Here is a 44,982-nt window from a genome sequence, read left to right on the forward strand (position 1 = left end):
ACTTTTTCTCAGAATAGCCTCTAAACATTCATGGTGCAAACCTCTAAAGACGGGTATTACGGTGGTGTTATAAAGCAATATAGGTTTTTATAAGTTTTTATTGGTAATATGATGATACTACAAATTTTTTGTATGAAAATTAAACACGATATATTTCCTCTCTACAAACCACTTATATTTTGTGTTAAAATAAATCAATAAATCGGAATTTGAGAAGGTAAGTGAATGAGATACCACGATACAAGATACCATGGAGGAATGTGATAATGTCGAAAGATGAGTATTTGATAACCGATACGCCCCTTAAAGCGTTGACGGTTTTTGCAATGCCAATGATTCTTGGAAGCTTTTTTCAGCAAATATACAATATGGCTGACTCTATTATTGTCGGCCAGTTTGTTGGTTCTTCCGCACTTGCGGCTGTTGGTGCTTGTGCTGCACTGACCAATGTTTTTATTTGTGTGGCGCTGGGTGCTGGTGTGGGCGCAGGTGTGCTTGTGAGCCGTTATTTCGGAGCCAGGGAGTATGGCAAAATGAAAACAATCGTGTCAACCTCCTTGATTAGCTTTTTACTTCTAAGTATAGTCCTTGGTGTTTTTGGCTTTTTCTTCGCCAACTCGATGATGAGTGGACTGCAAACCCCTGCCGACATACTGGATGATGCAGTACTGTATCTGCGGGTCTATTTTGTGGGCTTTCCGTTTCTGTTTATGTATAACATTCTTTCTACCATGTTCACCTCAATTGGCGAATCCAAAATTCCGCTGGGACTGCTGATTTTTTCGTCCATCCTGAATATTTTAATGGATCTTTGGATGGTAGCCGGACTAGGTCTCGGTGTGTTTGGTGTGGCTATTGCAACCCTGATTGCGCAGGGAATTTCCGCAGTGTTTTCGTTTTTGATTTTCTTTGCACGGATGCAACAATATAAAAGCCCTTTTAACAGGTTTGAACGGCAGGAGCTGTATTCCATGCTTCGCATTGCGGTGCCGTCGGTTTTACAGCAGTCCACAGTGTCCATCGGTATGATGATTGTGCAGGCAGTAGTAAATCCTTTCGGTACACAGGCACTCGCCGGGTATGCAGCAACGATGAGGGTGGAAAATGTTTTTTCATTGAGCTTTGTATCCATCGGCAATGCGGTTTCACCGTATGTTTCCCAGAATCTTGGTGCAAAGAAAATTGATCGTATCAAAAAAGGCTACTATGCTGCACTGGTGCTGGATCTGTGCTTTGCGGCTATTGCGTTTGTGACCATTGAAGCGCTGCATACGCAGATCTCCTCACTGTTCTTAGGAAAAGACGGAACGGCGATTGCTTATCAGGTGTCTGGTGATTATATGAGGTGGCTTGGTTATTTTTTCATCTTCTTGGGTATCAAGATGGCAACCGATGGAGTTCTTCGCGGTCTCGGAATTATGCGTCCGTTCCTCGTTGCAAACATAGTGAATCTTGCAATTCGTCTATCCGTTGCCCTAATATGTGCACCACGTTTCGGCATTGCCTTTGTCTGGCTTGCGGTACCGGTTGGCTGGCTTGCAAACTTTTTAATCTCCTATGTGGCTCTTAGGAGATCATGGCCGACTGATAAAATGGCATCCAATAGTTAACTTCAAGTTTGTCGAACTGATAAAATCCATTTGAATGCCTAAGAACAAAGAGACTTTATGTTTCTTTGTTTTTTTATGCTTTCACAAACAAACGAATTAAACTTTGGAAGTTCTTAGTTTCATGAAGTGAAAACAAATCTTTTTCGTAAACGTAACGCTTAGTTTCATGAAAACAGTAACAAAAAACACCGTATTGCTACGATGTTTTTCTGTCTAATATTTTTGTATCTACTACTCAAAAAATACCTTTATTATATTTGAATTGACCATAAAGAATCAAACCTAATCCGATAATAATCGCTGTCAGAATGATATATCCCATAATTTCTTCGCTCCAAAACGAAACAATAAAACCTAATACAAGAGATATTCCTATAATCAGTGTTCCTGTTCCAACAACTTTTCCATACTTTGGTATATCTTCTTCTTTTACTCTTCGCCTATTGTAAGAATGAATTGTGCTGATATTGCCTTTGATATTTATAATTCCCACAACAGATATGAACACTCCCAAAATCAACATTATAATATTTTCCATAATGACCTCCTAAAAATAGAATAGTTCCTCAAATTTTTTGTCCAATGCAATACAAAGAATTAGAGCCAATTTTGCAGTTGGATTAAACTGTCCTGTTTCAATAGAACTAATGGTATTTCTTGATACTCCTACCATTTCTGCAAGTTGAGCTTGAGAAAGATTTGCTTCTGTGCGAACTTCCTTTAAGTGATTTTTCAGTTGTAATTGTTCTTTCATATTCTCACCTCTAAAAGGTGGCTAACAAATCCAACAAAGCTTAGTATAACAGTGTGTTATGTGATTTTTCAACTACAACTTCAGCTTCCTGCTTAGTATGGAATAACTTGGATACTCTGACTCTGGTTCCTGCTGGAGTTTCATTGTCATTGAATTTTATCGTGCAGAAACCTGAGCCTGTCCTAATTACCGTGGCTTCTCGAATGTGATATCCGTTGGCTATGAAATAGACAATATCACCAAGATTATATTTATTCATAAACATCCTCCTGATCTACATCAACTTCTACTGTTTCATCATATTGACTTTCTTCATACTTTTTGCAAGACTTGTTCATCTTATATAGAATATATTCTTTACGTTCGTTCAAATCCAGATTGCATCCTAACTCATACGCAATATCATCAATTGATTTGTCTTTATCACGCTTACTGATGCGATTCTTATCTTTCATGATTTCATCAATAACATCAGCATTCTTGATTCTAGCCTTTAAAACAACCTTTTCATCCAGTGAATACCAGTAATCACGCTGTAAATAATAGTAATCATGGAAAACAGGGGATGTTCTAAGAAGATTATCAAGTTGAATCTGCTCATCATGTGTCAACTGAGTTCTTGGGGTTCTGAAAAGATGCTCTTCGGTTTCTATAGATGATTCATCTTCCGAATTTCTTTGCTCTCTGTACGCATTGAAACAGCCTGTAGTAATCATTGACTGCAAGGAACGGAAATCATACTGCACATTATCTTGACCAAATACGCGAGCTAATACATCCACGTATTTAAAATCCGCAGGTACAGTTACCTTACGAATTGCAGGGTTGTTCCGTTTCAGAACAAGAACGTAATTTAAAGCCAGTTTAGGTGAATTGAAGTAGTTAAGAAGGTCTGAATCATATATCGTATCAATGACCAGATAAAAATTCTTGTTATTGTGTCTAGACTTGGCAATTACTAAGGAGCGTTCGCCCATGTGCATATCCGTATTTCTGTCACGATAAGCCTGACGAATATAATATAGCCTTCTAGTTTTGATTCCCGTCATTTCACTGGTTACATCAACGCCATATTTGAAAACCAGATATTCAATCCAGTCAAGGAATCTATTTGTTGTTCTATGGTTTCCAGACCAGCTTTCTTCATTCTCGTCTGGAACAAAGTCTCTTGTAAGACATGCAGGCTTGCTATTTACAACATTATTACACTTAGGGCAGAAGGCACGTCTTGTTGTTAAGTGGATGAATACTCGATAGCCATCAATGTTCAAATCCTCATAAACAGTTTCAACAAAGCCATGAGCTATATATTTGCCTGTACATCCATCAGTATCACAGTCTTTTCCAGTAGAGTCCAGAAGATTTTTAGCCTGTACGTGAATAATATTATGTTTTTTGTCTACTTTGGCACTAAGAAACTCAATATCGGCCAAAGCTTTAATCTTGATCTGCATATTTGTTCCTTCATCTTCCTATTTACAACTATATGATAACAGTTTTCAGAAGCCTTGTGCATACAAAAACACTGATTTTTGCAATACGGTTAATTTCTTATTCTTGATTTATTATGAAGATGTGATCAGGGATGAGAAAGTCTCTGAGAAGTAACAAAGGAGGAATAAGATATGTTACCTGTAGAATTTTTACCCGATGTTGATGAACTTCCTGTTAGCTGGATGAATCGACTAGCTCTTGCAAATGGCTTTATAGACGTCAATGATATGCTTAGAAGTTACCGTATTATTGATGGAAAGAAAGTCGTTCGTCATCTTGATTATTTCCCGAAAGTGCTTGGATTGATTTCAGACAATACTTGGTCAAAAAGTATACTTTCAATCTACAAGCAGGATGTTAAAGACCAGTACGACATCATTCCGTACCACAATGATGAACATCTATGCGTATGTCCAGAATGTATGAAAGAAGATATGACTCGATTTGGACACATTGTCTATCACTTTCAACACCAGTATCCAGGTTCTTTTACATGCTGGAAGCACAAATGTATTTTGGAATATGTACAGCCTGACCAGCGTTTTATTCAGGATATGAACCGAATGGAATTCATCCCAATCAAAGGCTCGTATGACAGAGATACTGAATTCAAGATGTTTTCAACTTGCTATTCAAAGGGCTCTATCTTCTACAAAATCGTAAGATACCAGCTTGAAGTACTAATGCGTGACAAGCATCTGACAGACAACGAAGTAGTTGAAGCCTTTAGATGTAAAGGAGATGAAGAAGAACTGCCAATGAAGGTGGTACAGATGATTCACACCAAAAGTGTAGACTACTTTACCTTTAGAGAACAGCGTGTACTTCTTCAGCTTTTATTCGATGATTATCCACGTTATGTTTCGTTCTTTTCCAAGATTGATCCAGTACATATGATTGGTTATCGACGTAGAAAAGTTTCAAATGGAATGTTTTTGATGACTGTTCGCAATGAACAACGTCGTAGAGCAAGACGTTATAGAAAGAACACTAGAAAGAGAATCCGCCGTGCTGTCAATAAAAAACGACACAAAAATAAACGAGGGTAGGGGTAAAGGCTCTGGAGCCTCTTATCTTCCGTGGATCCAGACAAGAGAAATCAGCAGTGTTGGGACTTGCTCTAACCCAAAGGACTGGAAAACAGGACGCACTGTTGAACTTCTATCACAGGGAGAAGCCTATTACTGGCATATCCTGAGATGGAATGATGAAATCGAGGATATTCGTGAACAGTATCCTTTAGACTTTGAAACGACATTGGAAATCTGTGACGACTATAACGTGAAACATCCACGAAACCGTCATACGTATATGACATCTGATTTCTACGTCACATACAAGGATGGCAAAGAGAAAGTGTTCAGTGTGAAACCATCAAGAAATGTGTTGAAAAAAAAGCGTGCCAAGGAAAAGCTCGCTGTCGAAAAGGTCTACTGGGAAAAATTCAGACATGTACCGTTTGAAATCGTCTACAAGGATGAAATGAATATTGTTTTAGCAGAGAATATACGTATGGTATGTATGTTCTACGATTTATCCAGTGTATTTGATGAAATGTCCATGCTGAAACATTATATTGCAACAAAAAAAATCCAAGTTGATATGGAATCAGAACCGCTTGATTTCCAGTATTTACACGAGATTTACAGGAATGTATTACCCGAAGTGAAAGGAGGCAGCTTAGTATGCTCACAACATTAAACCTGAAAGTAGGTTCCATTCTTCATGATATGGAACTAAACATTGATCATAGAGTAATCTACATGAATAAAGATTACTTTGTTACGATTCTCATCAATGATTCCAAAGGAAAAATCGAACTTAACGAATGGCATCTTGAGACAGTCCAATATTTCATTGCTAAGAAAGAAATTGCAATTCGTGAATCTAAACATGACAAGGTGTTTGACTTTGATGCTTTATCGGAAAAATCAAAGGAAACCTATCTACGTAACAAAGATATTGTTGAAACAGTCGGAGATATCTACGGACCGTGCTACTTTTACTTAGAAACCAAGAAGCCTAAACCATGTCTTAAAGAGTTAAGCAATAAATACGGTATTTCACCAAAAAGCGTGTTTCTTATTGTTAAAAGATACTTGATGAGTGGTTTAGACCCATTCTCCTTATTATCTCAAACAGGAAAGAAGAGCAAAAGTGGTCTACATTATTCCACAAAAACAGGTCGTCCACCTATGTTCGAACAAGGTATCCCTCTAACTGATGGACTGCGTGAAATCTTTGATGACTGCTGTAAACACTATTTATCCGGCAGAGAAAAGTCTTATACAACGACTTATGACTGGATGCTTACAAAGTATTTCACAGCTCGTGTAGAAACACAGACAAGTGATGGTGTCGTAGTTCAGAATAAGCTGCTGCCAATCGACCAGCGACCTACGAAAAGCCAAATGGAAAACTATATTGTTACTCATACATCAACTAAAGCACGCCGTGTATGCAAAACATCCAAACGTGAATACAGAAACGATGAGCGTATGCTTGTTTCAGACAATCTTCTTAATGTGCATGGTCCTGGAGATTTGTTCGAAATGGATGAAGTTGAAATGGATGTATCCATTGTCAGTGAAGTTGATCCAACAAAGGTAATCGGGCGTCCAATCGTTCATGCAATGGTTGATGTTTATTCACGAATGATTACGGCAGTATCTGTTTCTTTGGAGAATAACTCAGTACTCGGCTTCACGAACTGTCTTTTGAACCTTGGTGAAGACAATAAACAGCTTTGCAGGCGTTACGGCTTGGAGCTAAAAGATGGCTTATGGGACATCAATGTTTTGCCAAACCGACTTCGCAGTGACCGTGGTTCTGAATATCGTTCCAAAGAGGTTAAACGTATCTGCAACGAGTTGAACATCACTCTGGAGCTAGTGCCACCGGCTATGGGGTCGCTGAAAGGACAGGTAGAACAGCTCTTCCACCAGTATCATTCGGTACAGAATGATTTGCTTGAAGGCAGAGGTTTGATTACCCAACGGCATGATTCGAACCACCATAGACATGCGGTCCTTACATTGGATGATATCTGGGTATTCGTAATCAACCAGACAATTGCTCACAACATGATGACAATGAGCCAGTATCCAATGACAAAGGATATGTTAGAAAAGTCAGTGCATCCCATTCCATTAGACTACGGTTGCACTAAATATGGTGTTCCAAGACCAATTGTCAACCTTGACCAGTTTGAGTATTCAATTCGTAAAGAAGTACGTGCTCGTATAACCCGTAAAGGTATTGAATGGAATGGTTTGTATTACATTGCAAATGATCCTTGGCTTGCAGAACAAATCACCAAGACGAGAAGAAGCTCAGTACCTTTAAAATGCCGTCTTGATGAAAGGAATGTGGGTTCTTTATGGTACATTGCAGACAATCGCCTTGTAAAAGCAACCTTGAATGAGAATCGAGCAGGAAACCATGAATTCAACGGTATGTCACTTCGCAACTACGAAGAATACAAGACCAAGAAAAAAGAGCTTGTAATGGAGAAAACTCAGGAAGACCAAGAGATTCGCTGTGCAAGACGTATGGGAATGCAGGCAACCTTGGATGATGCCGTTAGAGTTGCAAATCAGGTAGCACCAAATGATGATAAAACCAAAAATATCCGTCATAACCGTAAAGAAGAAAGCATCCTTGTATTAGAAGCAAACTCTATTGGAGCACGTTTGAACACAGATGATGCACCATCTCTGATTCCTTTGAAAAATGCAGAACCTGAAGCCTTGTCAGAGCCTGAATCAAATGAAGAAACTGGAAGTATGACCTTTGAAGAAGCCCTTCAAAAGATTAAACAGAAAATGTAGGAGGTACAGTTATGAGAGAACTGAACTGGGTCTACTACTACTCAAATGTAGAGAAAGACCAAAATCAATACACCCATGAAGAATGTACTCGTGTAGGTCCTGTTGATGCTAAATATGTAAAATCATCCAATAGGGACTTTAACAACAACCCGTTCATTGAAGCACTTCCAAGACCAAGAGATGGAAACGTCCTTTTGAACGCATATACAGTACCTATTCCAAGTTTGGATGCTGATGATTTGAGCAAGATGTCTGTGAACGAGCAAAAGGCAACTGTAGTTAGCTTGAAAAATCTAAGACTGCCTTTATCGTTCCAAAAACAGTTGGAATTCATCAACTATGATGTAATCGTTAGCTCCTATATGCTTCGCAAATCCTATGTCTGGGACACAAATGCTATTGGTGAGTCAACTGACAAGAAACTCATCAAAATGAAGGGTAAAATCGAAGATAGTGCTCCATCTGGGTTTGCTTTACTAGGCTATTCAGGTTGTGGCAAATCATCTTCGCTGAAGCAGTTGTTTGATAATATCCCACAGGTAATCATGCACCATCCAGATCCAGGAACTTCGATTCCACAGATTACATATCTGGTGGTAAGTTGTATGCCAAACAGCAACTTTTCAACCTTGTATAGACAGATTGGAGAAGCCATTGATAATGCTTTAGGAAATCCCGAACCTATCTATGAAGTCATGATTAACAAGAAGTGCAAAAGCCTAGCAGACAAGCAATTGAAAGTCTGCCAGCTTATCGAAATGTTCTCGATTGGAACAATCGTTATGGACGAAATCCAACTTATCGACTTCAATACCAATAGAGAAAACAGCTATGAAGGTCTGTTAGGCATCGTCAACAAGACAAAGGTAGCCTTGAGTGTAGTTGGAACAGATGAAGCCTATAAGAAGCTGTTTACAATGCTTAGAAATGCACGTAGAGCAGGTGACTTCATTGACGCTTCTGCATATACGACTGACAAGGATTATTTCAACATGCTGGTGAATATGCTTTTGACTTGGCAATGGCTGGATACACCGATTCAATGGTCTAAGGAACTTTCAGACACTTTGTATGAGTGTTCAGGAGGTATCATTAACATGCTGATTTGGTTGTACAAATGGATCATGCTGGAATACATTGACAGTAAGTCCAAAGGGAAGATTGAGACCATCGACAAGAAGTTCATTGTGCGTGTTAACAACAAGCATTTCAAACAGTTGAAAGGTGCTATCGACATTGTTAATCAAGCAAGAACTGAAGAACTTGAAGATGAACGTATTCTTACGATTGCTGAGGAAGAGAAGAACAAATATCAAATGCCTGAATCTAACATCAGCAACATGGTTTATGAGAGCAAGATGATGACAAAGGTCATCGACTTGGTACGTGAAATCTATGTAGAGTTTGACTCTGACTCAATCGGCAGAGCAACTCGAATGGTTTTAGAAGAAGATGTCAATCATCGCCTGAAGCCACATGAAGTAGCTAAACAGGTGATTGCCATTCTAAATGAGGAGCCTGTAAAGCCAAAGAGAAAGGCTACAAGAAGAACTCCTGCATCGAAGAACATCTGTGATTACATTACAGATGATAACTAACAAAGAGACTTTGTGTTTCTTTGCTTTTTTATGCTCACCAAGACATAAGAACCTTTTACTTTCGCATAGGGAATACGCAACACTTTTCTATAAGAACCTTTTAGTTTGATTGCATAGAACTGTATTACTTTTCTATAAGAACTACTACTATATAAACTTATATAATGCAAGCTATGTCAAGTTGAATAAATTAACCTAGGTCTACTTATATAAGATATACTTATTAAGAAGATTAATATACTTTAAAAGACTATACATATACAAGATATACTACTTTATAAGAACTTTATACTTTTCTTAAAATATACAAGTAATATACGTATAAGAACTTATTAGTTTGATTAAGATAAAGCTCGAAAGTTTTTTATAAGAACTTATTAGTTTCTATAAGAACTTATTAGTTTCTATAAGAACTTATTAGTTTGTCTGTTTCATAAACACTGACGGGACGATATAACACAATATATCCTACTTCGCATAATATCTCTTATGTTATATTTATAAAATTGAAAATAGAGCAGATTTTTAAATGAGTCTGCTTATTTTTATATTTTAAGATATTTAGAAATTCAAAAATATGTTGATATTGAAATGGAAACCATCATTACAAGTTTTATATCATTATTACTTGAACTAATACATATAGTTGTACATCTTTTTGATGTTTCACGACAAATCATAGAGTCTTTTTAATTTCCATAATACCGCATATCCTCTGATTTGAATCGAGACGTACAATTGTCCATCTTTTTGATTTTCACGGCAAATCACAGAGTCCACTAATCACGTGTTCTAACATAATATAAAGATCCTAATGCGACTTCTATAATAATATATGGGACAGCCATTAAATAAGCGGAATACGGATGTAGATCATCAGCAGCATACTGCATATCATTGATTTTTAGTTTGCCAGATTTGATTTCTTCAATCTTCGTTTTATACATATGAACACGATACGGACAAACTACAGCTAATACAATCATGATTAATAATAGAATGCGTCCTGGTTTTTTAAAGAAATTCATATGTATCACTCCTAAAATATTTTTATTAGTAAATCACAAGCTATTTTGTGAAACACTTCACAAATATTTCTTTAATTCTTCTAAACTATTCAACGCATCACGTCTACCTATATCATATATTTCTTGTAGATGATTTGGATCCTTTTCAATCATCGCACACGCAATTGGTTTAGAGGGTCGAATTACAAATATCTGTCCTTCCCTTTCAAGTTTATCGATTTTATCTAATGTTTCATTATATACAATATGTCTATTTTCTAAATCGTGTTGTAGATTTGGATATTCCTTAAACGCCTTCTTTATAAGATTTATATATTTCATTGGCTTTTTTTGATAAGTATGATCTCTTGTCAAAACTACAACTGTCTTCTTTGTTCTTTCCAACATCCAATCCACTGGAATCGAATCTGAGACACCACCATCTAATAATTCATATCCATCTAATTTAACAGGCTTTGAAACAATAGGAATCGATGAAGATGCACGAATCCACTCAATATCTAGAGCATCTCCATTTTTGATTTCATGATATACAGGTTTTCCCGTATGAATATCTGTACATACAACGGTAAAGCGCAATGGATTCTCTTTAAATACCTTTGTATCAAAAGGATCCAATATGGTAGGCACGACCCCATACGCAAACTCTTTATTATAAAGATCTCCCGTTTTAATAAAACTCCTTAATCCTGAATATCTTGGATCTCTACAAAAACGCTTGTTGTAGCGCAAAGCTCTTCCAATCTGTTTAGATTTGATGTTGCAGCCAAAGGCAGCACCTGCAGAAACTCCAACAACCTGGTTAAAATCAATGTGATTTTCCATAAATACATCGATTACACCACAAGTATACATACCTCGAAAGCCTCCGCCTTCAAGAACTAATCCTTTTTCTTCTAACATATACATCACCACAAAGATTATAAACAATGTGAACCAAAAAGAAAAGGACTTATTCAAGTCCAATCTTAAATGTGTTTGATTTTCCAAATGCTTTCGAATTCATATGAACCACAAAAGGCTTGGTACTCTTATCCGTAAAATCAGGAGCTGCCTTTTCAAAATGGAATTCAATTTCTGTATTTACAGTTTGTTTTTTATCCAAGAAATACAATACATACCCAGTTACATCCGCTTTAAAACTTTGTGTTTTAGGCGCCATACCATTCGTTGTAAAATCATGACTTTTGATTTCATCCATATTTGCGAAATCATACTTGTTACTAAGATCGACACCTTCTAAAGTAGCACTCGGCGTTAAATATGGAACAATGATACGAGAATCCGTTTTATTCTTATAAGTAATCTTAATATTTTTTAATACTGTTTCCCCATTTTCATATACATAACTTGCCTTAGATGCATCTACACCAATCTGAAGTGTATCATCCTCAAAGAAAGTATATTTTGTATCCTTTGAATCCTTTACATTTTTATCACTAGCCTTACGAATATCAAAGGCTTTAAAAGGCAAGAACTGTTTCTTGTTGTTAAAAGAAAGACCCAAGTTTTTTTGATCATTGTTTGGAAAACCAATATATCCATAAATATACGTGTTTTGTCCCTTATTGATGATATAAGAAGGCGTAGACTGATATTTATCAATGACACTAATATCTTTTTCATTGTCATCTGTTACTGTATAAATTAAATTCTTTGTGTCATACGGCTTTTTACCCTTATTTTCAACACTTGCCAAATAATAGTAGTACGTCGAATTATCTGTATCATTTGTGATGCTTAAAACATCCAACAATTGACAAGAAACATTCTTCTTTAATTCCACATTATTTTCTGGTTTAGAACAACCAAATAAAGATAAAGATAAAACACATACACACAGCATAGATACTATTTTTTTCATGTTATTCTCCTATGGATTGCAGTTTTTACAAGGCGAATACCCCTGAGCGATTAGTACATCTCTAGACTCACTTGACTCCAACTTATTTATATCATTCATCAAACGAATGCTTGCACAAGTTGGCTTATGAAACTTATGTGTTTTTACATTTAAAACATAAGTAGAAGTATCCTCTGTAACTTTATATTCCTTTATAATATTGTCATTTGAGCGACTTGAATCGCCCGTTTTATAATCAATTGTGATACCAGGCTGCACGTTATAACAAAATACATTAAACGATACACCTTGGCCTTTATCTTCTACAGAATACGCCTCAATCTGTACACCATCCGCAATCAAGTTATCACCATCATAAATAGGTGTAACCCGATATAAAACATGATGATTTGTCTTTTTTATGTAGTCAGATACTTCATTTTCAAACGGAAGCATACCCTCTACATTTAAATAGCGCGTACCTGTCATTAAGTTTTTACGATTCGCATTCTCACCCGTTAATTGATATCCAATCAAATGACAACGATTATATAAATACTTCCCATCAATTCCCTTATAACGTACTGTATGCCACCCTGCTGGCTTTACAGAACCAATACTTTCTCGCTTTTTTGTTGGCATTAGATCCTTCGACACATTCGCATACGCAACCTGTGGCCGATCTAAAGAATCTAGATTCGAGTACGATTCAAAACTCTTTGTATTCATATCCTTCGAACTGAATACAGGCTCATTATCATGTATCTCTACATACGGATTGCCACTATATTCAGGTATCTCATCAATCTCATAAGCCGATATAGGCGTGATCAATGTCGATAGAACAATGAACATTAATATAATAAATTTTCTCATACGATTCCTCATATATTTGACATATATAATGTCAATATAACTTATATACTAAAACCATGAAAGGAGTGAGTGATAAAAAACATAGTACTTCATTATCGTTCGAGTCAAAAAATATAATAAACCCCTTATGTACTATGTTTTTAGATGTCTTATGACATCTTTTTTTATATCTCTAATTTCTTAAATACAGCCTCACGAGCCATCTTTTCAAACTTATCTTCCAATGGCTTTAAATCACTATATTTAAAATCCGGATTTCTTTTTTGTAGTGCTTTTGAAATCACAAAATCAGCCACCTCAGGATTTTTTGGAAGTAAAGGACCATGCAAATAGGTGCCTAGAATCTTTCCGTCATAGAATCCTTCATAACCGGCATTAAAGCTGTTTCCACAACCCTTCACAACTTTTCCTAAAGGATGCGTTACATTTAATGTTTGACCCCCATGATTTTCAAAACCAACGATACGCGTTTTTAAACCATCTAAATCCGCATCAATCACAACATTTCCAATACAACGACTACCAGCTTTTCCCGTATCCGTATAATAATCATAGAACTGTAAACCAGAAATCTTCTCATTGTTGGCCGCAATATAATATTGACCAAACAATTGATAACCACCACAAATCAATAGCACAAAGCTCTTTTCATCCATGGCCTTCTTTATATTTTCTTTACGCGATAATAAATCTGGAATTAAACTAATTTGTTCCTTATCTGCACCACCACCTAAGAAAATCAAATCATATTCACTTAAATCTTTTTCTTCACCAATACCACAAGTATCCAGTTCAAAAGGAATACCTCGATCTAAACAACGCTTCTTTAGAACCATCATATTTCCCTTATCCCCATAAAGATCCATGATATCATGATACATCCAAACTACTTTCATAGACCCATCTCCTTCTTGATCGCATTACGCGTAGGAAGTAATGCTGTATATGTCGCAATCGCATATGTCGTACGCTTTGTAGCTAATGCGGCTTTTACGGCAATGTCCAAAGTATCGACAACACTTAAAGGGCCTTTATATCCACCATAATAGATTCTTAAAGCCATATCATTTGCACGAAGACCCGTACAAATAATTTCCTTTGTGCTATCCTTCATAATCTTTTCAAAGAAAGTATCATAGATCCAACTCACGTCCGTACCATCCTGCTCACGATCATTCAATACGATCACAATTGTCTTATCCGAATCATCTTTTTCAATGACCTTCATAACTTCGTTGGCACCCGTAGGATTTTTAACCAAGTTTAAAATACAAGTCTGTTCCTTTGATGTGAATGTTTCATTTCTTCCCGCAGGCTGAGGCGCATGACTGAATACAGACTTAACACAATCTTGTGAAATACCATAATTTTTTGCGACATTCAATACAACGGCACAATTGTACATAGAATACATTCCTTCATATGGAGATTTATAATGTATTCCATCACTCGAAAATGTTTCTTTATCCAAATCAATATCTTTTAAACAAATGTCCATTTCCGGCGTTTGAAAATCACACTTTGAACAATGAAATTTACCAATATGTGAATATTGATAATAACTGTATTCAAGTCTTGCCCCACACTTAGGACAAAATTTTCCTTCACTTGCCTCTTTTGTCGTTTTAACCGAATACTTGTTCTCATCCATTCCAAAATAAGAGAATGAAGCGTTTTTCGCTACTAAATTGAGTCGTACGACATTGGGATCATTCGCATTTAAAATCAATCGACCCCTATATGCAGGCAATACCTTTTCAATTGAATCAATCAACTGTTCCATTTCACGAGCACGATCTAATTGATCACGAAAGAAATTATTGACTACAAAATCTGTAACCGGAATAAATGGAAGAATATGTCTCACATTTAATTCATCACATTCTAGCACGACCGCATTGGCTTTGATTTCACCATTTAGTTTTGCGTGAGTCAACAACGTAGTGACAATACCTGCCTTTAAGTTATCTCCCTTACGATTGGAAATCACGTTATATCCAGCCTTTTCAAACAAGTCTGTAATCATATTGGCCGTACTCGTTTTTCCATTTGTACCCGTAACCAAAATGACAGGACCATTAAATTTTAATTTCGATAATATATTCGCATCGACTTTACAGCCAATCGACCCAGGCATCGATCCACCCCTACCAATTAGGTGTAGCCCCCAGGCACTAAGCTTTGTAGATAATATAGATAAAGTTTTCATAACTACTCCTTTTCCATACTCCCTTATTATACAACAATTGAAGTTGAATTTAAAAATTGAAACACATATAATATTGATGTTAGGAAAAAACTAACTAGAATAGGTGGAACAAATGAACGAATATTACCAATCTCCTCTTTCACAGAGATATGCATCTAAGGAAATGCAGGCATTATTTTCAAACGACAAAAAATTTACGACATGGAGAAGACTTTGGATTGCTCTTGCGGAGTCAGAAAAAGAACTTGGATTAGACATTACTGAAGAACAAATCGAAGAATTAAAAGCACACGCTTTAGATATCAACTACGATGTCGCAAAAGCCAGAGAAAAAGAAGTGCGTCATGATGTTATGTCACACGTATATGCGTATGGAGTACAATGTCCAAAAGCTAAGGGAATCATTCACTTAGGAGCTACTAGCTGCTACGTTGGTGACAATACAGATTTAATTATCATGCACGAAGCTTTAGAGCTTGTACAAAAGAAAATCGTCAATGTATTAGAAAAATTAGAAGAATTCGCATTAAAATACAAAGACATGCCATGTCTTGCGTTTACTCACTTCCAACCAGCCCAACCAACCACTGTAGGTAAAAGAGCTAGCTTGTGGGCACAAGATTTATATATGGACTACATTGAAATCCAGCATTTATTAGACAATAAAAAATTATTAGGATGCAAAGGTACAACAGGTACACAGGCAAGCTTTATGGAATTGTTTGAAGGAGATACAGACAAAGTTAAAGCTTTAGATAAAAAGATTTGTGAAAAATTAGGTTACGACCAATATTTTGCAGTCAGCGGACAAACATATACTCGTAAATATGATACACAAGTATTACAAGTTTTAGTTCAAATTGCACAAAGTGCACACAAATTCAGTAATGATATTCGTTTATTACAACATATGAAAGAAATCGAAGAACCATTTGAAAAATCACAAATCGGTTCAAGCGCAATGGCCTACAAACGTAACCCTATGCGTTCTGAAAGAATGGCAGCACTAGCTAACTACATTATTGCCGATTCCATCAACCCTGCAATTACGGCAAGTACACAATGGTTTGAAAGAACATTGGATGATTCCGCAAACAAACGTATTTCCATTGCCGAAGCCTTCTTAGCTACGGATGGATTATTAGATCTTTACTTAAATGTAAGCGATGGCTTAGTTGTATATCCAAAAGTTGTAGAAGCTAACTTATTAAAAGAACTACCATTCATGGCTACAGAAAATATTATGATGGACGCTGTTAAAGCCGGTGGAGACCGCCAAGAGTTACACGAATTGATTCGTCAACACTCAATGGCAGCTGGTCGTGTTGTTAAAGAAGAAGGTAAACCAAACGATTTAATTGACCGTATTGCACAAGATCCAAAATTTGGCATGACAAAAGAACAAATTCTTTCCATCATGAAACCAGAAAACTTCGTTGGACGTTCTGTTCAACAAACAGAAGAATTCTTCAAAGACTTCATTGATCCAATTCTAGCTAAAGAAAAAGATGCATTAGGAATGCATGCCGCAATTAACGTATAAAAAATGAGAGCTCAACTTGAGCTCTTTTTTAATACAAATTTGGGATTGGATTCTTTTTATTTTTCTTCATGATCTCTTTATAGTTTGGCATCCAAGTACACAGTAAATCATAGAATTCTTTTGAATGGTTCAAATGATACAAATGCGCTAATTCATGAAGAATGATCGCATCCACAAATTCTAAAGGCATAAATATAAGATTCACATTGAAACAAATCTTATGTTTACTTGGTGTACAGCTGCCCCACTTACTTTTATAAAAGCCATATTGTAAAGAAATATCCTGTATGTGTAATTGTTCGCAAAAGAATTCAAAACGAAGATCAATATACTTTTTGGCATTCTGCTTCAAAAATAGTTGAATCAACTTTGTATCTGGATACAAATATAAATCATAATCTTCAACATAACACTTTCGTTGATCAATATAATGTAATCTATATTCGTTACCCAATAAAGGAATCTTATCATTTTCTTTTGAAACAGTATACTTGCTTAATTGATTCTTGATCCAAGTTTCTTGTTCTTTGACAAAATCATCAATTTCCCTTTTAGAAACATAGAAAGGAGCGCTCACCTGAACGACTCCTTTGACTACACGTATTTTTATTTTTTTACAATTGGACTTACGATGAAGTACATACTCCATTAGGCAATATCTTCTAAGACTTCAGTCGCAATATCACTTACATACGCATCCACTTTTTCTTGTTGTTCCTTAGAATATGCATCATATTCATTGATATCACGAATTAAATCCAACATAGGAAGTGTTCCATATAGTTTTGTACAAGTTGAATTACACAATGTTTCCACATCTTCCTTCTTGTAGAATTCAATTCTTTCATGACAATTTGGACATTCCAAATATGCCATATTTTCAATGATACCAAGAACTTTGACTTCCATCTTCTCACACATGTGACAAGCTTTTTCTACAATCATACTTACCATTGGCTGAGGCGTAGATACCATCACAACACCCTGCACTGGAATGGACTGCATAATTGTTAGGGCAACATCTCCAGTTCCAGGAGGCATATCAATCAATAAGACATCCAAATCACCCCAAACAACATCTGTATAGAATTGTTTAACAACCCCACCAATGACTGGACCACGCCAGATCACTGGATCCGATTCAGATTGTACCAAGAAGTTTAAAGACATCACTTTAATACCTTCTTTGGATTCAATTGGAATCAATTGCTGCTTTTCATTTCCATACGCATGCTGGTTTGTCAAAGCTAAAAGTCTAGGAATACTAGGACCTGTAATATCCGCATCCATAATACCTACTTTTAAACCTTTTTTAGCCATTGCCTTAGCCAACATGACTGTAACTGTGGATTTGCCAACACCACCTTTACCAGACATTACAGTGATAATATTTTTGATGTGGTTATCTGGATTCGATTGAATTCCACATGTTTCACTGTTCTTACCACATTTTCCTTGAGAAGGACAACCTTCACATGACATATACTACTCCTCCTTTGGTTTTTCTATTTTTTGAAAACAACGATCATATACACTTGTTAAACGCTGATCTTGAATATGTGTATAGATCTGCGTCGTTTGAATGTTTGAATGCCCCAACAACTCCTGCACGATTCTAAGATCCGCATCCCCATCTAAAAGATGTGTCGCAAACGAATGTCTGAAACTATGTGCTGAGATATTAGAGTTCAAATTTAATTCATTCACTTTATTTTTGATCATTAAATGCACATATTGCCGAGTGCAACGACGGCCTAAACGATTCACAAAAAAATACGAAACATTCTTTACATCCCAAACACTACGAATGGAATCTAAATAATATTTCATCTGTGAAATACAATACGAAGATATCGGAATCACACGTTCCTTGTCCCCTTTACCTTTGACCTTTAAGATACCTTCCGCCAAATGTACATCATTCAATTTTAACTCACAAAGCTCACTTACACGCAAACCACAAGAATATAATACAACTAATATCGTTTTATTATATTGGTCGATCGGATTGTCTTGAAAAGATGAAAAAACTTTTTTTACCTCATCCACCGACAAATAGACAGGCAGATGTTTAGATGATTTCATCCCATGAATTAATAAAGACACATCTTTGATTTCAGGATGCGCAATCGATATCTGCAAATGAAAAGAATGAATACTCGCAATCATACGATTGACACTCGAGGCAATGTGATCTTCGGCATAGACATCCAAAAAGTCTTCGATATCCAAAACTGAAATTTTTTCGCACAACAAAATATTTCTTTTACCTAAGAAATTTAAATACACCTCAATATCATGAAGATACGATTGTTGCGTTTTCTTTGATTTTCTTTGTAGAACATTCAAATATAAGCGATAATCCTCAAATGCATCTTTTAATTCCATAAAAATATTATAACACAAATCAAATGTAAATTGGTTCTAATACCTTCATGTCACAACTTGATTCTTTAATTGCTTCAATCAACACCGATTTTACTTGGTTGTCACGATGATCATATGCGAACTGCAAATTACGAATACTAAAGTGATTCGCATACAAAACTTTATTGATCTCATTTAAACGATTCGGACGATGCACCATATAAAAGCGCCCATAACTCTTCAATAATCGATTCGCATGAAAGACCAATTGTTCCAAAGTCAAATTCTCTTCCATTCTTCCTAAATGACGAAAATTCAATTGTTCCGGAAGCTGATTGGCATCCATTTTAAAGTATGGCGGATTGGAAACAATCACATCAAACAAATCATCTTCATATTTTTGTATTGGCTGATTGACAATTTTTACAGGATGCTTGATAAACATATCTGCATTCTTTTGAGCAACCTTACTAGTCTGTTCTAATATTTCAACACCCACCAGTTCTTTGACATTAAACTGATCAAAATAAACGAGTAAAGCCGCATTATTAGTACCAATATCTAAAATGCGCTCCTGCTTTTTTAAATGCACAAATTTAGCTAAAAGTTTTGTATCCGTATTAAAACGAAAATGCTCTTTATCTTGATATAACTTCAAGTTTTCATCCATAAAATAATCTAAAGTTAAACTCAACTCGCATCCTCCTTCTTCAATAAATCACTCGCCTTTATAAAACATTTACTATCCATTTTTTCATTCAGACGATTCAATATAAAATCCGTATTTTCTTGTGGAGCTTCAAATAAATCAATCTGTTCTACAATCTGTTGGGCATCTTTTAAAGACCCAATATGCACACCTATGTAGCGATAGCCAATGGGTTCAAAATATTCCTCTAACAATTGTCGACAAGCCCCAAAAATCATAGGATACGTATTCGCATACTGACTTAGATTCATACTGTGACACACATTATGAAACGCTGTATCTCTTAAAGTTAACGTAACAAGTTTTCCTTTTTGGTTTTCTTGCTGCATCTTATGCGTTAATTCTCGAACGATATTCTCAAGACAACTATTCACTTCATCAATTGAATATAGATCATTGGAATATGTTCTAGAAATCGAAATGCTCTTTTGTGTAGTTGAATAACATAGAGTCGCACTCGAATTCCCTCTTGCCTTTTGAATCAAAGAATAAGACGATTTCCCCAATCTATGTATGATCTTTTGTTCATTCTTTTCATCCGCAAAATCACCAATCGTATAAATACCCATTTCATTTAAAATAGGCACGCTCTTTTTACCAATGCCATTCATTTCATGGATCTTTAAAGGCCATAGTTTTGTTGAAAGCTCCGACTTTCTTAAAACCGTGATTCCTTTGGGTTTACGCATGTCACTCGCCATTTTCGCAAGAAAGCGATTGGGTGCAACACCAATCGAACAATTCAAATGACACTTTTCATAAACACCATTTTGAATTTCAAACACAAGATCCAAAGGCCTTTTATAACGCTTAATAATATCCGTTACATCCATGTAACACTCATCTATACTCGCCGGTTCAATTTGATGGGTAAATGTTTTTAAATACGCAAAAAACTGAGCTGACATGGAACGATAATAGCCATAATCACCTTGGATCAATACTAAATCTGGACAAAGACGTAAAGCCTCATAAACAGGCATCGCACTATGCACACCATATTTTCTGGCTTCATAGTTTGCGGTTGAAATCACGCCTCGCTTTGAAGTGGAGCCTACCGCAACCGGAAACTCTTTTAAATCCGGATTCTTTATTTCTTCACAACTCGCAAAAAAGGCATTTAAATCAATATGTAATATGACTCTAGCCATGAATCTTCACCCATAGATCTTGCATCGATTCTTTCGCTTTTTGACTCGCTTCCCCACTTGTCATTACAGCTAATTCTTGAATCGTTTTGTCTTGATCAAGTTCTTGTACATTTGTGATGGTTTCACTTGCGGATACCTTTTTATTGACTAAATAATGCGTATTGGCATAGACGGCAACACTGGCCAAGTGAGTAATACATAAAACTTGGTAATTTTTGGATAAAGCCTTCATCTTAGCACCCATAGCTAAGGCAACTTTACCACTCACACCCGTATCAATTTCATCAAAGATGATGGTTTCAATACCATTCGAAGCTTGGAACACCACTTTTAATGCCAACATCAATCTTGAAAGTTCTCCTCCAGATGCAGAAGCACTCAAACTTGAAAAATCCTGTCCTGGATTCATAGAAACTAGAAATTCAATGTCATCAATTCCATTGCTTGAAGGTTTCTTTTCCATACAAGAAATCATAAAGCGAGCATTTTCTAACATCAAGTCTTTACAATGTTCCATCACTTTTGATTCGAGTTGAGAAAAGACTTCTTTTCTTTTTAATGACAATGCATTTGCCAACTTCATATACGCCGTAAACGATTCTTCTTTTTCTTTTTCCAATTTGTCAAACACATCCTGCCGATGAATGATTCGATCGATCTTATCAGTGATACTCTTTTTAGACTCCATTAAGCTCGTATATGAACCACCATATTTACGATATAATTTCTTGATCAAATATTGACGACTTTGTAGACTATCCAAATCTAAAGAATCATTAGAATGTGTATCACGCATATGCTTTAATTCTTCATCCACACCTTGTAAAGAATAATATAAATTTTTGAATGATTCTTCATAGTCATTTAAGATGGGTGATTTTGAAGCTTGTTTATATAAAGTATATAAAGAATCTAACGCTCCATTTTCTTTATCAATTTCATATAGACAAGACGAAAGATCCTCTGAATTTTTATACCAGCTGGTTGCCTCGTGAATCTGATCATTTAATGCATCCAATTCATCTTCTTGAATGTTCGCATTCTCAATTTCATCCAGCTGCGTAGTCAAAAATTCCAATTCGGCATCCGAAAATTCTTCGTTTTTTAATGTTTCTAATTCATGTAAGACATTTGAATACTTCACATACGCTTCCTTTACAGAAGCTTTTAAATCCATAGTCTTCGCATAACTATCCAACAATTCCATTTGAACAGATGTGTCCATTAAACGATACGTATCCATTTGCGAATGAATATCGACCAATAGATTGACAATCTTACGCACAAAAGATAGTGTCGTGATCTGTTGATTGATGCGTACGGTACTCTTATTATTATTTAAAATAGTACGCGAAATAATCACTTGATCATCAACCTCAAAGCCATTCTCTTCTAAGATCGCATTCACTCTATCATTCGCTGTTAAAACCATTGAAAGCACAGCTTTATCTTTTCCATTACGAATCACATTCGATTTAATACGATTCCCACTCAAATAGCCAATCGCATCAATTAATAATGATTTACCAGCACCTGTTTCTCCGGTAATCACACTCATTCCATCTGCAAAGTCTATGATACAAGATTTGAATAATACATAATCTTTTACTGACAATTGTTCAATCACAAAACCACCTCAAGTCTACTTACTATTTTAACGTAAATCTAAAGGAAAATAAACGGTTATAATCCATGTGAGAGAGAAAACAAAAAAATAAGAATATCTTCACATTAAGATATTCTTAAATCTTTGGCATACACCATATACTCCTGATTGCCACTTCTTCCTTCTAGAATACTTGGCATCGCTTCAACACTTCCATAATATTGAAATAGAAAAGATTTTACATCTTCAACAATCTGTAAGGCAAGCTTAGAATTCTTTAGAACGCCATGCTTATTCAAAGCAGTAGGACCACACTCAAATTGTGGTTTTACAAGTATCGCCATATGACGAATGGATAAAACACGTAATACATGTTCCAATATGGTCTTACAAGATATAAAACTAACATCCATGCACATAAAATCAATCGATTCATCAAACCATTCTGGTACAATTTCACGAGCGTTGTGCCCTTCCATTTTGATTACACGACAATCTTGATCTAATTCTTTGGCAAGTTGAAGATGACCTACATCTAAGGCATATACTTTTTTAGCTCCATATCGAAGACATACATCCGTAAATCCACCTGTACTTGCACCAATATCTAATACAACCTGATTTTGAATATTCACATTGTACTTATCTAAACAACCCTTTAGTTTAAAGGCACCACGAGAAACAAATTCATCCTCAGTATGTGTTACAACAATATCATCTTCATCGCCAACTAAAAAACTAGCCTTTGTGATGACTTTTCCATTGACACTGATTTTACCTTCTTTAATCATATCCTGTGCTTTTGCACGAGACGATATCTGATTGAGTAAAGCTTTATCTAAACGAATCTTATCCATGTTTTTCTAGTTCCTCAAATAAACATTCTGTGCTAATACCTTCTTGAATACGTAAAGATCGAATCGAACCATGACATACATAGTGATCGCCAATACCTAATACATGAATTTTTTCATCCAATGTATTCATATATTCTAAAATAGCACTCGATAAGCCGCCCTTCTTAATATCCGTTTCATAAACCGTAATAGGAAGATTTAATTTTAATAAATCTTTCATCATAACTTCATCGATCGGTTTAAAGAAACGTGCATTGACAACAAGTAAGCCAATCTGATTTTCTCTTGCCTTATTGATCACATGATCCACATCCGGTCCATATGTGATCACAATTTGCGTTGGTGTTCCAACCACAAATTTTTCCCAAGTACCAATTGGAATCAATGAATACGACTTGTTTTTTGCGTATCTCACATTTCCTCTAGGATAACGTACACAAAATGGTTTCTTAGAGGCAAAGGCCGTATAGATCATATTCTGTGCTTCTTTGGCATCTTTTGGCTGAGATAAGACAAGATTTGGAATACTTCTAAGCATCGCAATATCAAACACGCCTTGATGCGTTTCACCATCATCTCCAACTAAGCCACAACGATCAATTCCAAGCACAATAGGCACATTCATTCTTGCCATGTCGTGGTTGACTTGATCATAAGCTCTTTGAAGGAAAGACGAATAAATACTCACAAATGGTTTTAGTCCACCTAAAGCCATAGCACAAGCCATTGTCACGGCATGCTGTTCTGCTATTCCACAATCAAAAAAACGATCTGGATAACGTTTTTGAAATTCTAATAATTTACTACCCTGCGCCATAGCGGGTGTGATTGCGACAATACTCTTATCTTTTTCCGCCAAATCCATAACCGTATTTGAGATCACTTGTGACCAGGAAATTTCATTAGGTGGAAGTAAACACAAAGATTTTCCCGTTACGACATCAAACGGACTGACTCCATGCCACTTACCTACTTTATCTTGTTCCGCAAATTTATAGCCTTTTCCTTTTTGCGTTAGGACATGGACAACAATGGGGCCATCATGTTCTTTTGCAGCCTGAAAAACTTTGATCAAGCTAGCAATATCATGGCCATCGACAGGTCCCATATAATCTAAGTTAAACTCTTTAAATAATGGAGCATCGATCACTTCATCTTTGATCTTATCACGGAAATGTGACAATGTATTCAATACGTTAGTTCCTAATTTATTGGATTTTAAGTTGTTTTTTACATCATGTTTTAAATCGATATATAAGTGAGAAGCACGAATATCTGTAATTCGTTTTTCAACACCACTATAATTTTTAGAAATCGACATATTATTATCATTAAAGATGATGACCATCTTCTTTTGTTTAGAACCAATATCATTTAAAGCCTCTAGTGCCATACCACCCGTTAATGAGCCATCTCCAATTACGGCAACAACTTGATAATCATCATGCATTAAATCACGTGCAATCGCATAGCCCAATGCGGCAGATAAAGAAGTCGAAGAGTGTCCTGCTTCCCAACAGTCATACTTACTTTCACTTCGCTTTTGATATCCTGAAAGCCCACCCTTTTTACGTAATGTCGCAAATTGAGTGGATCTTCCTGTTAATATTTTATGTGTGTAACATTGGTGACCTACATCAAAAATCATTTTATCTTTTGGTGAATCAAAGACATAGTGCATCGCAACTGTGACTTCGACAATCCCAAGATTACTCGATAAATGTCCGCCTGTTTTCGAAATCGACTCGATTAAAAAAGTTCGAATATCGCTGCACAATTGTGTAAGCTCATCGATTGACATATCTTTGATTTGACTAGGTGACTCAATGTCATACACTTGACTAATCTTTCTCATTTTATAACCCTCGTTAAAAAAACTAGTCCGCTAAAGACTAGTTTTAGCTATTATTAATATACCCCTTTTTTCAAAGAAATTCCATATATTAATATGTACGCTTTAATAAAGTATCCAATACTTTTGTCAGTGAAGTAACATCACAACTCACAAAACCTAGTTCTTTACGAATTGTTTCATCATAGCTAGCAACCATATCTTTAGCACCTTGAAGCCCTAATAAAGATACAGCTGTAACTTTATGATTATCTTCATCACTCAATGACTTTCCAACAACTTCTTCACTACCCGTAACATCCAAAATATCATCTTGCATCTGGAATTCAAGACCTAACACAAGACCAATCTTACGAAAGTGTTCCACATCATCGAATTTATTCGCTAAGATACATCCACAAACCAATGGTAATGTTAATAATTTGCTAGTCTTGTAGTGATCAATTTCCTGTAAAAGTGCAAGTGTTGGATTTGGATCATTTTCAGACTGTAAATCTAAAGTTTGTCCATAAATCATGCCATCAATCCCGGCATACCAAGAAAGAGCCTTTACTAAAGCTACTTTTTGTTCAGCACTACATTCACTATCCAATGCAACTTCAAATGCCTTCGTCAATAGTCCATCGCCCGCAAGAATGGCAGTTGCCTCATCATAAGCTTTATGACAACTTGGTTTACCACGACGTAAATCATCATTATCCATAGCTGGAAGATCATCATGAACCAATGAATATGTATGAATCATTTCAATGGCACAAGCACATGGATATCCAATTCTTGCATCCATTCCATAGCCTTCTAGTACAGAAAACAACAAAGTAGGACGCACACGCTTACCGCCATTCATCAATGAATAGGCCATCGCATCTTTTGTACGACTATCATCATTTTCATGTACTCGCATCAATAAATAATCTTCGAATTCTTTATTCACCATCATCTTGATTCACCTCCATCAACTGATCCATTTTTGTTTCAAATTTTTTTAATTGTTTTTCGCATTGCGCACTCAATTTCAAGCCTTCCTCAAATAATGACATGGCCTCTTCAAGCTCCAATTCATTATTATTTAATAAAGCCACGATTTCATCCAATCGCTTCATCGCCTCTTGAAATTTCATTTGTTTAGCGGCCATTTTATTCCTCCTTAGTGGATATAACACATGAAGTGATCACACCATCATTTACTCTTGTCACCATTATATCATCCCTTGTGACATCTTTAACATGCTTAATAACTTGATCTTCAATCTTTGAGATACTATAACCACGAGAAAGTACCTTTAAAGGTGAATAAGCATCCAATAAAGCACAATTTTTTTGTAAAGAATGTCTAGAATTTTGTAGTAAAACTTGCATATTCGATCTTAGTTTTTCGGGCACCATAGAAAGTTTATTTTCTTGTACCTTTACTATATTCATCATACGCAAATGCATCTGTTGTGTATAATTCTTGATGACATTTTTCTTTTGCAGCTCTAGCTCTAGTGCATGTTCAATTTGTGTATTGTAGCCATCTAGTTTTAATTGTTTTTCTATAATAAAAGATTTTGGATCCTTTAAATACGGATGATTCTTATACGAATCCAGTTTTAACTTGTTGTGATTTAAAATCATAGACATGTTTTGCCTCAACAATTCTCTATCCTTCAAAATTTGAGTCATCACTTCATATTGATCCAAAGTCACCCATTGTGCAGCTGCTGTAGGGGTAACACTTCTATGATCACAGACAAGATCACATAATGTTGTATCCACTTCATGACCTACACCACTGACAATATATGTATTTAAACTGTAAATCGTCTTTACAAGCTGGACATCATTAAAACAGAACAAATCTTCAAAGCTTCCTCCACCACGAACAATCAATAAGGCATCATGATTATGTGTATCAGCTTCTTTCAAGGATTGAATCAAGCTTTTAGGTGCAAAACTACCTTGCACTAAACTAGGATACAAAGTAACCTTCAGCATAGGCCAACGCCTTTGAATGGTTGATAATACATCTTGTAAGGCAGCAGCCTGTGCTCCAGTTACAACACCAATATTTTCAATATAGTCAGGTTTAGCCTTTTTATGACTTTCATCAAAATAGCCAGTCCTTAAAAGATCTTGTTTTCTTTTTTCAAATTCAAGATATAAATCACCTAAACCATCTTGTTTCATTTGACGAATCACAAGCTGAAGACTGCCCCTTTGTTCATACACATTAATGCTTCCTGAAACTAAAACGCGCATGCCTTCTTCTACATTGAAGTTTAAACGTGATACATAACTTGAAAACATAACACAACTCATTTCTCCACTTTTATCTTTCAAAGAAAAATAATAATGTCCCGATCTGTGTTTTGTCAGGTTGCTGATTTCACCCTGAATCCAGATGCCATCCAGATCCATAGTTTGTGTTAAAACATTTTTAATGCGAGCAATAACACTAGAAATACTTACAACCATTTCGTTTCTCATAGCTGGTCAAGAACTCCATTTAATAATTTATAAGAATTATCATCGCAATACTTTTTAGCCAAAGTAATCGCTTCGTTGATTACAACAGCTTTCGGTGTATCGTTTGCCAAGATTTCCTGGAAAGAAATTAAAAGAATGGCTTGTTCTAACATACTTAAACGATCAAAATCCCAGTCATCACGTAACAATTCATTGATTTTTTGTTCGAAAGCTTCTTTGTTTTCAACAGTTCCCATTGTTAAACTATATAAATATCCATCAATGTCATTTGAACCTTTCATTACATCAAATACACATTTACGAATATCCTTTCCTAATAATAAGTGTTGATACACACTTTGCATCGCAACTACACGTTGTTCATGTCTATTCATCTACATTTCTCCTTCTTTATATGGTACGCGCGCACTTGGTACTACATCACTTGCAGGCCCTGCATGCACGTCTTGATCATCAAAAAATATATTGGCACCAAAACAAGCTAATACATCCGCTTTTTTAGCTCCTTGCATAAAGAATACTTCATCTACGACAATATTCCATGCTCTTAAAGTTTTTATTACACGAACACCCGTATCTTTGTTTCGTGCTGTCACAATCGCTGTTCTTAATACATTTAAATCTTTAGTTTCATTTTGAAGCCAAGATAAACTCTTTAATAAAGAAGCCATTGGACCTTTTTGTAAGGCAACATCCTGATTTAGAATCTCATTTTCATTGAATGCTTCTAAACCATGTTCCTGATAGATCTTTTCCGATTCAGCCGAAAATAATACGGCATCCGCATCAAAGGCGATACGAATCTGATTGTCAGGAAAACTATATTTAGTATCTCTGGCATAAATCATACCGGCCGCAAAGCCTGCATGAATCGCATTCGATACGTCATTTTCATTACACGATAAGAATAAATCGACACCAAACGCCGATAGATAACGACTGATATCTTCTCCACCACTCAAAACCATTCGACCAATGTCCATATCATAATGCTCTAAAGAGTGAATGATACGCAAAGACGTATCCGCACTATTTCTTGACATCACAATAACTTCAACAAGTTTTCGATTCGCGAGTTTATTGATGTTTAATAAGTTTTTAACTAACGCAAAACCACTACCCGGACTTAACACATCATTTTCGTGAACAATTTGATAGTCACGATATGCGTCTAATCCTTCTTTTTCAAAAACCTCATTTTCTTTTTCTAAGTTAAATAAAGCTCTTGAACTAATACCTACCACAAGATAATTATCAAAAGATACACTCATAAAATTGAAAAAAAGGAAACCTTTGAAAGATTTCCTTAAAAAATAAATCCAGTCACCTGAATTTCAATCGCTTCAGGTTTAAAGTCTGTCATATAAGAAATACTTTCAAAGATCTTGTTTTGTAGATTTAAACAAACATCACTTACATTTGATTTGTGGTTCACTTTTACAGGAATCGATAATGTCAATTTATTGTCCTCAACACGAGTGACAATTCCTGTCTTAAATGGTTTTGTTCCTTCTGCAATCTGAACATTTTCATCTTCTTCGATTACGTTCTTTGCGATTGTAGAAAAAACTGTTTTATTTAAAGAAATAACACCATATTCATTGCCTGGTTCTAGCTCGATATATTCTTTCGCCATAATTTCACCTTCACTTCTCTTTAAGTATACCAAAAAAGTTATTTAAACTCAAAAACTTTCGCACCCCAAAGTGATGCGGTTTTTGTAACATACTGCTTTTCATGTAAAATCACATTTTTACAAGTAACAATATCACTCTGCAACTGTTTCTTTAAGGCTTCAAAACCATCAAAACGAATCTCATTACGCGTCTTTTTCAAGAAGAAAAAGCGTACTTGTCGTTCATAAATATCTTGATCAAAATCAAAGATATGCGCTTCAATAGAAACTTTTGTATTTTTAAAAGTAGGATTGTTTCCCACATTGATCATAGCCCCATAAAATGTATCATCCACATATACAAAACCTGCATAAACACCACTGGATGGCACTAAATAATCGGGATTTGCCCCAAGATTTGCGGTTGGAAACTTCAATAGTGTACTGCCTCGTTTAAATCCATGCTCAATCACACCTTCAATCGAATACATATACCCCAATAATTCATTGGCTAAATCCATCTTGCCACTTTGAATCAGTGGCTCAATGCGACTGGATGAGATTTTTTCGTTTTTCGAATTTACACTGGCAATCACTGAAACATCAAAGTAGTTTTGTGAAGAAATTGTATCCACATTTCCTGTATTCTTTGAAGCATATTTAAAATCAAATCCACAAGTAATATGTGCTACATTCATCTTTTTTAACAACATATGAAAGGCATCTACATCTAGGGCTGCAAAATTCTTAGAGAAAGTAATGACATACATCACTTCAATGCCCATCACGCTTGCCAAATGAATACGATCTTCTAACGTTGTGATATGACGACATACACGATCTGGAAAAAAGATTCTCCAAGGATCTGGATCAAATGTGATCAAACCACTTTGAATGTTTAACTCTTTGGCTTTGGCAATACAATTCTCAAGCAATGCCTGATGCCCTGTATGTAGGCCATCAAAGAAGCCAATACAACAAGAACTCTTTGGCAAATTTTCTTGTACATGTAAATAATCAATACGAATGACTTCCATTACCATAATCCTCTTTTACTTTTAAATAATCCTTCACGCTCTTTTTCATAAATTGCGATAGGCTCACCTGCATCTAAAATACATACTTCTTGATTTTGATTATCTAAACGAATGCGTTTTCCTTGGTACACATCTTGAATCGGTTGATATTCAATCTTATCTAAATGATCCAATACATAGATTGAAGGATATAAGACAGGTTCTTGTGTTTCAAGATCTTCTAGTGTTTGAGCCTGATCAATTGTAAAGCGACCAACTTTAGTTCGTCTTAAACTTTTCATACAACCTAGATTATTTGTATTTAAAGCCAAATCACGACAAATACTACGAACATACGTTCCACTCGAACATGCCACTTTAAAACTGTAGTCACCAAGATCTTCCATCGAATAAATTTCAATATCACTATAGACTTTAGGAACTTCAAGTCCCTCTCTTTGATAGTCCATTAATTTTTTCCCATTCACTTTTTTATTGGAAGTCTTTGGCACCAATTGATGGTTCTTACCAACAAATTTTTGAAGTTCCTCTGAAAAACAAAAATCAAAATTCATTTCTTTTTCAGCTTCCACTTCACCCCAAATATCATCGGTTGATGTACTTTTGCCAAATTCGATCTGTCCAATATATTCTTTATCTGTATCACTTAAAAATTGCAATAATTTACACGACTTTCCACAAAGAACAACTAAAACTCCGGTCGCGTTGGGATCAAGCGTACCTGTGTGTCCAAATTTTTTTTGTTTATATTTTTTTCGAAGCCAATTTACAACATCATGGCTTGTCATACCATACGGTTTATCAATAATTAAAATTCCATCCATAATTTCACCTTTTATATTTTACTTGTTTTTAAGGGTACTTGCAACTATGCACATTTGATACTAAAAAGTCAAGACTTGTATTCTAATATGAAGTTCGTTATTATAGAAATGCCTAAGGACATTAATTTTTCCTACACTCGAGATAAGGGAAATCGGATGTTGAATTGTTGTGTTGAAGACCCGCTACGCGTGGGGATCCTAATGCTGTTCACAGATTGCCCACCTGTACTTAACAGGGAAAGATCTCATGTTCTTGGGCTTTTTAAATAGGTAAAAAGTATGAACGCAAAAGAAGAATTTATTCAAATCTATAAAGAAAATATCCATCGTGAAGGTGCCGATACCTTTCTAGAATTCTTAGAAGGAGTTCACTCTGATTTTTTTACGGCTCCTGCAAGCACACGTTTTCATGGCAACATGGAAGGTGGTCTTTGTGAACACAGTGTACATGTGTATCATTGTTTAAAGGACTATCTATCAAGACAAAGAGTTCAAGATACGTACAATATGCACTACAGCGATGAAACCATTGCTCTTGTTGCCCTACTTCATGATGTATGTAAGATCAATGTCTATAAAAAAGGTACAAGAAACAAGAAAATCGATGGTGAGTGGCATCAAGTGGATGTTTTTGAATTTGAAGACAATATTCCATTTGGTCATGGTGAAAAAAGTGTCTATATGATTCAGCCATTCATGCGTATAACTCGTGAAGAAGCGTTTGCGATTCGTTATCATATGGGATTTTCTGGAAGCGACCCAGTCAATAATGTGGGTAAAGCTTTTGAATTGTTCCCGCTTGCCTTTGCGCTAAGTACTGCCGATATGGAGGCTACATATTTTTTAGATAAGCAAGTCTAGATGACTTGTTTTTTTACACGCAAAAAAATATACAGTACCTTGGTACTGCATATAAATTTATCTTTCAACCCATTTCATCTTAACATCTTTTCCATGATGAGCTAATCCTATATAAATCACTTTTCCTTTTAAATCAAACGAATAATTTTTAGATTGAATCTGTTCAATTGCATCATTTGATAGATTATCAAGATCCGATTCTAAATTTTTAGAAGTACCTTTTAAATATTTAAATTCCAACACAAAAGAAGTATATTTACTATATTTTGCCTTTAATACAAGGTCGAAACGTCCTTTTCCAGTTTCCCTATTGCTTATAATTTCATAATCTCTAGATAAACATAAACACATCCCAAGCATCATCATATGATAGCTATTTTCATTCTTTAAATCATGATAACTAGGTAACATTAAGATGTTCTTATATTCTTTGATAAATTCATTAGGTTGTTTTTGAATCAAGAAACGTAATAGTCGATTTAATTGTCCTTCATTTAAGGAAAGATAATATTCAGTTAAATTTCTAAACTCTCTATTCACTTCCTCATTTGGAATTCGAATGCGATAGAAGCTATCCGTAATATCAATGGCTTTATCTATTGTTAAATATCCCGCATTCACAAACAACCCCCATAAATTTGGAGTGCTTTTCACTTCATAGAAGCTTGTTTGCGTATTGACTTGTGTATCTAAATATCCATTTTTGATTAAATCTTCATATTGATCTTTATAATCTAAATCTGCATTCTTGATATTCTCTTTAATCATTGTATTTGCACTTGTATTGATCCAATATGGAATTAATTCTTTCTTTTGAGCGTAATTTAATATAGACCAAGGATTATATATATCAATACTTCCGATTTTGTATCCGTCATACATAGATTTAACATCATCATTTAAAGTTAAACCATACGTATTTAACAATTGATTAACTTCATCTGTATTAAACCCAAAATACTCACTATAAGCAGTATCGAGTACTGAATTCACATCTAAATTATTCAGATCACTAAAAATATTTTCTTTCGCAACTCTTTGAATTCCAGTAAGTAGTGCATATTTTAAACAATCCGATGTTTTTAAAGAATTATGAAGTAAACCTGATAATCCACCTCGTAATTCTTCATAACAGTCATTCACGTGAGCTTCAACAAATGGTGTATCATACTCATCTATAAAAACCATGACTTGTTTATTGTAGTAAGCATAGAGCCTTTCCATCAAGAATGATAATGCATCATTGATTCCATTTAAATTATTACTGTGAAAATCCATTAAATTAGATTCAATATAATCATGTTCTTTTTGATCATATTTATTTAATTTTTTAAACACATAATCATATTTTGCCCACTCGCTTAGAATTTGTTTTTTTATAGTTGTGATAATAGATTCTCTATCTCTTTTCGCATTCGCAAACGAAATAAAAATAGTAGGATATCGATTCATTTCGTTTATATAGTCAGAATTCATGATCTCAGTATTTTCAAATATATATTTAGAATCTTTTGTCACATCAAAAAAAGAAGCCATCATAGACATGTTTAGAGTCTTTCCAAAACGCCTAGGACGCGTAATCAATGTGACTTTGCTTTTTCTTTCTAAAAATTCCTGAATCATATTGGTCTTATCAACAAAATAATAGTTATTATTTCTGAGTTCTTCAAAATTTGAAATGCCAATTGGAATTGCCTTCATCTATATCACCGCCTATATAATTATATCAGAAATACGAAAAGACAGGAAAAAATTCCTGTCTTACTTTGTTTCAATACCCAATTCTTTTAATTGTGCTGGATCCACTGGACTTGGTGCCTGTGCCATTAAATCCGATGCACTTGCTGTTTTAGGGAATGCGACTACATCACGAATGTTGTCTGTACCCGCTAGAATCATAGTTAAACGTTCTAGACCAATACCTACACCTCCATGAGGTGGAGTTCCATATTGGAATGCATCCATAAACCAGCTGAATTTTTCATGCGCTTCTTCTAAAGTCATACCGATAGCTTCAAATACTTTTTCTTGAAGCTTTTGATCATGAATACGAATGGATCCTGATAATAATTCATAGCCGTTTAATACTAAGTCATAAGCTCTAGAATAACAATGTGCTGGATCACTCAACAATTTATCGACATCTTCTAAGTTAGGTGATGTGAATGGGTGGTGAGCCGCTACATAACGGTTTTCATTTTCATCATATTCAAACATTGGGAAATCAGTAACCCATAAGAATTCATAGGCATCTTTGTTGATCAAATCTAAATCATGGCCTAATTTCACACGCAATGCACCAAGTGAGGATTGAGCCACTTTCTTCTTATCCGCTACGAAGAATACAATATCATTTTCTTCGATATTCAACATTGTACGCAATGCTTCTTTTTCGGCATCGGTTAAAACTTTTGTGACACTTCCCGCAAAGCCTTCGGCTGTTAATTTTAAGTTGGCAAGCGCTTTTGCACCATATACTTTTACATAATCTTGTAGTTTATCCAATTGCTTTCTTGAGAACTTGTCCGCCCCATTTTTAACATTCATAGCATGGATGATGCCACCTTCATTTAAGCAATTTTCAAACACTTTAAATTCAGTGTTTGAGAATACTTCACTGACATTATACAAAGGCATGTCAAAACGTAAATCTGGTTTATCTGAACCATATTTTTCCATACAAGTATCATATGGAATACGTTTAAATTCTGGTAGTTCAATTCCCTTGATATCTTTGAAGATTTCTTTCATCAAACCTTCTGTCATTGACCAAATGTCTTCTTCGTCCACAAAACTCATTTCAATATCGATCTGTGAGAATTCAGGTTGACGGTCTGCTCTTAAATCTTCATCTCTAAAACAACGAGCAATTTGAAAGTAGCGATCCATTCCACCGACCATCAATAACTGTTTGTATAGCTGTGGCGATTGTGGAAGTGCATAGAATTGGCCTTTACTAATACGACTAGGCACTAAATAGTCACGTGCACCTTCTGGAGTCGAACGACACAAAATAGGTGTTTCCACTTCAGTAAAACCATATTTAGCTAAGTAGTTACGAACTAATAAAGTAATACGGTTTCTTAAGATTAGGTTCTTTTGAAGAACTGGTCTTCTTAAATCTAAATAACGATATTTTAAACGAGTATCCTCTAAAGCATCTGTTTCATCCGCAATGATCATTGGTGTAGTGATCGCTGTATTCACAATTTTTACTTCACGAACTACAACTTCAATTTCACCCGTTTCAAGCTTAGGGTTTTTGTCTTTTCTTTCAACAACCCTTCCTTTTACTTGTAGTACATATTCATTACGTACATCACTGATTTGTGTTGCTATATCTTCATTGAATACAAGTTGTGTAATACCATAACGATCTCTTAAATCGATGAAGACCAAAGCTCCAAAGTTACGACGTTTCGCAACCCAGCCACATAAAGTGACTTCTGAATTTACATCTTGAAGACGCAATTCTCCATTGTTATGAGTTCTATACATTTCTATTCTCCTTCATGTTCGTGATGATGATGACTTTCTTCTTCTAATAAAGAATCAACATATGGAATCAATTCATCAACACGAATAGTTTCTTGTTCTTTATGTGCAATATTTTTAACTGTGACTTTCTTTTCTTCCAATTCCGATTTACCTATCAAAATCGCAAGTTTAGCCTTTGCACGATCCACAGCCTTAAATTGTGCCTTAAAGCTTCTTTCCATCATATCCATATCGCAACGATATCCATATGCTCTAAGCTCAGTCAACACTTCAAATGCATAGGTTCTAGCTTCTTTATCAAGGCACATTACATAAGCATCTAATGCCGGTTTTTGTTCCAATTCAATACCTTCAGCTTCTAAGGCAATCAATAGACGTTCCATACCTAGAGCCCATCCAATACCACTCATGCCTTCGGGTCCACCAAAATATGAAATCAATCCATCATAACGTCCACCTGCTAAAACTGTGGATTGTGCACCCATTTCTGAATTCATAGATACAATCTCAAATACTGTATGAGTATAGTAATCCAATCCACGAACCAATTTGTCATCTACTTCATAAGGGATTTCTAATTTATCTAATAATTCACATACTGTATTGAAGTATTCTTGACTGGCTTCATTTAAATAATCTGACATCTTAGGTGCATTCTTCATGCATTCATGATCATGATCTACTTTACAGTCTAAAATACGTAATGGATTTTGTTCATAACGACGTTTACAATCCCCACACAACTCATCTACGTAAGGAGCAAAATATTCTTTTAATGCACTACGATAGTTTGCACGAGACTCATCATCACCTAATGTATTTAGGCATACTTTAATGTCATTTAATCCTAGTGATTTAAGAATTGAGAATGCAAGTACGATTGTTTCTACATCGACATAAGGACTTTTAACACCTAAAGCCTCTACACCAAACTGGTTAAAAATACGCATTCTACCTTTTTGAGGACGTTCATGTCTTGACATAGGTCCCATATAATAGAATTTTGCGGGTAGATCAGGATTTGCGAACATTTTATTTTCAACAAAACTACGAACAACACCTGCAGTTCCTTCTGGGCGAAGTGTTAATGATGTTTTTGAGTTTTCAAGTTTAAAAGTATACATTTCTTTGTTTACCATGTCACTTGAATCGTTTTCTCTTTTGAAGACTTCTGTATGTTCAAAAATAGGTGTACGAATTTCATCATAATTGTACATGTAACAGAAACTTCTTAATGTTTGTTCAAGAGCTTGCCATTTGTAGGATTCATTCCCAAATACATCCTGACAACCTCTAGGAATTTGATATGCCATGCGTTTTCCTCCTTTAAATAAACAAAAAAACGCCCTGATATAAGGACGTTTTAAACGCGGTACCACCTTATTTTATACGTAAAGTATACACCTCAAGTCTTAACGCGACGAACGGTTGGTTTTTGTCCAACTCCTCCAAAGTGTCCCAATAAGTATTCTACGAAAATTTTCACCAGCCATTTTCTCTCTACAGTATATCCTTATTTTCTTCTTTTTCTTAGGATTAATTATTCAGCTTCATCTAGATTTGAAACATTGTGATATACATTTTGTACATCATCAACTTCATCTAGTAAAGTAACTAAACGTTTGAATAAAGTTAAATCTTCACCGTGAAGTTCAACTTCTTCATTTGGAATCATCTTATCTTCTAAGACTTCAAATTTAACATCAGGAATCAATTTTTCAACAACAACTTTTGCATCATCCAATTGTGTTGGATCTACAGTAATTGTCATATATCCTTCTTCGATTTCGATGTCATTTAATTCGATTTCTGCTTCCAATAATGCGTCCATCATAGCTTCTTCATTATCATATTGAATAACGATTACACCTAAGTGTTCATATCCAAATGATACAGATCCACCAACACCTAATTTAGAATGCGATTTATTAAAACAAGCTCTTAAGTTTGCGATTGTACGGTTTGCGTTATCTGTCAAACAATCAATGATGATTGTAGATCCAGCACCCTGTCCAAATCCTTCATAACGAGCACTTGAATAACTTTCATCAGCACTACTTTTTGCTTTTTCGATAGCACGCTTGATTACGTCAGCAGGCACGTTGTTTGCCTTCGCACGATCAATCGCCTTCTTTAAAGTCTGGTTCATATCTGGATTAGGGTCACCGTTTTTTGCAGCAACTAAAATCTCTTTAGAATATCTAGAATAAATTTTTGCCTTCGCATTGGCTGTCTTCTGCATTGCTGCAGCACGAACCTCAAAATGTCTTCCCATAGATTTATCACCTTTCATTTTATTTTTTACAGTTAATTATTATAACAGTCAAAGTCGAATTATTCAACCTTGGCATAACGTTCAATAATTTTTTGAACCAATGGATTTCGAACCACATCACTATTTTCCAAATGAATGATTGAAATACCATCAATATGATCCAAGATTGTACAAGCCTGCATCAAACCTGAATCCTTTTTCTTGATCAAATCGATCTGTGTAACATCTCCCGTTACAATCATCTTACAATTTTTACCCATACGTGTTAAAAACATCTTCATCTGTGCACACGTCGCATTCTGCGCTTCATCCAAAATCACAATAGCATCATTTAAAGTACGTCCACGCATAAACGCTAAAGGTGCAATTTCAATAACTTGTTTCTCCACATACTTTTCAACTGTTTCTAAACCTAGCATCTCATTTAATGCATCATATAAAGGCCTTAGATAAGGATCTACCTTTTCCTTCATATCACCAGGTAAAAAACCAAGGGATTCCCCTGCCTCAACAGCTGGGCGCGTAAGAATGATTTTTTCGACTCGTTCACTCTTTAACATGCTCACCGCATAAGCTACCGCAAGATAGGTTTTACCAGTACCAGCAACACCTGTCGCAAAAACAATTTCATTATGACGCATCGCATCACATAAAATAGCTTGTCCAATTGTTTTTGGATAAATCATTTTACCTGTTTTCGTCTTACATACAGCCTGTAGCTGATGAGCCTTAAAATCTTTTAAACGATTCTTAAAAGCCAAAGAACAAATATAACTTACATCTTGTGAATTTAAACGATGCTGCGTATCAATAATTGAAAAACAAGCCTCAATGACTTCTTCTACTTTATGTGCAGATAAAGTCTCGTTTACTTCCACTTTGATTTTTTGGTCACGAATCATACATACAGATTTAAAGCATTTACTCAACATATCCAAGTTGGAATCTTGAAATCCTGCAAAAATCTGAATCTCTTCAAATGTTCTATCGGAACAATCAAATTCAAAAAAAGACACAAATCTCCTCCTCAAGAAAAAAATCTGCATTAAAAATGCAGATTATTTACCTCTACGTGCTTTACGTGCAGCTTCAGATTTTAACTTTCTGCGTACACCTGGTTTTACGTAAAATTCTCTTTTGCGCGCCTCAGCAAGGGTGCCATTACGAGAAACCTGACGTTTAAATCTTCTTAAAGCGTCATCAAGTCCTTCGTTTTCTTTAAGAACTACTTTTGGCATATTCACAAACCTCCCTTCCCAAGATTAGCAAAAACATTATATCAAAGATTTCATATAATGCAAGCACAATTTGATTTTTTAAGCTAAACTTGCCTGAATACACTCTTTAGCCGCTACATTGTCGCCAACCCAAGGGGCTCTTCCATTTTCACGATAGATAAAGCTTTCATCGCCCTTACCAAGAAGCAATACCGTATCTCCTTCTTGAGCTGAGCTGATTGCCTGATGAATGGCTTCATAGCGATCTTGTACAAACACATGTGGTGTATTTTGAATGCCTGACTTGATTTGTTCGGCAATTTCTTTAGGATCTTCATCACGAGGATCGTCTTCTGTCACTATGATATAGTCACAATACTTATCGGCAAGTTCACCAAAGACTTTACGCTTATGTACATCACGTTTACCAGCTGATCCAAATACCGCAATCAAGCGATGACCTGGCATTGTGACACTACGTCCAAACTGCATCATTTTTTCCATACCATCGGGTGTATGTGCAAAATCAACGATTACGTTGTATGGCTGACCACAATCAATACGTTCCATACGACCTTCAACTTGGGCAATATGTGCACATTTTTCAATGATTCTTTCTAAATCATAACCTGTTTCATTGAGTGCTGCAATAACAGCTAATAAGTTATAAACATTAAAGTTACCCACTAAATTTGTCTTAACCGGATACATATGACCTGAATATACCAAGTCAAATTGCGTACCTTGAGAACTCATCTTAATATTAATAGCACGATAATCTGCTTCACTATTTATCGCATAAGAAATAACACGTGCTTTTGAACAATCCTTTAAAGCTCCATATTTTTCATCATCCTTGTTAATTACGGATACACCATCTTCTTTGACTAAGTTTTTAAACAACAAAGTCTTCGCTTCAAAATAATTTTCCATTGTGCCATGGAAATCCAAATGATCATATGTAAGGTTTGTGAAAATCGCACAATCAAAAGAAATACCATCGACACGATGTTGAGCCAAACCATGACTCGATACTTCTAAAGCGCAAGCCTTCATTCCACAGCGAACCATATCTGCCAATTTAGACTGCAAGAACAATGCATCTGGCGTAGTCAAATTTGGTTGCAACTCAATATCACCATATTTGATCGCAATCGTACCAATATAGCCACATGGTGTTTTGTCGTTGATAATATCACGAATGATATTTGTGATTGTTGATTTTCCATTTGTGCCCGTTACACCATACATCTTCATTTTATCACTTGGACGAGCATAGAAAATACGAGCCACTTTATTCATGGCATCATTGACATCTTCTACACGAATATATACAGCGCCAGGTGCCATATTCAATAATTCTTTTGAATGTACAATACATACAGCTCCATTTTTTATAGCTGAATCAATAAAATCGTGGCCATCATTTGTAAGTCCTGGTAAACAGAAATAAATATTTCCCGGACGAACGGTTCTTGAATCAAAACTTAAACCCGTAATATTGACTGTCGGTGCATTTTTAAATAGTTTGCTTAATCGCATACAACATCCTTCTTTCCATAGTAGGTACCATCTTCAATACGATCCCATTCGATAGTGATTCTACCACTTAATGGTGTATCACTCAATATCTTACAAGAATGATATTGATTTGTATAACCCGTATAATAGCCATCTTGTTTTCTTTCAATCAAGACTTGTACTGGATTAAAACGCTTCATGTCACGTTCTCTGCATGCATTCGAAAGTTCAAGTAAACGAGCCACTCTAGCTTTGGCGACCTTCCCATTGATTTCACCCTTTAAAGTACTTGCCTTTGTTCCATTACGCTTACTATAAGGGAAAACATGGAAGAAGCTTAATTCTAGATCCGCTAGATTTTCATATGTCGTTTCAAATTCTTCATCACTTTCCTGGACAAAGCCTGCAATCACATCCGTTGAAATCGAAATATCTGGAATACAAGAACGAATATAGTTGATTTTTTCTTTAAATTCCTCAATTGTATATGGACGATTCATACGTCTTAATGTTTCATTACATGCCGATTGTACCGGAATATGTAAATGATGACACATACGAGGATTCTCTTTCATTAACGCAATCAATGCATCACTGACTTCTGTAATTTCTATACTTGAAATACGATAATACACAGAGTCTGGCGTATTTTCTAATAAGGCTTTCATTAATTTAGCTAAATCGTATTCTCCATCATCATAACGACCCGTATGAATACCGGTTAACACAATTTCTGTATGTCCTTTATCACATAGATCTTTGGCAATTTGAATCACCTGTTCATGATTTAAACTACGCTCTCTACCACGCGCAAAAGGAATCGCACAATAGGAACAGAATTGATTACATCCATCTTGTACTTTTAAGAAAGCTCTATGCATCGATTCAAAACAATGTACAGGCATAGCTTCAAAATCTTTAAATTGCGTAACCTCATTGACAACGTCAATTTTTTCATGATCCTGTAATGCTTTTTGGATTAAATTCACCAATTCATTTTTTTGTTTGGCACCAATCACAAGATCGGCATCCAAAGCCTTTCTTTCATCTTCACTTGCGAACTGTACAAAACATCCCACAACAACACATAAGGCATTTGGATTCATTCGTTTGGCATAATGAATCTTTTGACGTGATTTGCTGGCGGCTGTGTTTGTGACAGTACACGTATTGATGATACAAATATCACACGCTTGATCCGGTGATACTTGTTCATATCCTAATTCTTCTAATTGACCTGCATAGTATTGTGATTCATACGCATTTACTTTACAGCCTAGTGTAATAATTGAAAATTTCATTTATCCCTTATCCTTCCACATGATTTTGGTATTCAATAGCTGTCAACACATAACAAGCAGCCGTTTCTGCACGTAAGATGTTTTTACCTAGAGAACAATTGTCAAAACCAAATTCATTTAATACTTGAATTTCACTCTCTTCAAATCCACCCTCAGGCCCAATACATACAGTAATGGATTGTGGATTGTCTTTTAAATAATGGGCCATATGTTTTGAAGGATCATTTTCCTTTTCATAGGCCACTAAATTACATTCACTCTTATAATTTGATAGCTTCTTCAACGCAATCACAGGTTCTAATTCCACTAACGTATTGCGATTGCACTGTTTTGTAGCCGCAAGTAAGATTTCATTCCAACGAATGAGTTTCTTTTCAGCTTTTTTTTCATCCAGTTTTACCACTGTATTCTTCGATACAAAAGGAACAATTTTATGAACACCAAGTTCACAAGCTTTTTGAAGCATCCATTCAAACTTATCTTGTTTGATCAAAGCACAACATAAGGTGATCGATTGATTTTCTTCAAAGACATCCACCATGGAATCAATCACTAAATTAGGCTTATTTTCAACATGCCCAAAGAATACCCCTGAATTTTTAGTAACAATACGAATCTTTTCTTTTGATGTCGTACGAAGTACATCAAAGATGTGGTGCGCTTGTTTAGTATCTAAACAAATTACATCCTGTACCGAAACATTTTGATCTAAATAAACTTGTTTCATTATTTTTGTTCGCCTTCCATGCTTAAGCGATTCAATTGTTTGATTTCATATGGTTTTAAACGACGATATTCTCCGGCTCTTAAATCCTTTACGTCTAAGAACGCAAACTTCACTCTGTGCAAACGACGCACTTCATGGCCTAATGCCAGCATCATATTTTTAACCTGATGATTTTTTCCTTCTGAAATCGTTAATTCGAATTGGGTACGATTACGCGTTAAATCTTTTTGAAGCACAAATACTTTTGCCGGTTGATACTTTTCTGTCTTAGTTTTTAATCCTCTTCGTAATTGTTTGATGTCATCATCACTTAAGATACCTTGAAGATTGACAACATATGTCTTTTCTAAGTGATAACGAGGATGAATCATATGGTTACAAAATTCCCCATCATTTGTAAGTAGTAAAACACCACTCGTATCATAATCCAAGCGTCCTACAGAGAAGATTCTTTGGTTTTGTGGCATGTAATCCAATACGGTTTTTCTGCCCTTGTCATCACTACTTGTACATAGACAACCTTTTGGTTTATTCATGATGTAATACACTTTTTCTTCTTTTGAAATCATATTTCCATTGACTTCTATACTATCCTGGTTCGATACTTTTGTACCTAAAACGTCACATACTTTTCCATTGACTTTGACTTTACCATCTAAAATCAATTCTTCGGCTTTTCTTCTTGAACAAATACCTGCTTGGGCAATTACTTTTTGTAGTCTTTCCATTGTCTATTCTCCTTCAAATAATTCTTCACTATTGTTTCTAGTTTGAGGTAGTTCCGGCAATTCTTTTAGATCTTCCAATTGAAAAGCATCCAAGAATTCATCGGTTACACGATATAATAAGGGCTTTCCAATCGCATCTAAACGATCTTTTGCTTCAATTAAGCCACGAGCCACTAATTTCTTTAACATCATTTCACAATTTACACCACGAATCTCTTCAATTTCAACACGCGTAATCGGTTGTTTATAAGCAATAATAGCTAAAGTTTCCATGGCAGCCTGTGAAAGGGTGGGTTGTTTATATTCTTCAAATAATTGTTTGCCATAAGGATATACAAATTCTTTTGTGACAAACTTAAAACGATTCGCATATTCTACAAGTTCAATTCCTTTTGAAGAACTCGAATATTCTTTTTTTAACGCATCCAATAAGACACGTATATCATCCATTTCTAAATTTTGTAGACCATGCATCATCTGGTCCATAGTCAAGCCTTCTTCTCCACTTAAGAATAAAAGGCCTTCTAATATCGCTTTCGCATTATCCATTCTACAAATCCTCTCTTGCGACCCAAATCATTTGCGTCTCATCAATGGAATACGTCATCCATTTTTCATGTATTAAATCTAATATCGATAAAAAAGTCACAATCACCATATGTAAGCTTGTACAATCTGCACATAGATTTTGAAATGAAATAGACCCCTCAAGATGTTTCATTCTCTCTTTGATTTGTACTGCTCTTTCTTCGATTGATAATTCTTTGATTGTGATCTTTGTTTCATACGGTTGTAAAAGCTCCATGCGCACAATACAATGGCGCATTGCCTTCATTAAATCATAAGGTGATTGTGCTTCTAAAGTATCACTTTCAACAGGTACTTTCCATTCTTCCACTAAACTAGAAACGGGACGCGAAAAATGCAGTTGTCTTTGTTCGTAATCTTCCTTTAAGGCTAGACTTACTTCTTTATATCTTTGATACTCTAATAATCTTGCGACCAGTTGATCACGCTGATCTTCTTCATATTCTTCTTCTACTTCAACCGTTTCTCTTGGCAGAAGTTTCTTTGACTTATATGCGATAAGACTTGCCAACTCTGACAAATATTCGCTAGCTACTTCTAGATGCATATTTTGCATGGCATGAATATAATCAATATATTGTGTTGCCAAAACATTCATATCTAAGTCAAACAGATCCAATTTATTTTCTTTGATCAAATGCAGCATCAGATCCAAAGGACCTTCGAACTGATCTAACGTTATTAAAAAATCCATACTATCACCCATATTAGTCATTATAACAAATTTTAAAAAGCTTTTCATCTCTAACGAGTAATGTTAGAATAATTAGACAGGAGGTATGTCATGCGTAGAGCCATTCTCTTTTTAATTTTTGCGTTGTTTTTAGCGATGGTCATTCAGCCAAATTTAAATAAACAAATTAAAGAAAAATCAAAAATCGATGTTCCTGAACAAACGAATTCGACAATTATTACCAATGATACAGTTGACAATTCGCGCGGTAGTTCGACAGTTGTAAAATCGTAAATACTCCAAATGTCGCTTATGTAGCGC

The 44,982-nt window shown here is 35.4% G+C and carries 46 protein-coding genes and 1 other annotated feature; of the genes, 8 read left to right on the forward strand and 38 right to left on the reverse strand.

The window, feature by feature from the left end; translation table 11 throughout:
• The first annotated feature begins 266 nt into the window (after window positions 1–266).
• On the forward strand, window positions 267–1,610 hold the full coding sequence (locus NE544_RS05490; RefSeq protein ID WP_256268631.1) for an MATE family efflux transporter: 1,344 nt from the start codon (window positions 267–269) through the stop codon (window positions 1,608–1,610).
• A 235-nt stretch (window positions 1,611–1,845) separates the two neighbouring features.
• Here the strand turns inward: NE544_RS05490 and NE544_RS05495 are convergent, their stop codons facing one another.
• From NE544_RS05495 to NE544_RS05510, 4 genes are read right to left on the reverse strand one after another with little or no spacing between them, the layout of a single operon-like run.
• Entirely contained in the window at window positions 1,846–2,148 is a 303-nt protein-coding gene (locus tag NE544_RS05495; protein WP_003865062.1) for a hypothetical protein, read from the reverse strand.
• Window positions 2,149–2,157: 9 nt separating this feature from the next.
• Window positions 2,158–2,364 (reverse strand): helix-turn-helix transcriptional regulator, encoded by a 207-nt coding sequence (locus NE544_RS05500; protein WP_003865061.1) that lies wholly within the window; start codon window positions 2,362–2,364, stop codon window positions 2,158–2,160.
• 40 nt (window positions 2,365–2,404) lie between these two features.
• Window positions 2,405–2,623 (reverse strand): hypothetical protein, encoded by a 219-nt coding sequence (locus NE544_RS05505; protein ID WP_256268632.1) that lies wholly within the window; start codon window positions 2,621–2,623, stop codon window positions 2,405–2,407.
• Complete coding sequence (locus tag NE544_RS05510; protein ID WP_256268633.1) at window positions 2,616–3,818, reverse strand: hypothetical protein; 1,203 nt, start codon at window positions 3,816–3,818, stop codon at window positions 2,616–2,618. Before NE544_RS05510 ends, NE544_RS05505 begins: the two co-directional genes overlap by 8 nt.
• A gap of 171 nt (window positions 3,819–3,989) precedes the next feature.
• Here NE544_RS05510 and NE544_RS05515 point away from each other — a divergent pair, with 171 nt between their 5' ends.
• From NE544_RS05515 to NE544_RS05530, 4 genes are read left to right on the forward strand one after another with little or no spacing between them, the layout of a single operon-like run.
• Entirely contained in the window at window positions 3,990–4,907 is a 918-nt protein-coding gene (locus tag NE544_RS05515) for a TniQ family protein (RefSeq protein ID WP_256268634.1), read from the forward strand.
• On the forward strand, window positions 4,867–5,559 hold the full coding sequence (locus NE544_RS05520) for a TnsA endonuclease N-terminal domain-containing protein (protein ID WP_256268635.1): 693 nt from the start codon (window positions 4,867–4,869) through the stop codon (window positions 5,557–5,559). The genes NE544_RS05515 and NE544_RS05520 overlap by 41 nt, the downstream gene beginning before the upstream one ends.
• A complete protein-coding gene (locus tag NE544_RS05525) occupies window positions 5,544–7,688 on the forward strand; it encodes a transposase family protein (protein WP_256268636.1) in 2,145 nt (714 codons plus the stop codon). The genes NE544_RS05520 and NE544_RS05525 overlap by 16 nt, the downstream gene beginning before the upstream one ends.
• 11 nt (window positions 7,689–7,699) lie before the next feature.
• Window positions 7,700–9,286 carry an ATP-binding protein gene (locus tag NE544_RS05530; protein ID WP_256268637.1) on the forward strand — a complete coding sequence of 529 codons (1,587 nt, stop codon included), beginning with the start codon at window positions 7,700–7,702 and terminating at the stop codon, window positions 9,284–9,286.
• Window positions 9,287–10,065: 779 nt separating this feature from the next.
• Here NE544_RS05530 and NE544_RS05535 read toward each other — a convergent pair.
• The 6 genes from NE544_RS05535 to NE544_RS05560 all read right to left on the reverse strand — a co-directional run bounded on the left by NE544_RS05535 (window position 10,066) and on the right by NE544_RS05560 (window position 15,242).
• Complete coding sequence (locus tag NE544_RS05535; protein ID WP_256268638.1) at window positions 10,066–10,314, reverse strand: hypothetical protein; 249 nt, start codon at window positions 10,312–10,314, stop codon at window positions 10,066–10,068.
• Window positions 10,315–10,371: 57 nt separating this feature from the next.
• A complete protein-coding gene (locus NE544_RS05540) occupies window positions 10,372–11,217 on the reverse strand; it encodes a patatin family protein (RefSeq protein ID WP_256268639.1) in 846 nt (281 codons plus the stop codon).
• 49 nt (window positions 11,218–11,266) lie between these two features.
• Window positions 11,267–12,178: a hypothetical protein gene (locus NE544_RS05545; protein WP_256268640.1), complete on the reverse strand. Its 912-nt coding sequence runs from the start codon at window positions 12,176–12,178 to the stop codon at window positions 11,267–11,269.
• 9 nt (window positions 12,179–12,187) lie between these two features.
• Window positions 12,188–13,033 carry a DNA/RNA non-specific endonuclease gene (locus NE544_RS05550; RefSeq protein WP_256268641.1) on the reverse strand — a complete coding sequence of 282 codons (846 nt, stop codon included), beginning with the start codon at window positions 13,031–13,033 and terminating at the stop codon, window positions 12,188–12,190.
• 164 nt (window positions 13,034–13,197) lie between these two features.
• Window positions 13,198–13,929, reverse strand: coding sequence for a type 1 glutamine amidotransferase (locus tag NE544_RS05555; protein WP_256268642.1), 732 nt, complete (start codon window positions 13,927–13,929; stop codon window positions 13,198–13,200).
• Window positions 13,926–15,242, reverse strand: coding sequence for a Mur ligase family protein (locus tag NE544_RS05560; RefSeq protein WP_256268643.1), 1,317 nt, complete (start codon window positions 15,240–15,242; stop codon window positions 13,926–13,928). Before NE544_RS05560 ends, NE544_RS05555 begins: the two co-directional genes overlap by 4 nt.
• 112 nt (window positions 15,243–15,354) lie before the next feature.
• On the opposite strand from NE544_RS05560, the gene purB reads away from it, so the two are divergent.
• Complete coding sequence (gene purB, locus NE544_RS05565) at window positions 15,355–16,785, forward strand: adenylosuccinate lyase (protein ID WP_118115414.1); 1,431 nt, start codon at window positions 15,355–15,357, stop codon at window positions 16,783–16,785.
• Between the two features lie 28 nt (window positions 16,786–16,813).
• On the opposite strand, the gene NE544_RS05570 is transcribed toward purB, so the two are convergent.
• The 16 genes from NE544_RS05570 to truB form a co-directional block, all read right to left on the reverse strand.
• The gene (locus NE544_RS05570) at window positions 16,814–17,434 is read right to left on the reverse strand and encodes a M48 family metallopeptidase (RefSeq protein ID WP_256268644.1); all 621 of its coding nucleotides are present in this window, start codon (window positions 17,432–17,434) and stop codon (window positions 16,814–16,816) included.
• Window positions 17,434–18,267: an Mrp/NBP35 family ATP-binding protein gene (locus tag NE544_RS05575; RefSeq protein WP_118115418.1), complete on the reverse strand. Its 834-nt coding sequence runs from the start codon at window positions 18,265–18,267 to the stop codon at window positions 17,434–17,436. The genes NE544_RS05570 and NE544_RS05575 overlap by 1 nt, the downstream gene beginning before the upstream one ends.
• A gap of 3 nt (window positions 18,268–18,270) precedes the next feature.
• Entirely contained in the window at window positions 18,271–19,173 is a 903-nt protein-coding gene (locus NE544_RS05580; RefSeq protein WP_256268645.1) for a tyrosine-type recombinase/integrase, read from the reverse strand.
• A 19-nt stretch (window positions 19,174–19,192) separates the two neighbouring features.
• Window positions 19,193–19,846 carry a tRNA1(Val) (adenine(37)-N6)-methyltransferase gene (locus NE544_RS05585; protein ID WP_118115422.1) on the reverse strand — a complete coding sequence of 218 codons (654 nt, stop codon included), beginning with the start codon at window positions 19,844–19,846 and terminating at the stop codon, window positions 19,193–19,195.
• Window positions 19,843–21,012 (reverse strand): DNA polymerase IV, encoded by a 1,170-nt coding sequence (gene dinB / locus NE544_RS05590; RefSeq protein ID WP_118115424.1) that lies wholly within the window; start codon window positions 21,010–21,012, stop codon window positions 19,843–19,845. Before dinB ends, NE544_RS05585 begins: the two co-directional genes overlap by 4 nt.
• Entirely contained in the window at window positions 21,005–22,639 is a 1,635-nt protein-coding gene (gene recN / locus NE544_RS05595) for a DNA repair protein RecN (protein ID WP_256268646.1), read from the reverse strand. The genes dinB and recN overlap by 8 nt, the downstream gene beginning before the upstream one ends.
• Window positions 22,640–22,743: 104 nt before the next feature.
• On the reverse strand, window positions 22,744–23,475 hold the full coding sequence (locus tag NE544_RS05600; protein ID WP_118115428.1) for a TlyA family RNA methyltransferase: 732 nt from the start codon (window positions 23,473–23,475) through the stop codon (window positions 22,744–22,746).
• Window positions 23,468–25,330 (reverse strand): 1-deoxy-D-xylulose-5-phosphate synthase, encoded by a 1,863-nt coding sequence (gene dxs / locus NE544_RS05605; protein WP_118115430.1) that lies wholly within the window; start codon window positions 25,328–25,330, stop codon window positions 23,468–23,470. The genes NE544_RS05600 and dxs overlap by 8 nt, the downstream gene beginning before the upstream one ends.
• A gap of 88 nt (window positions 25,331–25,418) precedes the next feature.
• Window positions 25,419–26,267, reverse strand: a complete 849-nt coding sequence (locus NE544_RS05610) for a polyprenyl synthetase family protein (RefSeq protein ID WP_199670887.1) — start codon at window positions 26,265–26,267, stop codon at window positions 25,419–25,421.
• Window positions 26,254–26,463 (reverse strand): exodeoxyribonuclease VII small subunit, encoded by a 210-nt coding sequence (gene xseB, locus NE544_RS05615; protein WP_117572533.1) that lies wholly within the window; start codon window positions 26,461–26,463, stop codon window positions 26,254–26,256. The genes NE544_RS05610 and xseB overlap by 14 nt, the downstream gene beginning before the upstream one ends.
• Before the next feature lies 1 nt (window position 26,464).
• Window positions 26,465–27,796 (reverse strand): exodeoxyribonuclease VII large subunit, encoded by a 1,332-nt coding sequence (gene xseA, locus NE544_RS05620; RefSeq protein ID WP_256268647.1) that lies wholly within the window; start codon window positions 27,794–27,796, stop codon window positions 26,465–26,467.
• Window positions 27,793–28,170, reverse strand: coding sequence for a transcription antitermination factor NusB (nusB, locus tag NE544_RS05625; protein WP_118115436.1), 378 nt, complete (start codon window positions 28,168–28,170; stop codon window positions 27,793–27,795). Before nusB ends, xseA begins: the two co-directional genes overlap by 4 nt.
• Window positions 28,171–29,067, reverse strand: coding sequence for a 5'-nucleotidase (locus tag NE544_RS05630; protein WP_305145709.1), 897 nt, complete (start codon window positions 29,065–29,067; stop codon window positions 28,171–28,173). It abuts the gene before it with no gap.
• Window positions 29,068–29,102: 35 nt separating this feature from the next.
• Window positions 29,103–29,432: an Asp23/Gls24 family envelope stress response protein gene (locus NE544_RS05635; protein ID WP_117572541.1), complete on the reverse strand. Its 330-nt coding sequence runs from the start codon at window positions 29,430–29,432 to the stop codon at window positions 29,103–29,105.
• A gap of 38 nt (window positions 29,433–29,470) precedes the next feature.
• Entirely contained in the window at window positions 29,471–30,448 is a 978-nt protein-coding gene (gene ribF / locus NE544_RS05640) for a riboflavin biosynthesis protein RibF (protein WP_256268649.1), read from the reverse strand.
• Window positions 30,448–31,272 carry a tRNA pseudouridine(55) synthase TruB gene (gene truB, locus NE544_RS05645; RefSeq protein ID WP_256268650.1) on the reverse strand — a complete coding sequence of 275 codons (825 nt, stop codon included), beginning with the start codon at window positions 31,270–31,272 and terminating at the stop codon, window positions 30,448–30,450. The genes ribF and truB overlap by 1 nt, the downstream gene beginning before the upstream one ends.
• A gap of 279 nt (window positions 31,273–31,551) precedes the next feature.
• On the opposite strand from truB, the gene NE544_RS05650 reads away from it, so the two are divergent.
• A complete protein-coding gene (locus NE544_RS05650) occupies window positions 31,552–32,133 on the forward strand; it encodes a hydrolase (protein ID WP_256268651.1) in 582 nt (193 codons plus the stop codon).
• A gap of 57 nt (window positions 32,134–32,190) precedes the next feature.
• Here NE544_RS05650 and NE544_RS05655 read toward each other — a convergent pair whose 3' ends face one another.
• The 12 genes from NE544_RS05655 to NE544_RS05710 all read right to left on the reverse strand — a co-directional run bounded on the left by NE544_RS05655 (window position 32,191) and on the right by NE544_RS05710 (window position 44,682).
• On the reverse strand, window positions 32,191–33,834 hold the full coding sequence (locus NE544_RS05655; protein WP_256268652.1) for an AAA family ATPase: 1,644 nt from the start codon (window positions 33,832–33,834) through the stop codon (window positions 32,191–32,193).
• A 60-nt stretch (window positions 33,835–33,894) separates the two neighbouring features.
• The gene (aspS, locus tag NE544_RS05660) at window positions 33,895–35,631 is read right to left on the reverse strand and encodes an aspartate--tRNA ligase (protein WP_256268653.1); all 1,737 of its coding nucleotides are present in this window, start codon (window positions 35,629–35,631) and stop codon (window positions 33,895–33,897) included.
• Window positions 35,632–35,633: 2 nt separating this feature from the next.
• Window positions 35,634–36,944 (reverse strand): histidine--tRNA ligase, encoded by a 1,311-nt coding sequence (gene hisS / locus NE544_RS05665; protein WP_256268654.1) that lies wholly within the window; start codon window positions 36,942–36,944, stop codon window positions 35,634–35,636.
• A gap of 38 nt (window positions 36,945–36,982) precedes the next feature.
• Window positions 36,983–37,172, reverse strand: a binding site (T-box leader).
• Window positions 37,172–37,906: a YebC/PmpR family DNA-binding transcriptional regulator gene (locus tag NE544_RS05670; protein ID WP_117926353.1), complete on the reverse strand. Its 735-nt coding sequence runs from the start codon at window positions 37,904–37,906 to the stop codon at window positions 37,172–37,174. It overlaps the preceding feature by 1 nt.
• A 59-nt stretch (window positions 37,907–37,965) precedes the next feature.
• Complete coding sequence (locus NE544_RS05675) at window positions 37,966–38,952, reverse strand: PhoH family protein (RefSeq protein ID WP_256268655.1); 987 nt, start codon at window positions 38,950–38,952, stop codon at window positions 37,966–37,968.
• A 12-nt stretch (window positions 38,953–38,964) separates the two neighbouring features.
• Window positions 38,965–39,144, reverse strand: a complete 180-nt coding sequence (rpsU, locus tag NE544_RS05680) for a 30S ribosomal protein S21 (RefSeq protein ID WP_003865021.1) — start codon at window positions 39,142–39,144, stop codon at window positions 38,965–38,967.
• Between the two features lie 78 nt (window positions 39,145–39,222).
• Entirely contained in the window at window positions 39,223–40,665 is a 1,443-nt protein-coding gene (locus tag NE544_RS05685) for a UDP-N-acetylmuramoyl-L-alanyl-D-glutamate--2,6-diaminopimelate ligase (RefSeq protein WP_118114506.1), read from the reverse strand.
• Entirely contained in the window at window positions 40,656–41,945 is a 1,290-nt protein-coding gene (mtaB, locus tag NE544_RS05690) for a tRNA (N(6)-L-threonylcarbamoyladenosine(37)-C(2))-methylthiotransferase MtaB (RefSeq protein WP_256268658.1), read from the reverse strand. The genes NE544_RS05685 and mtaB overlap by 10 nt, the downstream gene beginning before the upstream one ends.
• Window positions 41,946–41,952: 7 nt before the next feature.
• On the reverse strand, window positions 41,953–42,672 hold the full coding sequence (locus tag NE544_RS05695; RefSeq protein WP_256268659.1) for a 16S rRNA (uracil(1498)-N(3))-methyltransferase: 720 nt from the start codon (window positions 42,670–42,672) through the stop codon (window positions 41,953–41,955).
• Window positions 42,672–43,400, reverse strand: coding sequence for a pseudouridine synthase (locus NE544_RS05700; protein ID WP_118114503.1), 729 nt, complete (start codon window positions 43,398–43,400; stop codon window positions 42,672–42,674). The genes NE544_RS05695 and NE544_RS05700 overlap by 1 nt, the downstream gene beginning before the upstream one ends.
• Before the next feature lie 3 nt (window positions 43,401–43,403).
• Window positions 43,404–43,949: an SMC-Scp complex subunit ScpB gene (scpB, locus tag NE544_RS05705; RefSeq protein WP_117926341.1), complete on the reverse strand. Its 546-nt coding sequence runs from the start codon at window positions 43,947–43,949 to the stop codon at window positions 43,404–43,406.
• 1 nt (window position 43,950) lies between these two features.
• The gene (locus NE544_RS05710) at window positions 43,951–44,682 is read right to left on the reverse strand and encodes a ScpA family protein (RefSeq protein WP_118114513.1); all 732 of its coding nucleotides are present in this window, start codon (window positions 44,680–44,682) and stop codon (window positions 43,951–43,953) included.
• Window positions 44,683–44,772: 90 nt separating this feature from the next.
• On the opposite strand from NE544_RS05710, the gene NE544_RS05715 reads away from it, so the two are divergent.
• Window positions 44,773–44,955 carry a hypothetical protein gene (locus NE544_RS05715; RefSeq protein WP_256268660.1) on the forward strand — a complete coding sequence of 61 codons (183 nt, stop codon included), beginning with the start codon at window positions 44,773–44,775 and terminating at the stop codon, window positions 44,953–44,955.
• Window positions 44,956–44,982: the final 27 nt, after the last annotated feature.

It is taken from the genome of Holdemanella sp. MSK.7.32 (assembly GCF_024460475.1).
In the GTDB taxonomy this organism is placed as follows: domain Bacteria; phylum Bacillota_I; class Bacilli_A; order Erysipelotrichales; family Erysipelotrichaceae; genus Holdemanella.

What these genes read in the sequence shown, in the direction of transcription:
- hisS (WP_256268654.1), bottom strand. Translation starts at nt 36,944, where the DNA reads ATGGCATATCAAATTCCTAGAGGTTGTCAGGATGTATTTGGGAATGAA.
- dinB (WP_118115424.1), bottom strand. Translation starts at nt 21,012, where the DNA reads ATGGCTAGAGTCATATTACATATTGATTTAAATGCCTTTTTTGCGAGT.
- NE544_RS05490 (WP_256268631.1), top strand. Translation starts at nt 267, where the DNA reads ATGTCGAAAGATGAGTATTTGATAACCGATACGCCCCTTAAAGCGTTG.
- purB (WP_118115414.1), top strand. Translation starts at nt 15,355, where the DNA reads ATGAACGAATATTACCAATCTCCTCTTTCACAGAGATATGCATCTAAG.
- NE544_RS05675 (WP_256268655.1), bottom strand. Translation starts at nt 38,952, where the DNA reads ATGCAGATTTTTTTCTTGAGGAGGAGATTTGTGTCTTTTTTTGAATTT.
- rpsU (WP_003865021.1), bottom strand. Translation starts at nt 39,144, where the DNA reads ATGCCAAAAGTAGTTCTTAAAGAAAACGAAGGACTTGATGACGCTTTA.
- NE544_RS05530 (WP_256268637.1), top strand. Translation starts at nt 7,700, where the DNA reads ATGAGAGAACTGAACTGGGTCTACTACTACTCAAATGTAGAGAAAGAC.
- NE544_RS05500 (WP_003865061.1), bottom strand. Translation starts at nt 2,364, where the DNA reads ATGAAAGAACAATTACAACTGAAAAATCACTTAAAGGAAGTTCGCACA.
- NE544_RS05550 (WP_256268641.1), bottom strand. Translation starts at nt 13,033, where the DNA reads ATGAGAAAATTTATTATATTAATGTTCATTGTTCTATCGACATTGATC.
- NE544_RS05495 (WP_003865062.1), bottom strand. Translation starts at nt 2,148, where the DNA reads ATGGAAAATATTATAATGTTGATTTTGGGAGTGTTCATATCTGTTGTG.
- NE544_RS05515 (WP_256268634.1), top strand. Translation starts at nt 3,990, where the DNA reads ATGTTACCTGTAGAATTTTTACCCGATGTTGATGAACTTCCTGTTAGC.
- NE544_RS05555 (WP_256268642.1), bottom strand. Translation starts at nt 13,929, where the DNA reads ATGAAAGTAGTTTGGATGTATCATGATATCATGGATCTTTATGGGGAT.
- nusB (WP_118115436.1), bottom strand. Translation starts at nt 28,170, where the DNA reads ATGAATAGACATGAACAACGTGTAGTTGCGATGCAAAGTGTGTATCAA.
- dxs (WP_118115430.1), bottom strand. Translation starts at nt 25,330, where the DNA reads ATGAGAAAGATTAGTCAAGTGTATGACATTGAGTCACCTAGTCAAATC.
- aspS (WP_256268653.1), bottom strand. Translation starts at nt 35,631, where the DNA reads ATGTATAGAACTCATAACAATGGAGAATTGCGTCTTCAAGATGTAAAT.
- NE544_RS05570 (WP_256268644.1), bottom strand. Translation starts at nt 17,434, where the DNA reads ATGGAGTATGTACTTCATCGTAAGTCCAATTGTAAAAAAATAAAAATA.
- mtaB (WP_256268658.1), bottom strand. Translation starts at nt 41,945, where the DNA reads ATGAAATTTTCAATTATTACACTAGGCTGTAAAGTAAATGCGTATGAA.
- NE544_RS05580 (WP_256268645.1), bottom strand. Translation starts at nt 19,173, where the DNA reads ATGGAATTAAAAGATGCATTTGAGGATTATCGCTTATATTTGAATGTT.
- NE544_RS05525 (WP_256268636.1), top strand. Translation starts at nt 5,544, where the DNA reads ATGCTCACAACATTAAACCTGAAAGTAGGTTCCATTCTTCATGATATG.
- NE544_RS05655 (WP_256268652.1), bottom strand. Translation starts at nt 33,834, where the DNA reads ATGAAGGCAATTCCAATTGGCATTTCAAATTTTGAAGAACTCAGAAAT.
- NE544_RS05630 (WP_305145709.1), bottom strand. Translation starts at nt 29,067, where the DNA reads ATGAGTGTATCTTTTGATAATTATCTTGTGGTAGGTATTAGTTCAAGA.
- NE544_RS05695 (WP_256268659.1), bottom strand. Translation starts at nt 42,672, where the DNA reads ATGAAACAAGTTTATTTAGATCAAAATGTTTCGGTACAGGATGTAATT.
- NE544_RS05560 (WP_256268643.1), bottom strand. Translation starts at nt 15,242, where the DNA reads ATGAAAACTTTATCTATATTATCTACAAAGCTTAGTGCCTGGGGGCTA.
- NE544_RS05635 (WP_117572541.1), bottom strand. Translation starts at nt 29,432, where the DNA reads ATGGCGAAAGAATATATCGAGCTAGAACCAGGCAATGAATATGGTGTT.
- truB (WP_256268650.1), bottom strand. Translation starts at nt 31,272, where the DNA reads ATGGATGGAATTTTAATTATTGATAAACCGTATGGTATGACAAGCCAT.
- NE544_RS05535 (WP_256268638.1), bottom strand. Translation starts at nt 10,314, where the DNA reads ATGAATTTCTTTAAAAAACCAGGACGCATTCTATTATTAATCATGATT.
- NE544_RS05710 (WP_118114513.1), bottom strand. Translation starts at nt 44,682, where the DNA reads ATGGATTTTTTAATAACGTTAGATCAGTTCGAAGGTCCTTTGGATCTG.
- NE544_RS05610 (WP_199670887.1), bottom strand. Translation starts at nt 26,267, where the DNA reads ATGATGGTGAATAAAGAATTCGAAGATTATTTATTGATGCGAGTACAT.
- NE544_RS05700 (WP_118114503.1), bottom strand. Translation starts at nt 43,400, where the DNA reads ATGGAAAGACTACAAAAAGTAATTGCCCAAGCAGGTATTTGTTCAAGA.
- NE544_RS05510 (WP_256268633.1), bottom strand. Translation starts at nt 3,818, where the DNA reads ATGCAGATCAAGATTAAAGCTTTGGCCGATATTGAGTTTCTTAGTGCC.
- scpB (WP_117926341.1), bottom strand. Translation starts at nt 43,949, where the DNA reads ATGGATAATGCGAAAGCGATATTAGAAGGCCTTTTATTCTTAAGTGGA.
- NE544_RS05575 (WP_118115418.1), bottom strand. Translation starts at nt 18,267, where the DNA reads ATGTCATGTGAAGGTTGTCCTTCTCAAGGAAAATGTGGTAAGAACAGT.
- NE544_RS05600 (WP_118115428.1), bottom strand. Translation starts at nt 23,475, where the DNA reads ATGGATAAGATTCGTTTAGATAAAGCTTTACTCAATCAGATATCGTCT.
- ribF (WP_256268649.1), bottom strand. Translation starts at nt 30,448, where the DNA reads ATGGAAGTCATTCGTATTGATTATTTACATGTACAAGAAAATTTGCCA.
- NE544_RS05650 (WP_256268651.1), top strand. Translation starts at nt 31,552, where the DNA reads ATGAACGCAAAAGAAGAATTTATTCAAATCTATAAAGAAAATATCCAT.
- NE544_RS05505 (WP_256268632.1), bottom strand. Translation starts at nt 2,623, where the DNA reads ATGAATAAATATAATCTTGGTGATATTGTCTATTTCATAGCCAACGGA.
- xseA (WP_256268647.1), bottom strand. Translation starts at nt 27,796, where the DNA reads ATGAGAAACGAAATGGTTGTAAGTATTTCTAGTGTTATTGCTCGCATT.
- NE544_RS05685 (WP_118114506.1), bottom strand. Translation starts at nt 40,665, where the DNA reads ATGCGATTAAGCAAACTATTTAAAAATGCACCGACAGTCAATATTACG.
- NE544_RS05715 (WP_256268660.1), top strand. Translation starts at nt 44,773, where the DNA reads ATGCGTAGAGCCATTCTCTTTTTAATTTTTGCGTTGTTTTTAGCGATG.
- NE544_RS05540 (WP_256268639.1), bottom strand. Translation starts at nt 11,217, where the DNA reads ATGTTAGAAGAAAAAGGATTAGTTCTTGAAGGCGGAGGCTTTCGAGGT.
- xseB (WP_117572533.1), bottom strand. Translation starts at nt 26,463, where the DNA reads ATGGCCGCTAAACAAATGAAATTTCAAGAGGCGATGAAGCGATTGGAT.
- NE544_RS05545 (WP_256268640.1), bottom strand. Translation starts at nt 12,178, where the DNA reads ATGAAAAAAATAGTATCTATGCTGTGTGTATGTGTTTTATCTTTATCT.
- NE544_RS05670 (WP_117926353.1), bottom strand. Translation starts at nt 37,906, where the DNA reads ATGGGAAGACATTTTGAGGTTCGTGCTGCAGCAATGCAGAAGACAGCC.